This window comes from Microcoleus sp. FACHB-1515 (assembly GCF_014696105.1).
Lineage (GTDB): Bacteria > Cyanobacteriota > Cyanobacteriia > Elainellales > Elainellaceae > JAAUTJ01.
In genome coordinates, this window is sequence record NZ_JACJPO010000015.1 from 115,343 (window position 1) to 171,385 (window position 56,043).

Genomic DNA, 56,043 nt, shown 5'->3' on the forward strand with positions numbered 1-56,043 from the left:
TAGGTTGCAGCTAGCCAGCGTTCCTGCTGTGCCAAAACGACAGCAAGATTGTGATGGGCATCGGCGCAGATTGCGATTTGGCCTGTTTTTCTGCCCAGCAAGATCGCTTGGCGATAGCGCTCGGCAGCTTGCTCTAGGTCTGCCTGCTGCTGCAAAATCCAGCCGAGGTTGTAGTAGATTTTGTGAAACTGCTGTCGGTTTGCTTCAAACGTGAACACGGCTGCGGAAAGTTGAAAGTGTGCGATCGCCTGTTGCTGACTAGCCGTTGCCGATTTGGAAATCAGCCGCCGTAATGGGCAAGTTCTTACCAAGTTGCAGCAGTTCGACTTGCGTTCCGCCCACAGGCTTGTAGAACACAATGCCCGTGCTCTTTTCGTAGATGATCTTGGCGGTGGTGTCGTCCGCGATGGAATCGACTGCCTTGAAGTCAGAGAACTTCAAAGTGCCTGCGCGTAAACCAGAACCGGGCAGCAGCGATCGATCAAGAACGATCGTGTCGTCATTCGGGTTGAAGTCTGTGATCTTGTCGAGGTGCTCGTTGGAGCCTTTGCCAAACACAAAGCGATCGCCACCGCCACCACCTGTGAGCACGTCGAATCCTTCACCAGCAACGAGCCTGTCACGGCCTGCATTGCCCGACATCACATCGCTGCCTCTTCCGCCGATGATCACATCGTCGCCTGCGCCGCCCAAGAGTGTATCTTCACCTGCGCCGCCATCGATGCGATCGCTGCCTGCGCCGCCGCGAATTACGTCGTTGCCGTTGTCACCAAACAGGCGATCGTTGTCATCGCCGCCATCAATTAAGTCATCGCCATAGCCGCCATAGATCAAATCTTGGCCTGCTTCACCTTTGAGCGTGTCGTTGCCAACGCCACCTTGAAGCGTGTCATCGCCTGCGCCGCCATACAGCGTGTCGTCGCCCGCATCGCCAAACAGCGAGTCGTTATCTGCGCCGCCATAGAGCGTGTCGTTGTTCAATCCGCCGCGAATTCTATCTTCGCCCGCATTGCCAAAGATGACATCATCTCCTCTGCGGCCAAAAAGCTGATCGTTGCCTGCTGCGCCGCCAATCTCGTCATCTCCAAGCTCTCCCGAAATCACAAATGGAGTGGTGGAATCGATCGAAATGGGTCGAATCGTGTCGTTTAGCTGGCTGCCGATCGCCTGCACGGTTCCCGCAGGTGAATCGGGTGGTGTTCTTAGGGTGACTGGCCCCTGGCTAATCACCTCTAGCCCAAATGTGGGAAAACTGCCCCCACCTGGTGCTGTAATTACTTCTGACACAATACTTTACCTTGATTTTTGAAGGATGTTGGAGAAACAACCAGCGCAAATCAATGTTCACCTGAATGATCGTGATTCAGGTAAGCAGGCTGAGGCTGGCAGCAGGAACAGGTCAACTGGAATCGCTGAACCTGCAATATATGGTCTAAACACCCGTGAAATCCGCAGCCTCATGGAGCAACGGCAGTTTGATCGCGATCGCAAACGGTAGAGCTACTGAAAATCGCTAAATCCCATCTATCGATCGGGATGAAGGCCATGAACTAGCGCAAAAAGCTGTTCGTCTTCTTCTGTGCAGGGGTGAGTTCGGCAGGCATCCCTTGAAAATCCTGTAATCATCTGCTTTGGCAACAGCTATCCGCCCTGCGGTACTGGAATCCAGCTTGACTACGTGATAACACCGAGAATAAACGCTTTTCTGCCGAGTGTAAACCCTATTCACCATTACTTTACAAAAGTGACAGCTAGTATGATTGCCGGAGCGATCGCTCATTTCAACTTCAATCCGCTACTGACTTGGAGTTGCACCTCAATCAACGGTCGATCGACGCGATCGACCATTTCCTAGAAAGATGTTGATACTTCTGGCAATGCTTGTTTCTTCCTGATTTGGGCAATTGGGGCGCGTCAGATTGAAGAATGGATCGAAATTGCAGTTGATCATGTCATTTTTTTTACGGCCTGAGCCTACCGTCAGCGTGGTGATTCCAGCCTACAACTGCGATCGCTATTTGGCAGAAGCGATCGACAGCGTGCTGTGTCAAACCGAGCAAGATTATGAGCTGATTGTGATTGATGATGGCTCAACCGATCGCACGCAGCAGATTTTACAAACCTATCGAAATCAATCGTTGAACATTGATTTGCGAACGGTTTGTCAGCCTAATCAAGGCGTGGCGATCGCTCGCAATCACGGCATTGAATTGGCACGAGGCAAATGGATTGCCTTTCTGGATGCGGATGATGTGTTTCTGCCCGATAAACTGGCCGCGCAAGTCGCGATCGCGCAGGCAAATTCGGATGTGGGAATTGTGCATAGCGGCTGGCAGCGAATCAACGCAACGGGAGAAATCTTGATGCAGGTAGAGCCTTGGCAGCAAATTCCAACGCTGGATTTGGAAAGCTGGCTGCGCTGGAAACCCGTTTTGCCCAGCGCGATGCTGTTTCGACGCGACTGGCTCGATCGCGCGGGTGGCTTTGATCCGCGCTTTCCTCCGGCTGAAGATACCGAACTGGTGCTGCGGCTGGCGCGGATGGGCTGTCGATCGATCTGGCTGCCGCAGGTAACAGTTCGCTATCGCCAACACGAAAACAGCGCCATGCACCAAGGCTTGCCACAGGCGCGATCGCTCGCTGCCGTCATCGATTACTTTTTTACCCAGCCCGACCTGCCGCCAGCGATTCGCCATCTGGAATCACAAATTCGCTACAGCACGCTAATTTGGACTGCTTGGTATCTGCATCACACCGGACATGCTGCCGAAATGAGCCGCACCTTGCAGAAGGCGTGGAAGCTTTCACCGTATCCGCCGATCGAAACGATCGTGCATTGGGCAGATTGCTTTGCCAGCTATGCCCAAAACTGGGGAATTGATTTCGACGCTCAAGCTCTTGCTGTTTCAGCAGAATGGCAAACCTTGAGCAAATGGGTGTTGAACCAGAACAATTCATCTCCCAAATCGATCGCTCTTGATTGAGCTAGAGCGCCAGCAGCAATGCTGCATATCCGATCGCGCCAAGGGCAAATGACCAGAAGTGACTTTCTCGCTCTTCGGGCAGTTCTTCTTTCAGAACATTTAGGACGACGCCGCCTGCGAGAAAAGCAGACAAAACGGCGATCGCCGCTTGCGAAATTGCTGTGCCAACGCCGATCGCCCAGCCTGCAACAACGGCAGCAGCCAAAATCCAGCGTCCCAGCTTGTCATACATCTTCTTGTGATGTTCGCGTAAACCGTTGTCGTTCACAAAAAAGTGCAGCGCCATTGCGATCGCAAAAAACAGCAAGCTGGTTAAACCTGGCACTTCTCGATGCACAAGCAGATAGCCAATCAGCGCATTGTAAAGCGCAAAAGAAGCGATGTGCAGCCAAAACACTCTGGCGCTCGTGACATCGCCATCGCCTGCCGCCTGATTGCGTTTGCGCGAGGTTTTAGCTGCCCGCTCCAGCCCATAGAACGCAGCCAATCCCAGCATCGCCACGAGGTAAACGTGATGTTCAAGAAACGCAATTTCTGCATCAAACTGTTGCTGCACTGTTTCTTGCGCTCTGCTGAGATCCGGCAGAATATGCACGAATACATAGGCGACGGACACACCACTGCCCAGCGACAGCCACCGACTGCGCGGCGTCGATCGCAACAGGCGCAGCCGACAAGCAAACAGATGAATCAGCGCCAGTCCGATCGCCAGCACTCCAGCAATCGCGCGAATTTCGATCGGGGCAGCCTCGGCTTCAGAAATGGCAGCAAGCATATTCGTGACGTGAACTCACCTATTGATAGCTTGCTAGAAGAACCGGATTCAACGAGTCTCTCCATCAGCAGACCTTTGTAGCGATGAGGCGATCGAACTCGCCAATGCGAGAGCTTAGGGCAGACCAAAAAGGGCACGTCCCAACGTGCCCCATTTGTTGATGCAATCCTTGCGGCTGTCCAAATCGATCGCATGAAAGCTAGGATCGCCGAAAATTAGCGCTGCGACAGGAATCGACCCGCGATCGAAATTGCGTCGCCCACGTCAACCGCGCCGTCGTTGTCTGCATCCAAAAAGGCATTCAGCACCGAGTTGGACTGCGGATTTTGAACGCTGCCCTGATTGCTGGCTCCGGTTTTCAGCAGGTTGAGAACGACTGGAATCAAAATCGGCAGCAGCATTTGAATCGTGCGGGCATCAATTCCGGTGCGCTGGGCGGCATCCTGCACGGCGGACTGCTGCTGCTGTGGTGAAAAAATCGACTGCACAGCAGACTGGTTGGGACTAGTTCCAGCAAATTGCTCGATAATGCTGGCAACTTGGCTGCGTCCGCCATTGGCCTGCTGCTGCTGAAGTGCCGATCGCACGTGGCTTCCCAAAACGGACAGCACCGCTTGCGTGGCGCTTGAATTCATGCCTTGCTGACCGCTGACCTGCTGCACAACGTTCAAAATGCTGCTGAGCTGGTTTGGGCTAGCCTGCTGGTTTGGGTTATCGATCGCGCCCAAAATTTGATCAAAAAGTCCCATTGCAAAAATTCCTCTTCATCCAACTGCTCAATGCGATGAGCGACCAAACAGATTTCTACCAAAACAAATTGCGACCAAACAGAGCGCTACCGATCGCGCTGAGAAATCTCAGCCTCCGGTAGCGCGATCGCCAAAAAACGAATTAACCGATCGTTACCTGACTGGTATCTACTGCCGTTGCACCGCTGACGCCACGCGCAACCGAAACCATTTTGGTCAGGCTTTGCTGATCGGGAACTTTGCCTTTGAGAACAACGGTGGTTCCCGTCTGCGCGACATAAAGCGTTTCAATGTCGGTGATCGACGAATCATTGTCAAAGGCGAGGGCAACGCGCTTGGCAAGGCCGCTCTGGTCGTATTCGCCATTTAGACCGACGCGCTCAGGCGGAATGCTTTCGCCGCCGCTAGCAGCCGGAGCTTGCGCGGGAGCGGATTGTGCTGCCTGCGCTTCATTCCGTCCGATTCCAAACAGTCGCTGAAGAAATCCCATTCAATAACACCTCGTTTGAAGTTTAATTTACCGTTGAAAATTTACGCTTTACTAGCTGACCGTATCATCGCTCACAAGGTAGAGAAGCTGTTTGCGCTTAATAGAGTTTTTAGATTTTTCCCATCAGCTTGTCTTGGTGTATCAGAATACAAATGCGATACAAACGCTGCGATCGCGAAGTTCCGACGATGCTGACTTGCCTGACTTCAGGATCACGAAATTACAAGTTTTGCAGCCAGCTACGACTGATAGAAGAAGTCAGATCTCCGCACAAATTCTAAAGTAGAAATTAATAGTAGAAATCAATCTGTTTCGAGTAGAACCATAGGAGAAAATCAATGAGTCAAGAAGTCGTGAAAATCATCATGCTCGGTTTGCTGCTGCTATTTGCGATCGCGCCCTTTGCTGGACTTGCACCGTTACTGCTGGTGATTTTGATTGGCGGATTTGCCAGCGTAATCTGGTCGGTGGCGAAAGTTTTGCTGCTGGGCAGCCGGGATGAAGCTGAAGAAAAGACCTAAATAAAAAGAGCAAGTGATCGATCACTTGCTCTTGCACCTGCAACCTATCTTTGAAGTTAATTAAGCCGGAGCTGAAACGGACTATTCAGCTTTGAGTTCCGAGCTGCTGTCGAGCTTGAGATCCGGGCGACGCTCCGCAATGTAGCGGCTCAGCAGCGTGTTCACAAACGACAGAATCACCGGGCCAAGGATGAAAGCGACCAAGCCGCTGACGTGGAATCCTGGCACGAACAGCGAGGCCAGCCAGAAGCAAAAACCGTTCACAACAAGCGAAGCTGCACCGAGGCTAAGGAAGTTCAAAGGCAGCGTCAGCGTAGACAAAACGGGCTTGACCGAAGCGTTGACTGCGCCCAGTGCGATCGCAGCAATAATCGCCGCAGGGAACGTAGCAATATCAACACCTTTTAGCAAAATATCGACGACTAGCAGGCTTAGTGCCGTTGCCAACCACGTAAAGAAAACTCCAATCATTGGATTTCCTCCAATACTATAAACAGCAAATCTTTATGCTCTGAACTGATTATGACTTGATTGATTAATGCTGGAGATCTCTACGCGGATAGAGATTCTTCACCAAAGTTGATTCGGAGATTACGACCGCTTCAGGTTAATTCGGAAGGGAGAGGTGCTTTATTGTAGGAATCAAGCACAATAGTGACAAAGCTAGCAGATTACAAGAGAGAACGGACTATGAAAGCGACCAGACTTTTGCTTGGTATTCTCCTTCCGCCGCTTGGTATTTTTCTAACCTATGGCGTTGGCCCAACGCTGCTGATCAGCATTTTGCTAACGATTTTTGGTTGGCTCCCCGGTAGCATTCACGCAGTTTGGGCGATCACGAAGCACTACGAGCAAATCGAACGTGCGTAAAGCGTACTGAATGGCAGTCCGAATAATTGTTGTGAGGCGGAAGCAAGATTTGTTTCCGCCTTTGTTGCTGGACATGCCTTTGCTGTTGGCTACAGCAGATCCACGCTAACCTGAATTGAGCAATCGAGAATTTCTATGACCACTCAACTGCGGCAGCAAGACAATATCGGCGGCGAAGTGCGGCCTTACTCTTGGCAGTGGCAAGATCAAACCTACACGATCGCCACTGAAACGCTCGGACAAGGCAGACCTGTCCTTCTGCTGCCCGCCATGAGTACGGTTTCGTCGCGATCGGAACTGCGCGAAAGTGCTCAGCGGCTTGCAGCGCACTTTCAGGTGACAGCGATCGACTGGCTCGGCTTTGGCGATTCCGATCGCCCACCGCTTCAGTACAATCCTGCCCTGTTCGATCGCCTGCTACAAGATTTCGTGGGTGATCGCTTCACGCAACCGCCCGCCGTTCTCGCTGCCGGACATGGCGCAGGCTATGCGTTGCGGCAGTCGTCACTTTGGTCGAAGCTCGTGCTGGTTGCTCCAACTTGGCGCGGTCCTTTGCCGACGATGGGCGCTCCGATCGCCGTTGCCAGCGCAGTTCGTGAATTGGTGCGATCGCCGCTGCTGGGTCAAGCGCTGTATCAGGCCAACACAACGCCCGGATTCTTAAAGCTGATGTATGGGCGGCATGTGTACGTGGATCAGGCAAAATTAACGCCGGAATTTATTCGTAAAAAGCGATCGCTGACGCAGCAAACTGGGGCACGTTTTGCGCCTGCGGCTTTTGTTACAGGGGCGATCGATCCGGCAACAAACCAACAGGAATTTCTCAATTATGTGCAAGCCTGCTCTGCTCCAATTTTGACAGTTGTTGCAGCAAAAGCACCGCCAAAATCGAGTGCAGAAATGGCAGCGATCGCGCAATTACCCAACGTTCAATCAGTCAGCATTGCGGGAACATTGGGACTGTATGAAGAATGCGCGATCGAGGTTGTAAACGCCGCTTTGCCATTTTTGCAGACTGCGTAATCGCGGCGATTTGTCGCGTCCAAAAAAAGCTTTGACAATCGATCGAATTCCGGTATACTACTCCGCTAAGGGAAGAAATGCCCCTACGCCTTCGGGAACCAGCCGAAGAACGCAGAGGACTTCCCCCAACCGATACCGTACATATCACTTGAGGGCGATTATGATCTTACGTCAGCTTTGCGCTGCGGTTGCACTGTTTCAAAGCTTTGCGATCGCAGCCGAACACGAATTGCTGTCCGATTCGCTGATTTGAGCGGGAGGACAACCAAATTATGGGAGTTAGGAATCACGTTCCTAGCTCGATCGCGTTTGTCGTCATCGTTTGCAGTGGCGGCAAACGCCTTCGAGTCGAAGTGCTGCTCGATTTGCAAGAGCGCTTTCTGTTTGTGCCCGCTAAATTGTTGCCGATCGTGCGGAATCGCATTCCGTTTTTTGTGGAGAAGATGGGCGCGATCGCCTCAAATCTGCTCGCCATTCAGAAGTGGGACGGCGACGATCCGATAACCGAATATCAGCCGATTTTTCTGCTCAAAGGCTATCGCGTTGCCGACAATCGAATGCGGTTTAACGTACTTTTAGGCGAACCGAATTTGCTGCAAGTGAGCAAACTGGATCAGCGATCGGAGGTGCAGCTAGACGAAGCATAATTGGCGATCGAGGTGCGGAATTGTCGTGCCTCGATCGAACTGATTTCTTAATCAAAATTGAGGCGGGAAAAACTTTAGATTCGATCGATTATCGATTTGGCTAGAATAGAATCATTGCAGTTTTTTGAATCATCTTAACGGTGAAAATTGTTGTCGTGGGTGGCGGAGCAGCAGGTTATTTTGCAGCGATCGCCGCAGCCGAAAATCATCCCCGCGCTCAGGTGACGCTGCTGGAAGCGACGCGCCATCCTTTGAGCAAAGTGCGCGTCTCCGGTGGCGGACGCTGCAACGTGACTCACGCTTGCTTTGAGCCTGCCGCCTTTGTGCAAAATTATCCGAGAGGCAGCAAGGCACTTCGCGGCGCAATGACGCGCTTTCAGGCACAAGACACGGTGAACTGGTTTGGCGATCGCGGTGTCGCTCTCAAAATTGAGCCGGATGGCCGCATGTTTCCAACAACCGATAGTTCTGAAACGATCATCAACTGTCTCACCCGATTTGCATTTGAAGCGGGCGTGATTGTGCGAACGAGTGCCGCTGTAGAAGTTGTGGAACGAACAACCTCAGGATTTGAATTAACGCTGAAATCGGGTGAATTGCTGAAGTGCGATCGCTTACTTTTAGCGACTGGAAGCAGCGCGATCGGACATCGACTGGCGCAAAGTTTGGGGCATTCGATCGAGCCACCCGTACCATCATTATTTACGTTCAACATTCTCGACTCGCAGTTACGTGAACTGGCAGGCGTGGCGGTAGAAACGGCACAAATGAAACTGCTGATTTCAAACCAAAAACCGCTAGAACAAACGGGAGCATTGCTAATTACGCATTGGGGTTTAAGTGGACCTGCGACTCTCAAATTATCTGCTTGGGGAGCGCGATTTTTACATGATCAGCACTATCAGGCGACGCTGCAAATTAACTGGCTTCCGAACGACAATCCAGAAAAATTGCGACAGGAATTGCTGGCCGTGAAAGCACAACTGCCAAAGCGATCGATCTTCGCCAATTGTCCGGTCATGCTGCCGCGTCGTCTCTGGCAATATCTGATTACCAAGCTCGAAATTGCACCAGAAACCCGCTGGTCAGACCTCTCGAAGAAGCAGCTTAATCAACTAATTGAACTGCTGACGCAAAGCCGCTACGAAATTCACGGCAAAGGCGTTTTCAAGGAAGAATTTGTGACCTGCGGCGGCGTTCGTCTCAAAGAAGTTGATTTCAAAACGATGGAAAGTCGCTGCTGTCCTGGTTTATTTTTTGCAGGCGAAATTCTTGATATCGATGGCGTAACTGGAGGCTTCAACTTTCAAAGTGCTTGGACAACCGGATGGATTGCTGGGCGATCGATCGCGGCGATCGAACCTGCTCTCGCCCTGCAAAAATAAAGCAATTCGCTTCAGGCGATCGGCGGAATGTGATTCAACAAATCGAGCAGGCGACTCAAGAACGGCTTGCCCCAAAAGGCGGATGCAATTCCGCAAGCGATCGCAAATCCTGCAATCAACAAAGTTTCGATTGATTTCACTTCAGCAGCCGAAATCCAAACGAAATAAAGCGGAACGAGCGAGAAAACCAAGCCAGCGGCAGCACCGAGTAGAAACTGATAGAGGCGATCGCGTAGCCGGGAAACTTGAGCATCAGACGAGTTTTCCGCTGACATGATGCATTTTTTCAATTCGACTCTTCTTTTCTACTCAATGCCTGCCGTACCTGCAAAGTCACGATCGCCGTACCCTAAGACCAGAAGCTTAAATCAAGGGAATTTGCCGGATCAGGAGCGGCTGCAATGATGTTGTATTCCGCCATCAAATCAGCAGTTTGCTGCCAGCGATCGAGCGAAATTTTGCCAATATCTGCTTCAGAAATGCCGCGCAAAATGTATTGCGTCACCAAATCGAGCGATCGCGTTTGATACTCGACGTTGGTATATTTGCTGTCGGGTTCAGCATAGGTTTGGGCAACGAGTTGGGCAGTGTTGGGAATGTTGGCGATCGCTTGTTTCCAGCCGTCAAATGTTGCTTCTAAAAACGCTTTCACTCGATCGGGCATCGTTTCCAGAACCGTGTTCGTGGTGAAAATCACCTGAGCATAAGCGCGATAGCCGTAGTCATCCATATGCAGAATTTCCGGCTCAGAACCAAAGCGTTGAGCAAAGGCAACAGGTTCATCAACGGCGTAGCATTGCACAGCCGCAAACTCGCCGCTTTCTAACCGTTCCAGCTTGTTTTCATAGGGAATTTCGACCACTTCAATGTCTTCATTAGCTAAATCATTAACGCCTTTCACCAACTCCATCACTTTGACACCATCCACATGCACACCGACTTTTTTGCCAATCAAATCAGTGAACGAATCAATCCGACCATCCGGCATACACATCAGCGCATACGGTGAAGCCTGAAACATCGTCGCGATCGCTTTCAATGGCGCACCATTTGCCTGTGCATCCAGAATCAAATTTTGTTCGGCACAGCCGATCGTCAGCGGATTTTCGGCCACAAAATCAGTGACAACTAAGCCGGACTGCCAAGGCTCGATCGCCAGATTGAGATTGCGGTCGCGATACAAACCGAGATGATCGGCCAGCAGCAATCCGGCAAACTGCACGTTCAACTTCCAGTCAAGCTGCATGGTCAAGGCTGGCTCGTCTGCCTGCGCGAGGCGCGATCGCATGACGCTGGCAACCGTAGCCGCACCGAGCAGGCTCGAATATTTCAACAGCGATCGACGATTCAGTTGCATAACACCACCTTCAATTTCTCCTCAGCAGAGGAAATTATAGATCTACGGTGGATTCATCGTTCTGTATCGTGGCAGGCGATCGAGGGAGGATTGGAGCGATCGCCGCTTTCGCCGAATAGAGACGATATACTAACTTTTATAAAGTTTTAAGCTTCTTGCCGATCCCGATCATGAACTTCCTTCCCGAATCGATCAAACCCTGGCTCAACTTCATTCATCCGATTTTGATGTGGGTGCTGCTCGCCATGAGCATCTACGCGCTCTACCTAGGCGTGCAGATTCAGCGCACCCGCGCCGCCCAAGGCGAAGAGAAAAAACAACTGATCAAAGGTCGCTACAACGTCCGCCATTTTCAGGTCGGCTCAATTTTGATGGCGCTGATGGTGATGGGTTCGATCGGCGCAATGGCCGTCACCTACATCAACAACGGCAAATTGTTTTTTGGCCCACATTTGCTCGTCGGACTGGGCATGACCGGAATGATTACGACTTCTGCCGCGCTGTCGCCCTACATGCAAAAAGGTCAAAACTGGGCACGCTACACGCACATTATTTTGAACATGATCCTGCTGGGTTTGTTTGTCTGGCAGGCAATTACAGGCGTGCAAATTGTGCAGCGCATCGTCAATTCCATGCTGGGTAACGCTTAATTCAGCTCGATCGAAATTGACTCAATTCAGGTGCAAAAAGGCGACAGCAATGTAATCTTTTTGCACCTTTATTTTTGTGAATTGCTTTACAGTTCTTTGCGTATTTCGCCCCTTTGCCCACAGTCGATCGAAAAGAAAGCGAAGATGGATAAGCGGAAGCGATCGTTGGAAATTTTAACGGTAGATATGACGCTCAAGTATGCTTACTTTCCCGGCTGTGTGGCGCAAGGCGCTTGCCGAGAACTTTATCAGTCCACAGGCGCACTCACGAAAGCCTTGGGCATTGAACTGATTGAACTGAAGAAGGCCGCCTGCTGTGGATCAGGCACATTCAAAGAAGATTCCCAACTGCTTGAAGACACGGTAAATGCCCGCAACATTGCGCTGGCGGAAGATTTGAATTTGCCGCTGCTGACGCATTGCAGCACTTGTCAAGGCGTGATCGGCAACGTCGATGAACGGCTGAAAGACGCGCACCAAAGCAATCCCGCCTACCTCGATCGAGTCAACCATCTGCTCAAAGAAGAAGGCTGCTCGCCCTATCGCGGCACAAGCGAAGTCAAGCATTTGCTGTGGGCACTGGTCGGCGATTTTGGCCTGGATGAACTGCAAAAGCGCGTGACACGCAAGCTTTCCGGCCTCAAGTGCGCCGCTTTTTACGGCTGCTATCTGCTGCGGGCACAAAAGCACATTCCGTTCGACGATCCGCACGCGCCGGAGTCGATGGAGAACGTGTTTCGATCGATCGATGCCACCCCGATCTACTATCGAGGCCGAACCCAGTGCTGCGGCTGGCCGCTGTCAAGCTATGCGACGACGCAATCGTTTCAGATGGCAGGCGGACATATTCGGGAAGCGATCGCAGCCGGAGCCGACTGCATCGTCACGCCCTGCCCGCTGTGCCACCTCAACCTCGACTCGCGCCAGCCCGAAGTGGAACAAACGATCGGTGAAAAGTTAGGTTTACCTGTGCTGCATTTGCCGCAACTTGTCGCGCTAGCTTTGGGAATTTCACCGCAGGAATTAGGACTCGATCGCCATATTGTTTCCACTCGTCCTGTCCTAGAAAAACTGGGTTTCTGAGCATTAAAACTCAACCCTTCAATCAAGCTGGGTGAAATGATTTGCCCAGCTTGATTCATTCTCGATCGCCAAATCAAGATTAAAAGCTGCCTCCGCTTCAGCCCAACCGATGAACTGCGTTTTGTGCATGATCACGCCGAAACCATGCTCAATGTCCCACACCGAATCGAAGGCAAAGCCCAGATAAGCACAGCCATCTTTGCTTTCTGAATTGAAATAAATTCGGTGCGGTGCGATGATTTTTCGGATGTCGTCAATGCGATCGATTGGTGGATTCAACTCCGGCTCATTACAAAAATAAACTTCTCGAATGGCAAGACGGCGATCGAACACACCTTGCAGCAGTGCATTCGTCACCGCCTGTTCGTTTTCCTTGAGAAACTGATAGGCGATCGCCTGCTCTGGTAGGGGTGGATGTCGATCGCCCAATCCATCCACAAAAATATTGATCTTAATCTGTCCGGTCGAAGGTTGACGATTAGCCTGAAAGTTTTGCCAGGATGGAAAAAATTCTATAAATTCCCAAGCGTAATCTGTCCAGTTCAGCAGCGGAAACGGCGGCATTTCTAACGGTTGCTTCGATCGAGTATTCATTGCTGACAAATTTTGTAGTCAATTAGAAATGAGTGAGAGAAGCGATTGCTCTCAATCGCCCTCACCCCGACAAAAACTCATCATTTCAGTTAAAACTTTCCGTCAACCGCCTCCACACACCGCTCACACAATAATGAATGCAGCGAAGATTTGCCAACTAAAGTTGAGTAGTTCCAGCAGCGATCGCACTTCTCACCCTCCGCATCTTGGACACCGACACTCACCGTTTCAGATTGCGATTGAAACTTGAGTTGAGCAATCGACTCATCGAAATCCAACAGTTCAACTTGCGAGGTGATGAACAAATAGCGCAGTTCATCAACACGCCCGAAGGCGGCGAAGCCATCGCCGCTCAAGCTGTCAGTTGGATTCATCGATTCAAGCTTTTGCTTGAGGTCAGAATCGGGAACGTAAAGTAATAGTTTGGCTTCGAGTGAGGAGCCGATTTCTTTGCTCGATCGCGCCTGTTCCAAGACTTTATTGACTTCCTGGCGAATGTCGCGCAGTTTCTCCCAGCTTTTCGCTAATTCGGGTTGTTTCCAGTTGTCTTCCAGCTTCACCCAGCCTGCTTCAAAAACCGATTTGTAAGGCGTTTGGTAGGGCAAATACTGCCAGATGTCTTCGGCCAAGTGAGAGAGGACAGGGGCGATCGACTTCGCAAGATTTTCCAGCGCGATCGCCAGAACGGTCTGACAGCTTCGGCGGCGTTGGGCGTTGGGCGAACTGATATACAGTCGGTCTTTGGCAATGTCGAGATAGAAGTTAGAAAGATCGACGACGCAGAAGTTTTGAACGGTTTGAAAGAAGCGGAAAAACTGATAGGTTTCAAACGCATCGGTGACTTCAGAAAATACCTCAGTCATTCGGTGCAGCATGTAGCGATCGAGTTCCGGCAGTTCTTCGTAAGCAACCGCATCTTTTGCCAGATCAAAATCGTGTAAATTGCCCAGCAAAAATCTTGCCGTGTTGCGAATTTTGCCGCGCACGTCGTTGATTTGCTTGAGGATGTTTGGCCCCAAAGGAACATCTTTGGAGTAATCGACGGACGAAACCCACAAGCGCAAAACATCCGAACCGAAGGGCAGAATGTTGATATTTTTGCCTTTCAATTTCATGTTGCCGCCGTTGATAATCAGCAGCGGATCGATGCCGTTGCCGAGCGATTTGCTCATTTTGTTGCCGTCTTCATCCAAGGTGAAGCCGTGCGTCAAAACGGATTTGTAGGGCGCTTGGTTGTTGACGGCGACGCTGGTGAGCAGGCTCGACTGGAACCAGCCGCGATGCTGGTCAGAACCCTCCAGGTAGAGATCAACGGGATAGCGGAGGTTGTTACGCTGTTCGGCGACTGCTGCCCAAGATGAGCCAGAGTCGAACCAAACATCCATCGTGTCGAAGCCTTTGCGATATTTGCGATCGTGATATTTTTCCGGCAAAAGTTCTTCAACAGACATTTCCCACCACGCATCTGATCCCCGCTCGGCAAAGATTTTTTGAATGTGGGCGATCGTCTCCTGATTCATCAGCGGTTCATTGGTTTCTTCGTCATAGAAAACGGGGATTGGAACGCCCCAGCTTCGCTGCCGAGAAATGCACCAGTCCGATCGCTCTGAGACCATTGCCGTAATGCGATTTTCGCCCTGCACGGGAATCCATTCGACTGAAGAAATCGCCTTCATTGCCTGCTCGCGGAAGCCATCAACCGAGGCGAACCACTGTTCGGTAGCGCGATAAATGACAGGTTTTTTAGTGCGCCAGTCGTAGGGATATTTGTGTTGATAGGGTTCTTCTTTGAGCAGCGATCGCGCCTCTTTCAAAGCATCAATAATCGCTTGATTTCCCTCACTCACTTTGTTGTTATCCACCACTTTTAAGCCAGCAAACTTTCCGGCTTCTGCGGTGAATTTACCGTCGTCATCAACGGGCGACAAAATTGGCAATCCGTAGCGCTGACCAACAATAAAGTCGTCCTGACCGTGACCGGGAGCGGTGTGAACTAAACCTGTACCGGATTCAGTTGTGATGTAGTCGCCGCCAATCACGATCGGACTTTGGCGATCGAACAAAGGATGCTGATAGGTGGAATGCTCTAATGCTTTCCCTGAAACGGTTGCTTTGATGGTGAGCGGTGTTTCAAATAAAGCGGAAAGGCGATCGACCAGATCCGTTGCCACGATCAAATATTTGAACGGCAATCCATCTGCTTCCACCACTGAATATTTCAGGTCAGGATTAACAGCAACCGCTAAGTTTGCCGGAATCGTCCAGGGCGTTGTTGTCCAGATCGCGACGCCCAAACCATCCAGATACGGCTCTAGTTCCGCAGTCGAGACGCTGAGCATTTTGAAGGCGGCATACAAACTGGGTGAAGTGTGGCCTTCGGGATATTCGAGTTCGGCTTCGGCCAATGCGGTGCGGGAACTCGGACTCCAGTAGACGGGCTTGAGGCCGCGATAGATGTAGCCTTTCAAGACCATTTGACCGAACACGCCGATCTGAGCAGCTTCATATTCGGGCTGCATGGTCAGATACGGATGTTCCCAATCGCCCCAGATGCCCAATCGCTTGAAGCTGACGGCTTGCTGCTCGACCTGAGTTTGCGCCCAATCTCTGGCGCGGCGGCGCAGTTCGATCGCCGTCAATTTTTGGCGTTCGTCCTGCTTCATCGCTTGCAGAACTTTCAGTTCGATCGGCAGTCCGTGACAGTCCCAACCGGGAACGTAGCGGACTTTTCGGCCTTTGAGCGTTTGATATTTGTTGACAATATCCTTCAGCACCTTGTTCAAGGTGTGCCCCATGTGAATTTCGCCATTCGCGTAGGGAGGGCCATCGTGCAGAATGTAAATTTCGCCCGGATTGTTCTCGGAAAGCTGCTCGTAAATGGAATTTTCTGCCCAAAATGCTTGGATTTCCGGTTCGCGCTTGGTGGCATTTGCCCGCATATCGAACTGGGTTTGAGGCAGATTTACGGTGTCTTTGTAGCTTCCTGGTTCTGTCACGATCGCCCGCTAAAAATAAAGGATTATGTCGAACCATTATAGTTTCCCGCAGCGGTTCACTTAGAGTGAAATTTCCTCATTGGGTAGATGTCAGCAATTGCCGTTCGGTATCTCGCTGTTCGATCGCATTGCAGCCGGGATTTTAGGGCAGCGATTTCGCCGGACGCTGAACCAGCCACGCATGAAGCGCCAGCAGTCCGATCGCCAGCAGCAGCATGAGCGCGGGAATTTGCTCAAGTCCGGCGCGATCGGCGATCCAGCCGACACTGGTGGGAATGATTGCCGCGCCCAAACTGGCAACACTGGTAATCAAGCCGATCGCAGCAGGAACGATCGCCGGAGCGACGCGCTGCGGAACCAGCCAGATCGTTGTGGGAAAAATTGCCGCCAGCGCAAATCCAATCAGCGGCAGACTCAGCCACACTTGCGGTAGCTGCCACCAGCACAGCAGGCCAATCAGCAGCAGCAGCAGGGAAAGCGTGACGACGCGAACTGCACCCAGCCGCGCCACAAACTGCCCCAGCGCAAATCGCCCGATCGTCAAACCGAGCCAGTAGGCACTGACGCTGTATCCCGCCGTTTGCGTCGGCAGATCGCGACCGATCGTTTGCACGGCATACGCCCAATTACCGATCGAGGCTTCCGTGCCGACATAGACCAGCAGCAGCAAGCCCATCACCAGCACAACGGGCGTTCTCACCACCTGTCGCAGACTGCTCCAAGCATTCGGATGATCATCAGTAGCAATCGGCTTAGTCAGCGGGCGATAGTTCGTCACCACTGCCCACAGCGCAGCAATCGCCAACAGTCCGACAATGCTGGCAAACACCAGGTAGATCGATCGCCAGTTCCAGTCGGCGCTCAGTAGGAAGGTGGCGATCGTGGGTCCCAACAAAGCCCCGATGCCGTAAAAGCCGTGCAGTACGCCCATCAGCGTCGCGTTTTGCTGATCGCTGGCAATGTAGGTGTTGATGCCTGCGTCGATCAGGCCAATACCCAGACCCAGCAGCGTTCCGGCAATTACCATTACCGACCAGACGGGCGAAAGTGCATAGGTGAGCAGGGCGATCGCCAGCGTCAAAGCCGCAACTAGCAGCATTCGCGCCAGTCCAAGCCGCTGACTGATCACGCTGCTGCTGAAGGCGGCGACGACATAGCCCGTAATTTGACTGATGAACAAGAGCGTGACGGTGGCGGGCGAAATGCCGTAGGTCGTCCAGATCGAGGGCAGCAAAACGCCCAGTCCGCCTTCGGCAGAGCCGATCGCAATAAAGGCATACAGCGCGATCGCCACGCCGATTCTGGAGTGAGCGGTCGATCGACGAGACAGTCGGGGAGGCTTCATAACTCCAGCGAGAATCAGCAGCAAGGCGATCGATCCCCGGAGAAATCGATCGCCTCCGTCATGCTAGCGATTGCGGGCTGTGCCGTGTCAGACGATTTCGGCTGCGGGCGATCGATAGAGTAGAAACAGTGTTGCGAGGCGTGAACCGTGAGCCAAATTTTAGTGATCGTTCATCAGGAAAACTCGAATTGCGGACTGGTCGGGCAAATTCTCGAAGAAAACGGCTATGAACTGGATGTTCGCCGTCCCTGTCTGAGTGAATCGCTGCCGGACACGCTGGATGATTATGCAGGCGCGATCGTGTTTGGTGGCCCCATGAGCGCCAATGATGACCAAACCCTGCCGTTTATTCGCACGGAGTTGGAGTGGATTGAACGAGCGATCGCATCTGGCAAACCTTACCTCGGCATCTGCTTGGGCGCACAGCTATTGGCTCGATCGCTGGGCGCAAAAGTCAGGCCACATCCGCAAGAAATTGTCGAAATTGGCTATGTACCGATTCGTCCGACAGTGGCCGCCCCCGACTTTCCCACAACCGTTTATCACTGGCATCAGGAAGGCTTCGAGTTGCCGCAGGGCGCAGTGTTGCTCGCCCAAAGCGACGAATTTCCCAATCAGGCGTTCCGCTATGGCGATTCGGTATATGGCCTGCAATTCCATCCTGAAATGAACGAAATGCTGCTCGATCGCTGGACGACGAACGGCATCGATCAGCTAACGCGACCGGGAGCGCGATCGCGAGCCGAACAGTTTCAAGACCACGCCCGCTACGGTGCAGCCGTTGAAGCGTGGCTCCGTCGCTTTTTGCCGCAGTGGTTGCAGGCCAAATCGCTTTCGGATGCCGCTTAATCGCTAGGGTAGCCAGAACGGACGCAATCCGGCGATCGGCAAGGTTTTCGGTTCTGCCTGTTTGGGAAAGCCGTTGCCGTCAGTGGCGATCGGCAAAATCCACAGGCTGCTGTTGGCGATCGGCTGTCCGTCGCTGCCGTAAATGACGCTGGTTTGTCCCTCGGCCACTGGTTGAATTTGGTCAAATAAAACGCCCAAGCCGTCCGGCGACAGGCTGAACTGAATTTCCTGCTGAATCGGCAGCATCAGCAGATCGACACGCTTGCCCGATTCGGTGTCGATCGCCGCCAGATAAGGCTGTTCGCGGTTTTCGTCTCCGGGGAGTAGCGTGGTGAACAAGCAGTAGAGCAGCGGTCGCGTCGGGTGAAACTGGGCGGCGCGAATTTGGCCGTTGGTCGTGAGCAGTTCGCGCTGCGATCCTTCGGCAACCAGGAAGAGCGATCGCGTTGGCTGAGTGGGAACGTCGTTGTTAAACCGCACCATTGCCGCTGCCGATCCGTTCGGGCTAAAGTCGAGCGTCTGCCCAAATTGCGCCAGAAAGTCGAGCGGTTCGGCTCCCGATTCGAGGGGCACGATCGCCACACCTTGACCTTGATTGATGGCGATCGATTGGCTGTCAGGCGTAATCACAAAATCGCCGCCGGGTTGACCTTCCAGCGGGCGCGGCGACTGGCCGGACTCGATTAGCCAGAGGCCATAGGTTGCCAAATTGTTGCGGCTGACGCGCTGCACCACAACCTTGCTGCCATCTGCCGACAAATCAAACTGCATGTTTTGATAGTCGCGATTGTCGAGAACCAGATGAACTTCTCCAGGCGGACGAGTGGGTTCGGCTTCCGGCTGGCGCTGTCCGGGCAGTCCGGGCTGGGCTTGGGCGGGCAGTCCGGTTGTGACCGTGTAAAGCTGCTGGTTGAGCAGATTTTGCGTTTGCGAAGCGCGATCGTTGGCGGCAAACAACACGCGATCGCCCTGCGGATACGGCTTGAAATCGACAACAACCAGATTGGCGGGCGTGAGGATCTGCCGCTGCTCAGTCGTCAGGTTATACATCACCAGTCGGCCTGCTTCTTCGCCCGCAATGCCCAGATAGATAAAGGCACGATCGCGCGATCGAAATTCACCGACATACGGCTGCATCCGCGTCCGAGCGTCGTTTGGGTCGCTGAAGCGATCGCGAGCATCTTGCAGTTGCAGCTTAAAGTCATAGCCATAGGGCGGCGGATCGTTGAGCGTGTAGGCCATGCGGCGACCCGCCCAGCTAATTCGCCCTTGCAAAGGCGGCTCGATCCGCAAATTCGATTCAACGCTGGCATGATCCATCGGGCGGCTGAAGTTCAACACAAACGCGCGATCGTCCACGCCAACATGCCTGCCCTGCCAGCTAAAATCGCGCACATGGGCAGCGGTGCGATCGCCCTTCAGCAGCACCAAACTGATCACAACGGCAAGGGCGATCATCAGCAGAATCGCGCTGCGATCGATCGGCTGCGAGAATGCCGAGAAGCGAGAACGAGCCATCGGACACCTGGGTAAGCGAATCGATCGCTACTTTAGCAGGAGTTCCGCTGCATGTTGAAGTTGCCCGCTCCGCAGATCAAGCCGCCGATTAAGCTACCTTAAGAACAGCATCCAAGATCAGCCTTCCATGAATTTTCTGTCAAACATTTTGCCTCAGCCCGTTGCGGCTCCTCGAATCAAACGTCAGCGGCGCGGCATCGAAACCAAATCGCCTGCCGAAATCGAAATTATGCGGCAGGCGGGCGCGATCGTGGCAACGGTTTTGAAAGAAATTTCGGAACTGGTGGAACCGGGCATGACAACAGCGGATTTGGATGCTCACGCCGAAAAGCGCATCCGCGAAATGGGCGCAGTTCCCAGCTTCAAAGGCTATCACGGCTTTCCCGGTTCGATCTGCTCTAGCCTCAACAACGAAGTCGTTCACGGCATTCCCAGCCGCAAAAAAGTGATCCGATCGGGCGACGTGCTGAAAGTCGATACGGGCGCATTCTTTCAAGGCTTTCACGGCGACTCCTGCATTACGATCGCCGTCGGTCAGGTCGCGCCCCCAGCCGCCAAGCTAATCGAAGCCGCCGAAGCCGCCCTTTATCAAGGCATCGCCCAGGTCAAACCCGGAAACTTTCTGATGGACATTGCCGGAGCAATTCAAGATTCGGTCGAGTCCGCCGGATTCAAAGTCGTGGAAGAATTCACCGGACACGGCGTCGGACGCAATCTGCACGAAGAACCCGCCGTCTTTAACTTCCGCACGAGGGAACTGCCCAACGTCAAGCTGCGCGAAGGAATGACCTTGGCGATCGAACCGATCCTCAATGCCGGATCGAAACACACGCGCACTTTGGCCGATCGCTGGACGGTCGTGACGCTCGATCGTGCCTTGTCTGCTCAGTTCGAGCATACGGTTTTGGTGACGAAAGACGGGTATGAGATTTTGACCGATCGCACCAAAATTTGAGCGAATGAAAATTGGAACGCTCTACGGCATCGGGGCTGGTCCTGGCGATCCGGAACTGCTGACGGTGAAAGGCTTGCGGCTCTTGCAGTCCGTTTCGATCGTGGCGTTTCCGGCGGGAATGAATGGGCAGACTGGCGTGGCGGAGCGATCGATCGCGCCTTGGCTCAAGCCCGATCAGGTTCGTCTACCGCTGGTTTTTCCTTATGTGCAGAACGATCGTGAACTCGAACAGGCGTGGCAAGCTGCCGCTGAAAAAGTGTGGTCATATCTGGAGCAAGGGCAGGATGTCGCCTTTGTCTCTGAAGGTGACGTGAGCTTTTACAGCACGTTTACCTATTTGGCGCAGACGCTTGGGCAGCTTCATCCGATCGCCCCAATCCAAACGATCCCCGGCATCTGTTCACCGCTGGCGGCGGCGGCGCAGTTGGGCTTGCCCCTGACGATTCGATCGCAACGGCTCACCGTTCTACCTGCGCTCTACACCGTTTCAGATTTGGAAACCGCGCTGAATTCCGCTGAAGTGCTGGTATTAATGAAGGTGAGTTCGGTGTATTCCCAGGTTTGGCGGATTCTCCAGAAACGCCAGCTTTTGCAGCACAGCCACGTGATCGAACGGGCGACCTTGCCCAATCAAGTGATTTACTCGGATTTGCGCGATCGCCCTGACCTGAAACTGCCCTATTTCTCTCTCTTGATTGTGCAGGTTCCCCCGCCTGTCTCTTAAAATTGCTTCCAGAAACTCGCCTTCGCAAATCATGACGCAATCTTCGATGCTTCAGTCATTGCCAGCCCCGCTGCGATCGATTCTGCGCGACCCGACGGCGATCGCGGTGTTGGCGTCGATCGGGGTGCATGGTTTGCTGTGGGCGATTTTTCCGTATCTGCCGCTGGCGGCACGGCAACCGACCGAGGCGGAAATTCAGCGCGAAGTGGGCTTGGTGGAACTGTCGCCCGAAGAACTTGCCCGTGTGCCGCAGTTTGATACTCAGGCCAGTTTGCCGATTCCTGCCGCACCGCTGCCGCCTGCCGATGCGGGTCGCCTGCCGCAGCAGTTTTCGGTCACGCCGCTGCCGACGCCGCCTGCGGGATCGCTGTTTCCACCAAGCTCGCTTTATGTGCCGCCGTCGCTCGGTCGATTGCCGCAAGTTTTTACTCCTAACCGCCCCAGAGTGCGATCGACCACGCCCACCACGCGCCAAACGCCCAGGGCAACGCCCACGCCGACTCCTACCCCAACGCCCACCGCAACGCCGACTCCTACCCCAACGCCAACGCCGTTGCCCCCCCCCACGCCCGGAGAAACCGTTTCAGAAGGGGGAACTTCGATCGACAATGTGCCGCCTCTAGCAGAATCACCCACTCCCAGCCCAACAGCGACGCCCTCACCCAATGCAGGCACAAACAACGGCAGCGGCACAAACAGCGAGAGTCCGCCCGAATCTCCGGCCAGTCCAACGCCCGATCGCCCATCACAAGAAGAAATTGCTCGGCGCAGAGCGCAAGAGCAGGAAGCGCGTCGGGTGGCTCGCCTGCTGACGCCTTATCCAGCAGGTTCTCGCCCCACAAGTCAAGGTGATGCAAATCGTGCCTTTGGGGATTGGTTCTATGTAGGGAATGAAGGCCGGACGCTCGAAGATTTACGCAGAGCCGAGATTAGCGTGCGCTATCCGGCTGAAGCTTGTCCAATTCGAGCAACGGCAACGGTGATTTACGGTGTAGATGTGAACGCAGACGATCGCATTGTGGGCGATCCGCAATTGCTCTCTAGCTCTCGCTATCCCGTCTTTGACGAAGCCGCGCTTGCAGCCGTCCGTCGCTACAACTTCGACAACACCACGTCAGAAGAACAGCCTTTCCAAGTGACAGTGACATTTCCCTTCAGCGCGGAGGCTTGTGCGGCGGCGGCACCAGAAGAACCTCCGGCTAGCTAATGGCGATCGCGTTTTTGCGCGTTTTGGAAACAAATTGCGCGACAATGAGTTCCGTTGATTCCCACCGCGATCGATGACGCTAGATTCTGCCTTTGCTCAGCAGCTACAGGCGAGTGCTGCCCGTTTGTTTGCCCTGCTCGATCGCTTCACCGAGGCTCGCGTCTTGGTCGTGGGCGATCTGACGGTGGATGAATTCCTCACCGGACAGGTGGAGCGGGTTTCGCGTGAAGCTCCGGTTTTGATTTTGCGCCACGAAATCACCCGACAAATTCCTGGCGGCGGCGCGAACTCCGTTTACAACCTGGCAAAATTAGGCGCACAGGTGAAGGCGGTTGGACTAGTTGGCAAAGATGAACAGGGGCGGGCACTGCGATCGATCTTCGAGTCTGCCCACATCGACACAACCGGAATTTTGATCGATTCCGATCGCCCCACCGTCACCAAAACGCGCATTTCCGGCCATGCTCGCCAGTCGGTGACACAGCAAATCGTCCGAGTCGATCGCAAATCCGACGATCTGCCCGATTCCGCCTTGCAGCTTCAGCTAGCCGAATATATTTCCAGTCAAATCGGGACTGTCGATGCGATCGTCTGCTCAGACTATGGCGATGGAACCTTGACGCCTCCCGTAATTGCAGCGGCTTTGCAGCACGATCGATCGATCGTCGATGCCCAAAAAGCCCTCGATCGCTATCAAGGCGCAACCGTATTCACCCCGAATTTGCCCGAAGCGGAACAAGCGGTCGGCTATGCGATCGACTCAGCGGAATCGCTCGATCGCGCCGGACAAGATCTGCTCAATCTGACGCAAGCTCAGCATATTCTGATTACCAGAGGTGAGGAGGGGATGAGTCTGTTCGATCGATCGAGCCAGCAGGTGATCCCCGCCTTCAATCGCACCGATGTTTATGATGTGACCGGAGCGGGCGACACGGTTGCTGCTGCCTTGACGCTGGGACTGATCGGCGGCGCATCGCTTTGGGAAGCTGCGGTTTTAGGCAATTTGGCGGCAAGCATTGTCGTGCGGCAGTTCGGCACAGCGACTACCAGTCCGCAAGAGATGAGAGCGGCTTTGCAAGAATTGCTGGATGGGCTATAGCTTAAACGGATTGCTTAAACGGGTAGCGTAGCAGTTCCGCCCATCACGCTCGACCAAGTTGCATACAGGAAAACGGCGACGGTGGCGATCGCCAGCACAAACTGCACCAAATTCCCGACGATCGTGCCGACCAAAATCCCCAATGACGCCTTCAGTGCAAGTTTGAGATCGCGACGATAAAGAAATTCTCCGATGAGCGCTCCCACCAGTGGCCCAAACAGCAATCCGACCAGTGGACCTCCAACGGGTAGAGCGGGCAGCAAGCCAAAAAATCCCAGCAGCAAGCCGACGATCGCGCCAATTTGTCCCCACTTGCTCGCCCCGAACTTTTGTGCGCCCCAATAGGTTGCCAAAAAATCGATCCCCATGCCCAGCAGCAGCACGACGCCCGCAACAATCAGCGGCACGGTCAGCCCTGCAAAGCCTTTGACCACGCCCCAAACCACGATCGCGCCAAAAATCAAGCTGATGCCAGGAATTCCAGGGACGATCGCGCCCACAATTCCCACCAGCATGACCACAACGAGCAGCCCATACAGCACGACCATGTTTGTTGTTGCCTTTTGAAACTTGAATTCTTTTATCAGTCTATCGATTCCAGGCGGCTTCTTCAGATGAACAGGCTGGGCGAGACTTTGAAATAGTCGCCTAGCGCTTTTGCTTGGGCTTTGCTGATCGATCGCTTGCCATTCACAACTTCAGACACCACACCGCTTGTCCCAATGATTCCAACTAGATCGGCTTGACGAATTCCGTTGGCTTTCATCAACTGTTGAAGAACTTCATGAGGCGTTGAGTCATTGAATGGACGTGGATAATATTCTGATTCATACGCTTCAATCAGCAAAACCAGAAGTTTGAAGAGCGCTTTTTCTTCGAGTGTGCGATCTTTAGTGAACATTAGGCGTTCAGCAATTTGGAGGGCGCGATCGTACTCCTCCTCAGTTTCAATCACTTGAGGAGCAACTTCTGCCAACAAGTTTTGATAGGCGATTCGGTCAAAAGTAAGGGTCATTTTTCCATCTATTTTTGCTGTAGTCAGCGTCAGTTAAGAAATACTTGTAGTAGATCGTTTGAAACTCATAGTCAATTCCAACAATCAAGCGGTAGTCATTGCCTTTGATGTTGAAAACGGTGAAGTTTCCAACGGCTTCAGCGTCTTTGTAAACTTTGCGAACGTCTTCCAAATTCTGCCAGTTGGCCTCTTTAATCTTGTCAAACCAAGTCTCAACCTGCTCTCTTGCATCAGCATATCGAGAGGCATCGTTGCGGAGATTGCGAATAGAAATCAGGCGCATATTCTGTTTGAGGAATTTTTCTAATATTCATTGGCGGGTATTTGGTGGATGGATTGGATATGGTCTATCTATTCTCTCAGAACGAGAGCATAACTGTCAACATTGAAGATTTCTCATTTTGAGAGCAGAAAATCCGATCGCCTCGAAAATTGAAGTTGACAGTGATCGCGATCGCTGTCCATAATGAAAGGTCTGCAAACTTTTGAAACTTGTGTAATTAACGCCTTGGCTAACGTTGTTGTCATCGGTGCCCAGTGGGGCGACGAAGGAAAAGGAAAAATCACGGATCTGCTGAGCAAGTCAGCCGATGTTGTCGTGCGCTATCAGGGCGGCGTCAATGCTGGGCACACCGTTGTCGTGCAGGATCAAACCTTTAAGCTGCACCTGATTCCGTCCGGCATCCTTTACCCCAACACCGAATGCATCATCGGCTGCGGCACGGTAATCGATCCGAAAGTTTTGATTCAAGAACTGGATCAGATTGAAGCGCTGGGCATCTCAACCGAGAATCTGCTGATTTCAGAAACGGCGCATGTGACGATGCCCTATCACCGCCTGATCGATCAAGCTTCAGAAGAACGGCGCGGCAATCACAAAATCGGCACGACCAAGCGCGGCATTGGTCCCACCTACGCCGACAAGTCAGAGCGGACGGGCATTCGCGTCATCGATCTGATGGATTCGGACAGCCTGCGGAAGCAGTTGCGTTGGGCGATCGAATACAAAAACGTCATCCTCGAAAAGCTCTACGACCTGCCGCCGCTCGATCCCAATGCGGTCATCGATGAATACATTGGCTATGCCGATCGCCTGCGCCCGCACGTAATCGACAGTTCGCTGCACATTTACAATGCCGTCGAACAGCGTCGCAACATTTTGTTTGAAGGCGCACAAGGGACACTGCTGGATCTTGATCACGGTACTTACCCTTACGTGACTTCCTCGAATCCGGTTGCGGGCGGAGCTTGCGTCGGGTCAGGGATTGGTCCCACAATTATCGATCGCGTCATCGGCGTTGCCAAAGCCTATACGACTCGCGTGGGTGAAGGTCCCTTCCCAACCGAGTTGAATGGCACAATAGGAGAGTTGCTGCGCGATCGCGGCGCAGAGTTCGGCACAACCACCGGGCGCGAACGGCGCTGCGGCTGGTTTGATGCCGTGATCGGGCGCTACGCCGTCCGCATCAACGGGCTAGACTGTCTCGCCATCACCAAGCTGGATGTGCTAGACGACCTCGAAGAAATCAAGGTCTGCGTGGCCTACGAAATCGACGGGCAGCGCGTCCGCGATTTGCCAAGCAACGCCCGCCGCTTTGGTCGCTGTCAGCCGATCTACGAAACGCTTCCGGGCTGGAAGCAATCGACGGAGAACTGTCGCACCCTAGAGGATCTGCCCAAGCAGGCGTTGGACTACCTCAAGTTCCTTGCCGAACTGATGGAAGTGCCGATCGCGATCGTCTCGCTCGGCGCCAGCCGCGACCAAACGATCATCGTGGAAGACCCGATTCACGGTCCTAAGCGGGCACTGCTGCACACGAACGGCGTTGCGCCTGCTACCGTTTAAGTTTGGCTGTCTCAATTCTGTGGCTGTTTCAAATTTGTGGCTGTCTGATTTTTCCAAGTACACCTTAGTTAAGTTGATTGAACAATGGAACTGACGATCGAATGTCAAAAACGCTCACCCGAAAGTAAGCCGAACGCCCTCAGGCAAAGCGGATTGATTCCCGCTGTGATCTACGGCCACAAAGGAACAGAATCGATTTCTGTCGCAATTCCAGCAAAAGCGGCGGAAACCCTGGTGAAAAAAGCCTCGGTCAACAATACGCTGGTTGATGTCAAAGTTGCGGACGGCTGGAGCGGTAAGGCGCTGCTGCGCGAAGTGCAAACGCATCCTTGGCGCAACTCAATCTATCACCTCAGCTTTTTCTCGATCGCTCAGCAAGATTCGATCGAAGCCACTGTTCCCCTACATTTCGTGGGTGAATCGATCGGCGTCAAGCAAAATGGCGGTGCGCTTGATACCGTGCTGAACGAACTAACGCTGAAGTGCCCACCCGAAAGCATTCCCGAAACGATCGATGTGGATATCACCGATCTCGATGTCGGCGGTGCGCTGCACGTGGGCGACCTGAAGCTGCCTGCGGGCGTGGAAGCAGTTGGCGATAGCGATCGCGTTGTCGTCACTGTCCTTGTCTCGACAACGGGTCGCGATGCTGATGCTGATGCAGCCGCCGCAATCCCCGAAGCTTAATTGCTTTGTGTAGGGGCGCAAGCACCCCTGCCCAATCATTTCAAACTCGATCGCGCTCAAGGTCTGGATAAATCAAGATCTTGAGCGTTTCTGCTGTTGGGGAAAGGGCGCGATCGACTGCTGCCGCCAAATCGCTCAGGGGATAGCGATCGCTCACCAAAGCATCGACATCAATCCGGCGGTTGAACACAATATCGGCGGCAAGCTGCTGGACGCGATACGAAGAACTGTAGCTGCCCATCAGATCGATTTCGCGACGGTAGAGCAAATTCGGGTTGAGCGGAATTTGTACTTCATCAGGAAACTCTGCAAAGAACAAGATTTTGCCGCCTTTGCGCGTACAGTCGATCGCCTGAAAAAACGCCTTTTCGCTCGGAACGGCCAGCAGGCTCACATCCACGCCCATGTTTCCCGTCAAGGCGAAAACTTTGGTGTGCAGGTCGGGATCGCGAGCATCAAAGGCAGCATCGGCTCCGACGCGAAGCGCTTTTTCGATGCGGGTGGGCAGGAGGTCGGTGGCGATCGCTCTCGCCCCAAAATATTTCACCAGCATCACAAACATCAGACCGATCGGTCCCGCTCCTGTCACCAGAACCGTTTGACCGGGAGCAATCTGCGCTTTCTTCACCGCTTTCAAACAGCAGTTCGTCGGCTCCACAAAGCTGGCCTGCTCAAACGTCACCTCGTCGGGAATCGAAATCAAGCCGCCGTTACGGACAATGTGCCCCGGTACTTTTACATATTCCGCAAATCCACCACCGCTCGGTGCAAACCCTGCCGTTGTGGAAATATTTTTGTAAACTTCACACATTGAGAAGTTGTCTTGTAAGCAATAGCCGCAGTGCATACAGGGAATGTGATGGAGAACAACGACACGCTGCCCAACCTGCCAGCCTTTCACTTCCGCACCAACTTCCGCAATTACACCAGCCGTTTCATGTCCAAAGATGCGCGGCGGATCGAGCAGCGGATAGCGAATTTTCTTAATATCTGATTGACACAAACCGACAACGCGCACCTGCACTAGCACTTCATCAGGTGCGATCGCGGGCACGGGAACATCCTCATAGCGAAGCTGATTAACTCCGCGAAACACCTGCGCTTTCATGGCAAACGGCTCCTCTCTAGCTTGCGATCGACTCTACCATTTTTGCAGGAGGCAGGAGGCCAAAGGCAGAAGCATCGAGCAGTTTACGCATAGGTCAAGTCGAGCCTGCTGCCCTCCCTCATCAAGCTTTTACAAAGCAGCGGTACATCTTCAGCAACTTTTCGCAATAGCTTCACCGTTCGATCGAGTTTGTCCTGATAGGATGTAGCGAACTCGGTAGAAATACTCCCGCAAGACCACATAGCAGAGGATTTTGGCGATGATGAATTTCCCAAATCGCGAAGCGACCCTAGCCTGTGGTGGCAGTTTTGATGCCGCCTTGACCGACCTTGCCGCGCTCGCTTCACTCACCTGTCACGTTTCGATCGCGCTGGTCGCGCTAAACGGCATCGAGCGCGTTTGGTTCCAAGCATCAACCGACTGCCAAATCGATGCGATCGCCCGTGAGATTCGCAAGACAATTGGCCTGTGGACTGCCGACTCCTGCCAAGTTAAAACGCTGGTCACTCAAGAAGGCTACTATCTGGTTGCCGTACCGATTTTGCTTTCAAGTCGAGTGCTGCTTGGCTGGCTTTGTCTACTGGATCAGACTGTTTTTGATCTCAATGCTAATCAGCGAGAAGCTTTGCAAATGCTCAGCAGCCAAGTGACGACTCACTGGATAAATGGCGTACAAAAGTATCGGACTGAACAAGCGTTGAAGCAAGCTCGACAGATGTTGGAAGACACACAAGCTCAGCTTATTCAAGCAGAGAAGCTGTCGAGCTTAGGTGAAATGATTGCTGGAATTGCACATGAGATCAACAATCCGTTGAGCTTCGTACATGGCAATATTAACTATGTGAGCCAGTACATTCAAAATCTATTCGAGCTAATCCATCTTTATCAGCAAAGCTATTCGCAGCCTGTTGATGCGATTCAACAATTTAGTCAGGCGATCGATTTTGAGTTCCTAACCGAAGATCTGCCAAAGTCTTTGATCTCAATGAAAGTAGGAGCCGATCGCCTACAACAGATCGTCCTAAGCTTGCGAAATTTTGCCCGCCGCGACGGAGATGAAAAAAGGCTGAGCGACATCCACGAAGGCTTAGACAGCACGCTGACCATTTTGCAGCATCGTCTGAAGGCCGCCGATCAGATTGAAGTTATCAAAGAATATGGTGAAATTCCGCTGATTGAATGTCACCCTGAACAGCTTAATCAGGTGTTCATGAATTTAATTGGTAATGCGCTCGACGCCTTTGATCAAAGCAGTCAACCGCTTCAGCGAATTCGGATTACTACTGAAACAGTTTCTCATTCCACACCAGCAATTGTCGTGCGTATTCGTGATAATGGAAAAGGCATGGCCGCAGACATTCGCGATCGTATTTTTGACCCATTTTTCACTACAAAACCGCGAGGAAAAGGGACAGGCTTAGGTTTAGCCATCAGCCATAAGATAATTGTGGAAGGACATGGCGGTCAGCTTAGATGCTGGTCTGAGCCAGGGCAGGGTACTGAATTTTCGATTGAACTGCCGCTGCCTGCTGCATTCACACAGCCTGCTATTGCGGCTCACGCCACATCGCGACCTGCTGCTTAGCGTGAATATTTTTAATGTGCTTCTTAACCGTATCGATCGCAATATGCAGCTTGGCGGCGATCGCTTTATAGCTCAAATTGCTGCGTCGTAACATCCACACTTCCGTTTCGCGACTGGTTAATCCGTAACGTCGTGCTTCTGCAAGGGCAACACTTTGATTGTTGCGGTCGCGATTTTCGATCGTTACCAGTAAGCAAACCTCGTTAACTTCACACTCAATTCGGCGGACGCGGACGCGCAAATTGTGAGCTTGCTCAGCGCGAATTTCGTCTTCTAAGATAAACATCTGCTCTGGAAGAAACTGTTGTGTTTCCAGCAGCGCAACGCAAACTTTCCAAATCTGAGATGGCAGATTCGATCGCGATGCTGTCAGCAACTGACAAATATCTTGTGCAGACTGATTGGCATATTTTATTTGTCCTTGCGCTGTAATTACTAAAATTCCGTCTATCATTTCTTCTAGAACACCATAAAGTAGCATTTGTTTTCCGATAGGTTCTGTCGAGAATTGCGAGCCTAGATTAGGCGATAGCACACTCTTCGCAGGGGTCATTTCGATCTCCCAAATGAACAACAGCACAACTTCTAAACGGCGCGATCGATGGACTTAAATAGACAGCAAACAACCGAAGATGCGATCGCCTGTACGTTCGCGCTCTTCAGTTTTCGTATGCCACGACTACATCCAAGACGCGAATCATTTCGGTGATTGATACTGAACTTATCGGAGGCGATCGACGGTATTATGCAAAGATGAACGATTCAATCACGCTGACGCAGCGATTTTCGACTGGCAAAGATTTTGCTGAAGCGGCGATCGTCGATTCGCTGGCGTTGACGGCAGAAGAACGAACGCGATCGCGCCATCATTTCAAAACAGCTTCAGGGCGATCGGTTTACTTCAATTTGCCACGTGGAACCGTTTTGCAGCATGGCGATTTGCTCTCTTCTGATGACGATCGACTGGTCAGCATTGCCGCCAAACCAGAACCCGTCCTTACCATCACGGCGCACCAAGCGATCGATCTGCTTCGTGCGGCATATCATCTCGGTAATCGCCATGTGCCGCTGGAAGTGACATCCACCTATCTGCGGCTTTCGCCTGATCCGGTTTTGCGGACGATGCTCGATCGAATGGGGCTGCATGTCGCCGAAGAAATTGCGCCGTTCTCACCAGAAGTGGGCGCTTACGGACATTTGCATCACAGCAGCCATACTCATGACTGAGCCGCATCTGCAACTGCTGCAACTGCTGCAATTGACGAGTCCAGCGTTGCCTGTCGGCGCGTTTAGCTATTCAGAAGGGCTAGAAACCCTGGTGCAGTTGGGTACGATCGCCAATGCTGCTAGCCTTCAGCACTGGCTGATTCAAGAACTCAGCTACGGCCAAATTCGTCTTGAAGCGGCTGTCATGTTAAGAGTCTATGAAGCAAGTTTGGTTGATTCGGCTCACCTGAGTCAGTGGAATCACTGGCTTTCTGCCGTCCGCGACAGCGAAGAACTGCGCGAACAAAGCTGGCAGATGGGACGATCGCTCGCTCGACTGCTGATCGATCTGTCGCCTTGCGTACAGCCGCTGATTGCTGCCTGCGGAGAACCCTGCAACTATGCAGCAGCCTTTGGCATTGCCGCAGCAAACTGGCGGATCGATCGTCACACAGCCACCCTTGGCTACCTCCACAGTTGGGCAGCAAATCTTGTTAGCGCGGCAGTCCGCCTGATTCCGCTGGGTCAAACAGCAGGGCAGCGATCGATGCTCGAACTGCATCCGCAAATTCACCAAACTGCCGAGCGAATCTTGAACTTATCTGATGCAGAACTGACCGCTTGCGGCTGGGGCTTGTCGATCGCCAGCATGAACCACGAAACCTTGTATTCACGGTTGTTTCGCAGCTAGTGTGAATTGGAGAAGTGCTGACTGCCTCATCATCAATCGTTCAAACTGAATGCGATGTTTGTAAAGCTGTGCTGTCTCAGTATCCAGGCAGGCGATCGCTTCTGGCAGAGAAGTTACAATTTTCACGGAAATCTAAGCGCGATCGAAACCGACATGACCAGACTGCTAGCGGGCGACATTGGCGGGACAAAAACGATTTTGCGACTCGTGGAAGCGCAACCATCCAGCGAGGCCGAAGCAAATCTCACCACGCTGCACGAAAATCGCTATGTCAGCGCCGACTTTCCGGATCTCGTGCCAATGGTGCGCGAGTTTTTCAGCGAAGCCGAAGCCGCACTCGGCGAAAAACCGCAGATTCAAAAAGCCTGCTTTGGCATTGCAGGGCCAGTCGTCAACGACACCTGCAACCTGACGAATCTCTCGTGGCAGTTGGCCGCCGATCGCCTCGAACAAGAACTGCACATTCCCCACGTCACGCTGATCAATGATTTTGCTGCTGTCGGCTACGGCATTTTGAAGCTGGAAGCGGCAGATTTGTGCTGTTTGCAGGAAGGCGAACCGCAACCGCACGCCCCGATCGCCATCATCGGCGCGGGAACCGGACTCGGTCAAGGATTCCTCACCTGGCAGGGCGATCGATATGCCGTTTATGGAACCGAAGGCGGACATACGGATTTTGCACCGCAGACCGAGCTTCAGTTTCAACTGATGAAATATCTGCTCGACAAGCACAGCATCGGGCGCGTTTCGGTCGAGCGAGTCGTGTCGGGACAAGGCATTTTGGCGATCTATCAGTTTTTGCGCGATCGCGAATTTGCCCCGGAGTCTCCTCAGATCGCGGAAGTGGTTCGCGCTTGGGAGCATCAAATCGGCCAGAAGGAAAAAACGGTTGATCCCGGTGCGGCGATCGCCCAAGCTGCCGCTGAACATCGCGACTATCTCAGCGAGCAAACTATGCAGATTTTCGCAGGTGCATACGGCAGCGAAGCAGGCAATCTCGCTTTGAAAATCCTGCCCTACGGCGGGCTATACATTGCAGGCGGCATCGCAGCGAAAAATTTGCCCTTGCTTCAGCGCGATCGCGACCCCAACAGCTTCCTCAAATCGTTTTTGGAAAAAGGCCGAATGCGTCCGCTGATGGAGCGCATCCCGATCCAGGTGGTTCTCAATCCGCAGGTTGGGCTGATCGGTGCTGCCGTTTGTGCGGCTCGTTTGCCAGATTAGAAGGTAGGCCGTTCAGATGAATTGCAGCCGATGCGCGATCGCAATCCAGTCATCGAGCATTTCGCGATCGATCGCTTCAAACCCGACCGCTTGCAAGGCGGCATCGATTTCCTCAGCCCGATCGATCGTGTAGCCTGCTGTAATCAAGATGCCCTTTGGCTTGAGGGCTTGCTGATAGTCAGTTGCGAGCGTCAAATGCAGATGGGCGAGGATGTTTGCCACGATCAAATCGAACTGCGCGATCGGACGAATCGCGGCTACGCTGCCAAACGAACTGCCGTTCATCCAGTGGCCGAACTCGCTGCCCTGTCCCAAACTGCCCTGCAAGGTTTGCACCTGTGATTCGACCCCGTTCAGCTTGACGGTCGATTCCGTTGCTTGCACGGCGATCGGATCGTTGTCGATCGCCATCACGTCCGCGCCCAGCTTTGCCATTGCCACGCTCAAAATTCCCGATCCTGAGCCAAGATCGAGCGTTTGCATCGACGGTGACAGGTGGCGATCGAGCAGCTTCAGGCTAACGATCGTGGCGGGATGCAGACCGCTACCAAACGCCAAGGTGCTGCCGATTTGTAAAGTAATTTGGTCAGTTTCGGCTGGCTTGCGATCGGGTGGCTGAATCGTGAATCGCCCGATCGAAGTCGTGGGCGAAGCGGCGATCGTAACTTCATCCACGTTGAACGCTTTCAAAGCGCTGGTGAGTTTGGTGCGTTCGAGAGAATACAGCGTGGAGGCAATGCGATCGACCTCAAATCCTTGCGCCGGATACAGCCGCACTCGATACGGCCAAGATTCGCCCTCGGTCGGTCGAATGTCGATTTCGCCCGCATAGCCGATCGTGGCGAGCAGCGATCGCACCCAGTCGATGCCTTCTGCCGTTGCCTCTAGCCGCAGTTCGATTCGATCGTCCATTAAGCTTGGCTGGGTCGTCCCAGCGTCGTGATGTAGAGGACAGCTTCATCGCTGGGAATGCCCAGCACCTCGTTGACGGCATCATCAAAAAAGCCGCCGATGCCGCTGACGCCCAAGCCCAAGCGGATCGCCGCCAAGTTCAAGCGCTGGCCGAGGTGTCCGGCGTCCATGTGGAGGTAGCGGTAGACGCGATCGCCATACTGATCAACGGCTTTTTGCAAATCAGCCGTGTGAAACAGCACGGCTCCCGCATCGCGACCGAGATTTTGCTGGAGACACAAGAAATGCAGTTCGCGCCGAAAGTTCTTAAAGCGAATTTGCCGCAGTTCTTGGGCTTTGGGCGCGTAGTAGTAGCAGCCTTCTTCCAAGCCGTCCACGCCTGATACGGCGATGAAGGTTTCAATCAAGTTCAAATCGAAATAGTCGGGCGTCGGGTCAAGTTCCTGATCGATGTAGTGCTGTGGCTGATAGGTGAAATCCAGCAGGGCGTTGAGTTCTGCCAGCTTCAGGGCTGCACCGCTGTAGGCACGAGTCGATCGCCGCTGGTGCATCGTCGTTTCCAGCATAGTCAGATTTTCGCCCCAGTCGATCGCGGCTGAAGCGGTGGAAACCTTGAGGCAAAACGGAAAATTGTATTTGTCGTCGATCAATGCAGTGGGCGCGATCGTCCGCAAATCTGCCGTTGTGATCTGTGTAGCCTGATGGAAGTAGCTGAGCAGTTCACCATCGGGAATGTCGGGATAGTCGGTTTGCGTCGCGGACGGTAGGGCAGTCGGCGCGAGGGGAAGATTTTGCCGCACGTCGAGCAGATCGGCCAAGGGCAGAACGGCGATCGCTCCTTCCTGAGTCGCGTCGAGATACAGCAGTTCATTGACGGCAGCATCGTGGAAGCCGCCAATCAAATGCGGGCGATAGTCGGTGATGGCGCTTGCCAGTTCCAAATTGCCGATCAGATGGCCGCTGTCGAGGAAAATGCGGCGATAGGCACGGTCTTGATAGCGCCATGCCGATCGATAAAACACAGCCGTCAGCACGATCGCCAGTTGCGTATTGTCCAAGGTCGGATGCCAAAAGCAAGCCGCTTGCAGAGTTGACCACACTTGGCTATCCCAAAAGCGCACGATCGAATGCGACTGCGGCTGATAGCTGTAGAGTCCGGCAGGCAGCAGCGGCGTTCCCCGCGAAATCACGTAGAGTTCCGTCGGATACAAACCGCCCGCCGACGGAGCCGATCGCAAATAAACCGCTTCGCCGCTCATCGTCAGCATTTTCACCGTCAGCCCATAGCTGTCATACAGCAAGCGCGAAAGCCGCTGCCACTCACCTGCCTCGCCGTTTTGCAAATCGCCCATCAGGTGCGGCTTTAGGTCATAGACCGTGCCGATTTTGTATTCTTTGAACGGCACAGGCTGATTTGCCCAGTCGATCGAGTGCGATTTGCTGGCGATCGATTGAGGTGAATATTTGGTGCGCTCGTGGTAGTGGCGAGCGATCGAAACTTGCAGTTCCGGCATAAGCAGTTCAGAACGGTCTTTCGATCGATCTTGGCAGACGCGATCGAAATTCGGCAAACCTGGGTGGAATTTTCGATCGGATGGCTAAACGGTTTGGAGGAATCGATCGAGCTTCCTTAAGAGATTTTGCTCGCATCCCCTAACCCCTTCTCGCTGGAGGAGAAGGAGAACCGGATCGGAAGTCCCTCTCCCTCAGCGAGAGGAATTTAGCAAGGGCGTTCCTACCAAGGATTGCCGATCATCGTGAAGCCTGCCCAGTAGTAAGGATGCGACAAGTCGCCTGCGATCGATTCTTCTACCTGCTGCGGAAGTTCGATGCCGCGCATCGCTTGCTGAATTGTGGGACTGCTGAGGTGAAGCTGATTTCGCAGCAGCGCTAGTTGCGTTTGCCGCAGGGCTTCAGCTTTGGTCGGAGCGGTTTTTAGCTGCTGGTAAAAATCAATCATCGTCACCAGCGTGGCCGCATCGGAGATACTCCACCAGCTTGCCAGTGCCGCCTTTGCGCCGGACTGTACGGCCAGCCCCGCAAATCCCAGTTCCACATTCGGATCGCCCAACGCCGTCCGGCAAGCACTCAGCACCAAAAGCTGCACCACAGGCTGAAGCAGTTGTAAATCGCGGAGCTGATCGAGTCGCAAGGGGCGATCCCAAAAGCGAATATAGGAATTTTGCACTTCTCCGGGTTCAAAGGCGGCATGAGTCGCGAGATGCACAATTCCGTAGGGATAGATCGATCGCTGCCGTCGCAGTTGTCCGACCGTAAACTGCTCATTCAGCAGCACTTCGCTTTGCCACAACTGCGCGATGGTCGCCAGTTCGCTCGGCACGGCAGGCAGCGGACTTTCCTGCTCAAACTCAGACGCCCCCATTGCCAGCACGCGCAGGCCATCGAGACGGGCGGGACGGCGATCGAGCAGGCTAAAGGCGGGAATCAAGCTGACGCTGTAGGTTTCGATGATGAACTTGCTGCCGTCATGCAGGGCGGCGATCGGCACGCTGCGTAACCCGCCACCCACACAGAAAATCAAGCTATCAATCTGTTGGCGTTGCAGTTCTGCCTCAAACGGCGCAATCAGCCATTGATAAAGCTGCTGGGCAGCAGGTAGATAATCTTGCGGTCGGGCAATCACGTTCACCAAGCTTGATTTCAGTGCCGCTGTCGTTGCCTGCACTTCTGATGCAGCGATTGGATGGCGATCGTGCCTCGGTTGTCCATCCGGCGACAGCAGCATCACCTCAAGCTGAGTGGGCAGCGAAATTGCATAGATCAAGGCCGATCGCTTGCCTGTGTGTGCACGCTGCCGCAAGCTTTGCACAATTTGATCGGGCGACAGCAGCGGCAGCGTGATTTGCCGCTGATAATATTCGTCAAACTGTACTTTCCAGCCTTGTTCAAGCTGCTGCACCGCGTCCGTCAGATCGCCCCGATCGAGCGTTGCGCTTAGCCGCGCCGGATCGATTCTCAAGCTCGAAAGTGATCCGGATTCCGGCGTGGTCTGTCCGATCGTCGGTAGGGAAAGCAGCAAAACGCAGCCGATCGCAACAACAAACAGCAGGCTCGATCGGAAAAAGTGCTTCATAAGATGCGATGCCCAAAATTCCAAAGTGGAACAGTAAAGCAGCAACAATTGACAGGAACGAATCAAGCCGATCAGCAGTTCGTTGAACCAAACTTCAGCTTTCAACAAGGAAATTGCTTTCCTCACTTCAGCGCGTTATTCCTGAGTTTAATCAAGCAGATGATGTTTGGATCGGGATCGATCGCCAAATTTCCTAAAACTGATAGGTTTTTAGATAGGCTGCAATCAAAGTTTTTGTTTCTGCCAAAAATGCTTGTCGCTGCGCTGATTCACGAGTCAACGCGAGCCACAGCAGTTCACTTGCCGCTTTGAAGATGGTGGTTGCAATCAGTTCACATCGCGCCGCATCCAGTTGAGAATTTCGCTGCGCCAAGAAATCAGCGAGTCCCATCAGCATCAACTGGTCATATTCGTTTAGCACACTTGCATCCGCAACGGTCATCAAATCAATCAACTGTCGCAACACGGCCTGATAGCCCGGATGCTCATTGGCAAATTGCTCGAACGCATCAATCATGCGATCGACATAAACAGTAATTTCCACGTCCGCCAGTTCAACATGCAGCCGCGCCAGCATTTGATATTCCTGCTCAAAATAGCGGTTGGCAAGTGCCCGCACGATCGCCGCTTTGTCTGGAAAAAACTGATACAAAGAGCCGACTGGAACATTGGCTCGTGCCGCGATCGATCTGGTCGTGGTCTGCTCATAGCCCACTTCAACAAACAACTGCTCGGCCACATCCAAGATGTGATGCACTCGCTCTTGGCTGCGTGCCTGCTTTGGCTGGCGTCGCATAGGCTGTTGCTGCACTGCTGAGCTTTTCGCACGATCGTTTGACATGTGTTGACGAACCCTTGACAAAAGATGAACGCTGTTCGTATTTTATAAATGTGAGCATTGTTCATATTTTATCAGGAATCGGATTCCAGGAGGTCATCATGTTGACGACTCGATCGATCGGGTAAACGCTGCAAGGCATCAAAGCCTTTGTTACGCTGCTGTTTGACGACAGCGGAGATTTGGAACCTGTTTGGAAACTGAGCCAAAGCCTGATCGATAGTGCTGCCTTTGAGCAGGCGATCGCCACGCTGAAAACGCAGCCCACAGTCGCCGCGCTGCTGGCCGAGCGATACGTTGCGCCGCCGCACGACTTCGCAATGCTGCGGCAGCATCCGCCCGATTCCCTGGGCTATGTGTACGCGCAATTCATGGAGGAGTCGGGCTTTGCACCGCTGGAACCTGCGATCGCGATCGACTCGGACACGCACTATGTCGAATATCGCTGGCAGCAAACGCACGACATCTGGCACATCATTACCGGATTTGACACCAGCGAAATTGGAGAAATTGGTCTACAGGCGTTTTATCTAGCGCAGTTTCAGTTGCCGCTGTCAAGCCTGCTGATTGCGAATGCGCTGATTAGCGTCACGCTGATGCAGCCGGAAGCGCTCAATTCGATGCTGGCAGCGATCGCGCAAGGCTGGCAGATGGGTAAATTTGCTGAGCCGCTGATTGCTCAAAAATGGGAAACTGCCTGGGAAAAGCCTGTGACGCTTTGGCAAGCCGAACTGAATGTGCAACCTGTGAAGGCTTAAATCTGCTTAAATCTATGTCCTGCAAATTCCGCTGGCGCATCCTTCGCCTCACCTATCCTTGGCTACCGCTGGCGATCGCGCTTTGGCGCATCATTACCGCGACCGATACTTGTCGCCTTCGTGCACGTCTGCGCTTTTGGAAGCTCTACAGCCGCATTGACTTCGCGAACCTGCTGGCGATCGCCCACGACATGATCCAGCCGGAATACTGGCTCTTGTGATGCCGCTTTGTTCATCTGCTGAGTCAAAATCGCTGCATTGCTCGTCAAGACATGAGAGATTAAAGCCTGAGTGAGCAAGGATTGAGTATGGCGATCGATTTAGGGCGTAAACGCACACCAGGACAGCTTATTTTGGGCTTTGCCGCGATTTTCTGGCTCGTCTGCGTGGTGCTGGTTTTGTGGCGCTACTACAACTTCTATCCCACCTACACCGCTTTTGACCAAGGCATTTTCGACCAGGTGTTTTGGAACAGTTCGCACGGACGTTTCTTTGAAAGTTCGTTGTCGTCCAGCTTGTCGAGCGCCGTTGTTCACGATCGCCAGTTGCCCACCGTCGATTATCGTCGATTGGGACAGCACTTCACGCCCGCTTTGATGCTGTGGCTGCCATACTACCGAATTTTTTCATCGCCTGCGGGTTTGTCTGTGCTTCAGGTGACGCTGATTGCGATCGCCGGACTGCTGCTGTATCAACTGGCTCGTCTGCATTTGTCTTCCCGACTGTCGCTGTGGATTGCGGGCAGCTACTACGCCGCCAATGCGGTTTTTGGACCTGCGGTTGCCAACTTCCATGACCTCTGCCAAATTCCGCTGTATATTTTCTCGCTGCTGCTGGCGATGGAAAAGCGCTGCTGGTGGCTGTTTGCCCTCCTGTGCGTGTTTACCGTGCTGGTGCGCGAAGATGCGGGAATCGTGCTGTTTAGCGTTGGTTTTTATCTGGCTGCCAGTCGTCGTCATCCGCGTGTCGGGCTGGCCGTTTGCATCTTCAGCTTTCTCTATGTCGCCCTGCTCACCAATTTGGTCATGCCTGCGATTTCGGAAGATGTTTCGCGCCGCTTCATGATCGAGCAGTTCGGCCAGTATGTGGAGGGCGAAGAAGCTTCGACGTTTGATGTGCTGTGGGGCATGATCAGCCATCCGGGACGCTTTTTCTATGAGTTGCTGATGCCGATCGACAAAACGATTCGCTATCTGCTGGGGCAGTGGCTGCCGCTTGCATTTGTGCCCGCTTTGTCTCCGAGTGCGTGGGTGCTGGCGGGCTTTCCTTTGTGGAAGCTGATGATGTCGCAAGACCCCACCGCTTTGTCGCTCGATCTGCGCTATGCCGTGACGATCGTGCCCGGATTTTTCTATGGTGCAATTTTGTGGTGGGAACGGCAGGGCGAGCGGCCATTTCCGAAGCTGCGCGGCTTGTGGCGGCTGTGTCTGGTCGTCTCTTTGGTTCTGATCGTGATTTCTAACCCAAATCGATCGCTCTCGGTTGTGATCCCAGATTCGTTTCAGCCTTGGGTCTACACTTCTCCCGCTCGACAGTGGCAGCACGCCCAGGTGATTCGATCGTTTCTCGCGCAAGTGCCAGATGATGCCAGCGTTGCCGCCACAAACTACATCGTGCCGCATCTGTCGAATCGCCGCGAACTGCTGCGCTTTCCACAAGTGCGACTCCGCAACGATGCGGGCAAAGCGGTGTTTATGGACTACGCGATCGTGGATATGTGGCAACTCGTTCAGTATCAAGAAGCGTTTGACGACGATCGCGAACGCCTCCAAGCCATTGTGCCTGCGATCGATCGGCATCTAGAAACTGAACGCTACGGCATCACAGCGTTCGAGGACGGCATTGCTTTTCTACGTCTACGCACACCGTCTGATCCAATTGCGCTGCAAGCTTGGCAAGCCTATCGTCAAGAAATTGCTTCAATCTGGCAGCCAGACGAAGACTAAAGCGGCTGGCGGACTCGAATTGGCAGCGACTCGCCCGACTTGATATAAACGTCTTCCGCGACGCGCTTGAGACGGCGCAGTTGTGCCTGCATATCTTGGCGCGTCAAATTTGCGGCAAACGTATTGAAGCCGTAGCGGACGATCGCATTGGGAATCGTAAACTCAAATCGATTAATTAAGTACGTGCCGTCTTCGCGCGGCTGACATTCCCAGCGATCGCGCCCCTTGAAAAATCCGTCAAAGCCCCACACGACCAGTCCCGGTTCACGCTGAACGACCGTACTGATCAGCGTCGGCTGCAAAAACGGAATTTGAATCACAAAGCGGCTTTTGCTGCCCACAGTGGTACTCCAATCGCCGATCGGCTCACACCGCAAGGCGGGATTCAGCCAGCGGTGCATCAACTTCAAATCGGTAATGCACTGCTCGACAGCAGTTGCACTGGCGCGAATGGCGATCGATTGCTCAAACTGATAAGACGACATGCGGACTTTAGATTCTTTCACAGTTCTACCGCTACTCTAGCGAGAAACCGACCAGAAAGGACGAGGGATGAAGTTGCCTTCACCCCTCATGTTTCAATTACGGACGATTACCTGGTGTGCGTCCACCTTCATCGTTGCTGCCACCACGCGGGCTGGAATTACCCGGATCGCAGCCTTCCGCGCCGTTGCCAATGCCCTGATTGCAGTTTTGCCGTTGAGTGCGATCGTCATCGTCGTCATCATCATCGTCATCGTCGTCATCGCGATCGACTGAACGACCTTCTTGATCGTCATCGTCGTCATCGCGATCGTTGTCGATCGTCACGATGTCCTCCCCGTCGATTACATAGGGCGAATCGATCGTTTGCACACAACCCAAGCTGGCAAGCGTTTGGTAGACGATCACGGCCACTTCAGCACGAGTCACGGTGCGATCGAGACTGATCGATCGAATGTCAGGATAGTTGACTACAATTCCCTGTTCAGTCAGTGCCGCAAGCAGAGTGCGCTGTTCAGCGCTGAGGTTGGTTTGGTTATAGACCGACAGCAGCGTATCGGTGGAACTCGTCGTTGAAAGTCGCAGTCCCGTTGCCAGTGCGAACAGCACATCGCCCTTAGAAATCGAGTTGACCGGACGGAACAGGTTGTTGGCAACAGCCGAGAGGAAGCCCATGCGGTAGGTTTCTTGAATTGCGCCGTATGCCCAATAGCGGCGATCGACATCCAAGAAATTGATCGCTTCGCGCACTTCGGCCTCGTTAAAGGCGCGACGAATAATCGCGGCAAACTCTGCCCGCGTGACAGGCTGATCGGGTCGATAGTTGCCGTCGGGATAGCCGTCGATGATGTCGAGCGCGGCCAGTTCGCGAATGAAGCTGGCTGCCCAGTAGTTTGACGATACATCGCGAAAGCTGATTGCCGTGCTGCGAGCGCGAAGCTGAGCCGTGCGAATTTCCGTTGCCCGCTGGTCAAACAGGACAACAGAACCCGTCGCATCCGTGCGGTAGACAAACACTTGATTGCCGCTAGAAGCGACAACCAGATAGCCCGGAGTGACGACCTGAGCGCAAGCTTGACCGCTGACGGTCAAACCCAAACAGCTTGTTGCCCAAGCCCGACGCCGCACTTCCACCAATCGCAACTGCGACACATCGATCTGGCTGCGCTGGGCGATCGCCTGAAACACCGCCGTGCGAACCGTCTGCGAGAAGCTGGTTCGCTGGGTCGTTTGCTGGGTCGTTTGCTGGGTCGTTTGCTGGGTTGTCACGGTCGTCTGCTGCGACGAACTGCCTGAGACAACCGTGCCCGTCTGCCCTTGCATCGGCTGCTGCGTGGTCGTCGTTTGGCGGCGAACGACAACTTCGTTGGTTGCTTCGCGATCGATCGCCACAACCGTTCCTGACTGATTCGTGCGATACACCAGCGGCTGATCCCCGTTCAGCAGCACGACCCAATAGCCCGGAGTAATCGCTTGCGTACAAAGCTGCTCAGCAGTTCCCAAGCCCAAACAGCCATCTGTCCAGGCTTGGCGACGCGCTGCGACAATCCGCAGTTGCGAAACGGAAACATTTAACTGCGCCGCGACTCGCTCTAGAATCGCCGTTTGGGTCGATCGATCGAGTTCGACGCTTGCGCCATCATCGTCGCCTTCAGTCGCGCTGTCGCGATCGTCGTCATCCTCGCCATCGTCATCATTCTCATCGTTGTCATCGTCGCCGTCTTGAGCAATTAAAACCTGCTCTGGCGAAACTTGAGCCGTTGCACCCTGTTGAGGTGAATCCAACACTGTTGCAGATACAGGCAGTTCAGAGAACGCCATCAGTCCAGCGATCGCTAGCAATAGACCTTGGACAGCAACGGGTTTGTTCATAGGGTTGACACCTTATTGTAAAGTTACACAGGCGAGCTACGAGGACGTTGTGTCCAGAGCCGTGTTCCCTAAAGTGCCCAATTGAGCGTATCGTTCATCAAAACTTTAAAGAAGGGCAAATTGAGTGAAAAATTGAGCATAAAAAGGTAAATCGAGCAAAATTTGCCGCGAAAGCTTGCAAAACCGCACCGAAATAGCCAATTTTCAGAATTTTCATAACATTTAGAATTTATCTCTCTACAAAGGTAGATGCAGATTCAAAGCTGAAAATTTAGTCTGATTGGCATTCATTATCCGAATGAACCTTCATGCGTGTTTCTAAGTTCAAATGTGCGTGCTAATTCGGTAATTGCTACAAAAATTGCGGCATCACGCGATCGCTTGATCGCCGCCGCTATGGTTACTCGCTCTATTCAACTGGCTGAGGGGAATGATGAACGAAACTTGGCAAGGCATGATGCAGGGAGTCAGCGCCTTCCTGCCATTGCCGCATTTTGCGATCGGCGCACCACTCGCACAAGCAGGTGGAAATGCCGTCGAACAAGGCGCAGAAAACATCCAGCGTGGCACGAATAATTTCTTCAATTCGCTCGGCTTTAGCGCCAACGATATTGGAAATCTGCTGCGGGCACTCGCAATTTTAATTATCGGTTTGCTGATTGCCGCGATCGCCGCTTCGATCGTGCGAGGCATTTTGAACCGCACCAACCTCGACAATCGCGTTGCCCGCGCCACAACCGGATCACAGCGGCGGGGCGAATCAATTCCGATCGAAAAATGGATTTCTAGCTTGGTCTTTTGGACGATCGCCGTTTTAACGATCGTGGGGGCTTTGCAGGCGCTCAATCTCAGTGCCGTCTCCGCCCCGCTCAACAACTTTGTCAACCAGATCATCAGCTACATTCCCAAGATCATCGCGGCTGGAATTTTGCTGGCGATCGCTTGGGTAATCGCGACGATCGTGAAGCTGATTGTGACTCGCGCCCTCGATGCGTTCGGGATCGATCGCCGTTTGGGAGATCAGTTCGACAACTCAGCGACAACTACGCCGCCCGATCCCTATCAGTCCACTGATCCGTATGCGGCCAACGATCCCTATCGCGACCCGTATGCGCCAACTGATCCTTACGCCGTGCCGCAAAGTACGGTCGATCTGCCACCGGGAACAACGGGCGCAACCATGAGCGCTCCGCCGCCACGCCCCAGCAGCAATCAGTTTTCGCTGAGCGAAACGATCGGCAACACGCTCTACTGGTTTATCTTCCTGCTGTTTTTACCCTCGATTCTCAGTGCGCTTGAATTGCGCGGCACGCTGACTCCAGTGCAAAATCTGCTCGATGATATTCTGTCGATTTTGCCGAACGTCTTCGCGGCGGTTTTGATCGGTGCAGTCGGCTATTTGATTGCTCAGGTTGTGCGCCGCATCGTCACGAACTTTTTGGCTGCGGCAGGAACCGATCGCATCGGCTCGCGCTTCGGTTTGCGATCGACAACTGGAGGCAAATCGCTTTCGTGGATTTTGGGCACGGTCGTTTTTGTACTCGTCCTGATTCCGACTGCGATCGCCGCTTTGAACGCGCTGCGAATCGACGCGATTTCGGCTCCCGCAATTTTGATGCTCAATCAGATTTTGAGCGCGTTGCCGAAAATCTTTACCGCTGGTGTAATTTTGGCGATCGCCTATTTTGTCGGTCAGTTCTTGTCGGATCTGGTGACGAACATTCTTTCTGGGTTGGGCTTCGACAATTTGTTCCGCTGGCTCGGTTTGGAGTCGCTGCAAGCACCGCGCCAAGTTCCGTCGACCACGCCCGGAGCCACCACAATTCAGCAGCCTACGCCTTCTAGCGTCAAAACACCTTCACAGATTGCGGGCGTGATCGTGCTGGTCGGCATTATGCTGTTTGCTGCCGTTGCCGCGATCAACGTGCTGCAAATTGACGCGCTGACCGCTTTGGTGTCCGGCATTGTCGTGATCTCTGGTCGGATTCTGGCAGGGTTGATCGTATTTGCGATCGGCCTTTACTTCGCCAACCTTGCCTTCTCGCTGATCACTAGTTCCGGCGGTCGGCAGTCGCGCATTCTGGGACAAATCGCCCGCGTGTCGATCATCGCCTTTGCTTCTGCGCTGGCCTTACAGCAAATGGGCATTGCAACCGATATTGTCAATCTGGCGTTTGGTCTGCTGCTCGGTTCAATCGCCGTTGCGATCGCGCTCGCCTTTGGTTTGGGTGGCCGCGATGTCGCCGCTGAACAATTGCGCGAATGGCTGGCCTCGTTCCGAAACAAGCAGTACTAAGTTTCATTTACAACCACTTGCAGCGGACGAAGCCGAAACTTCGTCCGTTTTTTTGCTGTACTCAAACAAGCTGTACCAGCATCATTTATCGAAATCTGTACCTTCTCAACGGTGGCGATCGCTCCACACACTAAACCTATTTGACACGAGGAAATCAGTGTGATCGATCGCCCCGCCACGCCAGAAACGAATCTAGGCATAATGTATGGACTCCTGGGCGTTTTCAGCTTCAGCCTGACGCTGCCTGCCACTCGCGTTGCCGTTGCTGAACTTGACCCCACCTTTGTCGGCTTGGGACGAGCGATCGTTGCCGCAGGTTTAGCCGCGATCGCCCTGCGCGTCACTCGTCAACCGCTGCCGACGAAATCGCAGTGGCGCGATTTGGCGATCGTCGCGTTTGGCGTAATTCTGGGATTTCCCCTGCTGTCCGCTTGGGCGATGCGACAGTTGCCCGCCGCACATGGAGCCGTTGTGATCGGCTTGATTCCGCTGGCAACTGCGATCGCCGCCACGATGCGAGGCAACGAACGCCCTTCATTTCGCTTCTGGCTGGCAACCGCGATCGGCAGTGGCACGATCGTCGCTTTCACCTTGGCTTCCGGGGGCGGACATTTTCAGATCCCCGATGTTGCCCTGATTGGTGCAGTTGTGGCAGCGGCGATCGGATACGCGGAAGGCGGCAAGCTGGCACGATCGATCGGCGGCTGGCAGGTCATTTGCTGGGCGCTCGTTCTGGCGGCTCCCGTTTTGATCGTGCCGACGCTGCTGGCGGCTCAGTCGGGACTGAGCGCTTCTCCGATCGCCTGGCTCGGCTTTGCTTATGTTTGCGTCATCAGCCAGTTTGTCGGCTTTTTTGCGTGGTATCACGGCATGGCGATCGCTGGAGTTGCCAGAGTCAGCCAGCTTCAGCTTCTTCAGCCCTTTTTGACGATCGCCTTTTCCGCCCTGCTGCTGCACGAGCAGATTACCCTGCCCACGATCGCCGCTGCCTGCATTGTGATTGCCTGCGTGGGCATTGGACGGCGATCGCTGGTTCGCCAAAAGCCCGCTTAAAGTACCGCTCTAGCTTTTCCGCAGCAGCATCCAGGCACTCACCAAGAGCGACACACCTGCGGCGACAAAAAACAAGACCGTGAAGCCAAAGCTATTCCAGATCGGGCCAAGAATCACAGGCGAAAGAAACTGGCCGAGCGAATTGCCGCCCGTGCCGATCGCCATGACGCTGGCGCGAAATTCCTGTGGGGCTTGGTTTGCCAGTCCGTCATACACATTCGGCACGGTGATGCCAAAGCCGACGCCAAACAGCACGGCAGTCAGCATAATCGAGTGAATGTCTGATTGAAACGGCAAGATTCCCACCGTCAAGGCCATCAACACAAAGCCGAGCGCGATCGTGCGATCGACCCCGATCGCCTTGCCGATGCGACTGGCAAGGACTGCGGACGCGATCGCCGCACCCACGCCGCGCAGCGCCAAGACGACGCCGTTAAGCTGCGGGCCTGCACCGATCGTCTGCTTCAAATACAGCGGCGTGTAGACAATCACGGCATACACCACAGAAGCTGCCAAAACCAGCAGCAGCAGCAGTCTTAGCGTTTCAGGCTGCTTGAGCAGCTTTACTAATGTCCGCATTTGTCCGGATTCAATGCTGGACGCTCGCTGCGTCGATTTGGATGACAGGATGGGAACCGCGATCAGCGCCAGCGGCAAGCCCAAAGCATACAGATAAAATGCGTATTGCCACTGAATTTGGCCGACCCAGCCGCCAATTAAAGGAACCAAAATGCTCGCGGTTGTCATGGCGCTGGTTGCGTAGCCTAAGATGCGCGATCGCTCATCGCCCTGATACATTGTGCCCAGCAAGCCAATACTCGCCGCCGCAATGCCGCCGCTGGCCGCTCCGACCAATGCCCGCATCGCCAGCAGCGGCCAGAAAGACGGCATAAACGCGCCTGCTGTGCCGAATACGGCGTACAGACCCAAAGAGGGAATCAAGACGCGCAACGCACCGACGCGATCGGCCAGAATGCCCAGAATCGGCGTGAAGATGGCGATCGTAATCGCGTGCATACTCACAAGCATTCCTGCCCACTGCGGATTTAAGTCAAGCTGCTGAATCATTTCCGGCAAAACCGGAGAAACAATTCCACCCGTCATCGTGGTTAAGCAACCCGCCGCCAACAGCACCAGAAACTTGACCGAATGTCGTCTGCGCGATCGCAGCGATCGACCTTCCCGAACCTCACCCACACTCGTCATATCGTTCTTCCTAAATATTCGGTGGAAACACCTGCCTCTTTGATCGTTGCGGAAACCTTCATCAAAGTTCCACCATCATGAGTATCAACACTGATAACACTCTGGTTCAGTACCAAGCAATATTGACGAATAGGCGGATTCAGCGCTTAATATGTTCCCATTGACGAATCGATAGAGAAAGTTTAAGAAAAGGCAGTCTCGATGGAACTGGCAACCACCCTGAAGGGGCACACCGTCCACAACGCCGTGCGCGAAGTTGGCATCAACAAAAATCATTGGTATCCGGTCGCTTGGGCGCACACTCTCAAAGCAGGCGAAGTGATCCCCGTCATGGTGTGGCAGCAGTCAATCGCCCTCTTCCGCGACGATTCCGGCCAGCTTCACGCGATCGAAAATGCCTGTCCTCACAAAGGCGTTGAACTGCACAAAGGCAAAGTCCAAGGCGAACATTTACTGTGTCCCTATCACGGCTGGGAGTTTAACGGATCGGGTGAATGCGTCGGCATTCCGTATTTACCTCCAGATCAAAAATTGCCCTGCGCGATCGCACCGAGTTTCGCCGTTCAGGAAAAATACGGAATTATCTGGGTGTTTCCAGGCGATCGATCTTTGGCGAGCGATCGACCCCTGCCGGACGTGCCGGAATATGACGATCCGAACATGCTGGCGATTCCGATTACCGGACATTTCAAAGCGCACTTCTCGATCTGCAACGAGAACACGATGGATGTGTTTCACGGCTTCTTGCACAACGATTTGCAGGGCTGGTTCGACCCGATTTTGCTCAAGCTCAGCGACACGGGCGATGCGGTCTGCGCCGACTATCAGGTGACGTATGAAGGCTGGATCACCAAGTTTCTCGGCCTGAGCAAAGACGGCAACAAAACCACGCGCAAAGTCTCGATTCACTACAACTATCCGCACTATCACACCACGATGGAAGGCGTGTCGTCGCTGCATTTGATGCGGCTTCCCGTCAGCCCGATCGAGACGCGATCGTTCTCTCTGCTCTTTTTGAAGCTGCCGTTTTCACCGAAGCTGCTTGCGCCGATCGAGAAACCGTTCGTCTGGTTTATTCGTCGTTTCATCTTCATGAAGTTTCTGCTGCAAGATGTGGAAATGATGGAGAGCGAGCAGCGCACCTTCTCGAACAATTCACGGCGGCGATATGTCGAGATTAATCCCGCTATCATCGCTTTGCAGCGATTAATCCTCCGGCAGCACGAACAATTTGTGCAACAATCGAGTCAATTGTCCGGTCAAGCACACAATGGCGACCCTACACGACCCAGAGTGAATTCGATCGACTCGATTCGCGACAAAGATCGCACCCCAGAATCGATCGGATGAGGGCAAAGGATCTTAGCGTGTGTCCGGCCTTTCTGGGTAGAAAGATCGCAAATCGAAAGGTTCAATGTCACAATCCTAGGAGTGATTGCCTTTCTCAACAGTGGCGCAAGCCGACCTGGGATCGCCAGGTGACAACCAATCTGTCGTTGAGCCAGAGGTTTTATGTTATTCAACAAAGGTGAGGGGAGTTACAGTGCAAGTTGTTAAAGAGTACGTCCAGCGGTGGTATGAAAGCGGGCTTGATCCCGATGAATACATCTGTCATGGCAAGCAAGGCAGTTTGGTTGACCTGGAAGAAGCCGCAACAGGCGTTCGCCGTAAGGTGCTGACATTTTGCACCAACGATGTTTTAGGACTGGTACAAAATCAAGCCGTGCAGCAAGCGGCGATCGATGCGATCACCAACTTCGGCACGTCCAATAGCTCGACCTCGGTTCTCAGCGGTCGCATCGATCTCCACCGTCAGCTTGAAGACGAAATCTCGGCCTTCAAGCATTTGCAGCACACGCAGCTATTTTTGAATGCGTGGATGGCAATGCAGGCATTAATGGATGCGTTTTGCCATTTGGCAATTCCGGTTCCGGGCTTTCAAAATACGAGAGAAACGCTAATTCTCACCGACGTATTGAATCACGGCTGCATCGTCACGGCGATCGCCAATGCTGGAACGCGATCGGGCAAAATGTTCGGACATAGTCCGCGCGTGCGCGTCCGCGCCTATCGCCACTGCGACATGGAAGATTTGGCGCGAAAGCTTCAGCGCTATGCCCGCCCGGACGATCGCATCATGGTTGTCTCGGATGCCGTCTTCTCGATGGATGGCGACATCGCGCCGCTGCCGGACATGATCGACATCCTGCAAAACTACGAAGGCAGCACCCTTTTGATGGATGAAGCCCACGCCAGCGGCGCGATCGGCGCAACCGGACGCGGCATCTACGAGCATTTCAACATTCTGCCTCAGTACGCGATCGAGCGCGGCGTGGTTCCGCTGATCATGACGACTTTCTCCAAGTTCGGTGCATCAGTGGGCGCGGCAATTAGCTCGCACGTTGCGGAACTCAAGCCTTTGCTGAACGTGTCTCCGACTTCGATCGGCACTTGCTCTTTGGCTCCCCCCTTGACCGCTGCCGCCTTGGAAAGCATTCGGCAGGTGCGTCGCCATCCCGAACTGGTGCAGCAGTTGCAGGAAAACACGCGCTATCTGCGGAATCGCCTGCATGAAAAAGATTTTGAGGCGATCGGTGAAACGAACGTCGTCCCCATCTTGCTGCCTGCTGAGATCAACCCGAAGCTGTTCGCCCGAACGCTGATTCACGAACATGGACTGTGGGTTTCACCGATCTGGTTCATTGCCAAACCGCGACTGCGCGTCACGGTCAACGCGCTGCACACTCGCGAAGAACTTGATCTGCTCGTCGATGGCATGGTGGCGGCTCGCGAAGTCGTTTACAAGCCGACAATCAGCGCTTAGATTGCTCAGATACTTCTGAAAGCCAAGCATCGATCGCAATGCTTGGCTTTTGAGCGATCGCCTGTTTCCACGCAAAAAAAGCGGAGGATCGGTAGTCGATCGCTCCGCTGAAGATTGTCTCTCAAGCTGGAATTAGCCGCCCATACCGGGAATCAATCCGGTGGTCAGGCGTTTGATCGCGCGACCTGCCACATCGCCGTAGCGCATTTCGCCGCACAAAATTTGACCCATCCGCTTCGGCGCAGTCGGACGCTTGACGCCGATCTTGTAGCCCAAACCAGGAGCGCGATAGAACAGGCCGGAGAGCTTTTGCGCCCAGGCCATATCAGAACCCCACTCTTTGCTGATCGTTTCGGTGTAGGTGGCGAGAGCGTTGGAATTGCCAGCAAGGGCTTGATCGATCGCCTCTGCCGCCTTGACTCCGGTAAACATCGACGGGCGAATGCCTTCTGCCGTAAACGGATCAACGACACAGGCTGCTTCTCCAGCCAACAGCGCATTTTGCGTATGCAGGACTTGATCGCCGTCCCACAAACAAAGCGGATGGCCGTACTGCTTGCAGCTTTTCACGTCGATGCCAAACGATTCGGCGTATTCGTCCAAGATTTTGCGGAAGTCTTGCGATTCGCCCCCTCGGAACGCACCAATGCCGATCGAATACCCGTCCGCCTTGGGAAAATTCCAGATGTAGCCGTTTTTCACCATGCCGAACTCGAAATGCGCGGCATTGGCGAAAGCCGGATTCGTGGCAGGTGCTTCCGCTTCCAGTGCACCACCCAAGCGACGTTTGCGCTCTTTGAAGCCGAGCCATCTTGCCATTGGCCCTTTTGCACCGTCAGCCGCAATCAGATAGCGGCCTTCAAACGAACCGATCGCCGTATTGACCTGCCAGCGATCGCCCTTGAATTCAATTCCGCTGACTTCGGTATTGTCCTTGAGTTCTGCGCCTTGCTTTTGCGCCTGCTGAATCAGGAAGTGATCGAAAACATCGCGGCGCACCATCCAGATCGGTTCGGGTGTGTCAAGCTGTGCCTCAACCGGATCGCCCATTTTCCAGGTGCAGCGAATTGAGGTTACTTTGTGTGAAATTGCAGGTGAAAAGTCAAAGTCAAACCACTGGGCAACTTGGGGCGAAACACCGCCACCGCAGGGCTTATAGCGGGGCAACGCTTCTTTTTCTAGCACGAGTACCGATCGCCCCCGCTTGGCGAGGTGATAGGCGGCTGTGCCTCCAGCAGGGCCAGCCCCGACAATAATGCAGTCATACATAAGCTTCAGTGTTTGGCTCTTGGGTACACTTTTGGGCGCTTGTCTAAATGGGGGATCACGAGACCGAGCGCGACGAACCTTGCGATCGAGCGGGCAACCAAGCGAAATCGCCCCGATTCCCAAATCTACATTTACAGTTCACAGTCTAGGGGTCAAGCTAGCGAAATGAATATTCCTCGCAAGAAGATTCACCCGCTTTTTTTAAAGCCTCGTTAAAGAACAAGAGAAGTACGCACACCCTAGCCTCTGGCAGATGCAAGCTGCGACCGAATTTCTACGGATCTCGGCAAGCACTTCTCCATCCGCAACTGCTCAGAAATCAACTTTGCTGGGCTTGAAGTACACCAGATGAACGGAAGGACCAATCCATTCCGGATCAGCCTCGCTGCGGGCCACACTCAGCGCCACTCGATCGCCGTATGACAGACCAGCCGCTAATCAAAATCATCAGTCCCGATCGCTGGGCTGGCGTGGGCATGAATTTTATTGATGCGGGCTATGTTGGCCTGCTATTAAGCGTGTTGCCACAGAGGATATGACTGGCTTTCAGCTTGTGGATGTGGGCAGTTCAAACGGTACGTTTCTCAACGGTGAACGCCTGAGCGCCAATCAGCCCGCACCGCTGCGATCGAATAACGTGATCAAAATTGGGGCGCAGGAGTGGACGTTTGAGTAGGGCGATCGCTCTCATCTTGATTTGTCCAATACATCAAAAACAACACGAAACCGCGCAGAGGGCAGAGTAGCGTGTGGCGCGATCGTGCCTTGAAATAAATTTCAGGCTCAAAGCCAAAACCCGTTAAAACGAGTTAGTAATCCGCATTTCAGTCAGTTTCAACGGACTTGAGCTATTAGCCCGAATTTTAATTCAGGGCGGGACAACAACACAGCGACAGCGCAATGCAAGGTTTACGATCGCTCCTGCATAAAAACAGCGATCGCCCTAAGCTGGCAATGTTGCTTGATGCGTTGATTAGGCAATGATGCGATCTTTCAACAATTTAGTTGATTTCGTTGATTGACCTGTTGCATTTTTCAACCATGTCATCCAGTCCGATCGCTGCGAACAGTTGTTTTGCTTGCCGTAACTTCTCTCTTGCAGCCCTATACTGATAAAGCTTTGCAAGTCGAAGTGCCTCATTAAAAAGAGAATTCGCTTCAGTGTATCGATCGTTATCAAAGCTTAAACTCTCGATAATTCTTTGAGCCAGAAGCGCTCTGTCCGAGCTTGAAAGTAACATGATTTGCTCGGTTAATTGTTCGATCGATAACATCACTTTCCATCCACTTTGACTGATGCTTTTAGTTTACTTGAGACGATCGCTAATCAGTAAGCTCAAATTTCACCTCGTACGTGGCATCAGATTAAAACAGTCGATCGAGACTCAACACAAATCCCGGCAGAATATCTTCTCCAGACAAGCTACTGGGCGCATCCAGAATTTCAATGGGTTGGTTTTGACGATAGATTTCTACCTGTCGGTCTTGAGGATTAATTAGCCAGCCAAGCTGTATGCCATTGTCAAGATATTCTTGAAGTTTCGATCGCAGTGTTTCGAGATCATCGGTTTCCGATCGCAATTCGATCACGAAATCAGGCGAGATCGGCGGAAATCTCTTTTGCTGTTCCGGTGTCAAAGTATTCCAACGTTCTTGCTTAATCCAAGCAGCATCGGGCGATCGATCTGCGCCATTTGGCAGCTTAAATCCCGCCGAGGAACTAAACACTACACCCAAATTTGCTTGCCGATTCCAAATTCCTAAATCCACAATTAGATCGGCTTCTCGTTTTCCGCTTTCACCGCCGACAGGTGGCATAACAACTAATTCTCCTGTAGCGGTACGTTCAAATCTGACATCAGGATTGTTGCGACAAAGCTGCCAAAAGGCTTCGTCGGTGAGTTCGATCAGCGAGGTTAGATTGACGATGACGGCACTCATAAGCCTTGTGTGTTTGAGGAAGGTGTTGCGATCGAATCAGTCGTTTAACTCAATTGTGATGGATGAGGTGTGGAAAGGGTTGCGATCGCCCTTCCTCCGTACTGCTCGATCGACAACATCGCTTTCCATCCACTTTGACTGTTTCTTTCAGTTTAATTTTGGGCGATCGCTGATAAACATTTCTCAAACTATATCTTTTCGCATTCAAAAGATAATTTAATCACTTGAATCCGCATCTTTTCCTTTTTCTTTCAAGCGTTTGAGTCGTTGTTCAGCCTTGTCAATCAAGTGCGGAATGGTGTAGACGTACTCAAGAATCGCTTTGCACAAATCATCTAATATAGGAACTTCGTCGCGGGTCAACTCTACTAAAGAAGCATGAGCACCGACATTTCTTAATTGTCGAAGATTATGAGCAACCGCTACTAGCCTATCTGGAATCTCCCTCTTTACAGCTAAATCTTCTAGTTTCTTTTGTAAAGAATTACCAGATGCTTTACGGTCTTCGCACACCATCTCTAGAATTCGACCAAGCAGAACTGCATAGGCATTTGGATCAATAGGACGAACTTTAAGCGATACTTCGTAGGAATGCTGAATACGATCTGGTAGACCAGACAACCTAAAATTAGATGATGGGTAAAGAGTTTCAAACGTAACATCCTCAAATTCATCATATTCTTGAAATTCATAATATTCTCGGTAGAAATATCTTCGTAGTGTTACCTCGCTACAAGCTAGACATAGTAGTAGTTGATAGCAGTAGCCTTCCTCTGGAAATGAGTAGCATTCATCATCCGGAGGTGTAAGCATAGAATAATCAGCCACAATATCCATTGAAGCTTGGTTGCCACAATGATGACATTTCACGAACTCTGATTTTCGTTGGTTTGTATTGCTCATAACTTAATTTGTTTGTCAAAGGGCAAAGCTAGGCGATCGCCCCCTCACAACGATCGCCCCTCTTCCTAATATTTCCGCTCTTGTGGCTGGAACATTGTGATTGTCACAGGTCGATATTGCAAATCGATTCCCGCTGGTGAATAGAAGGCCATTGTGTGTTTGAGGAAGTTGGTGTCGTCTCGATCGACAAAATCTTCTCGGCAATGTGCGCCGCGACTTTCTTGACGATTTAAGGCGCTCGTTAGAATCATTTCACCGACGATTAATAGGTTTTGTAATTCCAGTGCTTCGGTGATTTCGGTGTTCCACAGTCGCGCTTTGTCATCGAGGAAAACTTGTTCAGCTTGTTTGCGGAGTTCGGCGAGTTTTTCGAGACCTTCGCGCATCAAAGACTCGGTGCGGAAAACGCCGCAATAGTCGGTCATGCAGTCTTGGAAGGCTTGGCGAATTTCGTTGATGCGATATTGGCCGGGGCGATCGATCAACTCTTGAATTCGCGTTTCTGCCCAGTTGAGATAGGTTTGCTCGTCAACGTCGGGCAGTTTGCGAGTTTGGACATATTGGGCGATCGTCGCACCCGTTCTTCGTCCATAAACCACGCATTCCAACAGAGAATTACTTCCGAGTCGATTTGCGCCGTGAACCGAGACGCAAGCGGTTTCGCCAGCGGCAAAGAAGCCTTCGACTAGACCTTCGGGACTGCTGCGGACTTGCCCATCCGTGTTGACCGGAATGCCGCCCATCGAATAGTGGACGGTCGGGCGGACGGGAATCGGTTGGGTTACGGCGTCGATGCCGACGAGTCGGTGCGCTTCTTCCCAGCAGAACGGAACACGACTCATGATTTTTTCTTTGCCCATGTGCCGCAGGTCGAGGTAGACATGCGGGCCACCCGATCGCCCATCGGGAAATGCTCCTCGTCCCGCCCGAATTTCCTTCGTGATGGCGCGAGAAGTGATGTCGCGGGGGGCAAGCTCCATGCGGGAAGGCGCGTAGTTTGCCATGAAGCGATCGCCCTCGGCGTTAATCAGATACGCCCCTTCTCCCCGGACGGCTTCGGAGATCAGAACGCCGACGGGATAAAGTCCGGTGGGGTGGAACTGGACGAACTCCATGTCTTCGATCGGCAGTCCGGCTACGGCTGTCATCGCTAAGCCGTCTCCGGTTGAGGCGTAGTCGTTGGAAGTCGTGTTGTAAACGCGCCCGTAGCCGCCTGTGGCGAACATGACGGCTTTGGCGCGGACGACCTCGATTCGCGCATCTTGAATGTTGAACATGACGACGCCTTTCGCCTGTCCTTCTTCCAAAATCAAGCGCATCACGTACCATTCGTCATAAATCTTGACACCGTAGCGCATCAGATTACAGATCAGTTCGTGCAAAATCGCGTGTCCGGTTTTGTCGGCGGCATAGCAGGTGCGGCGATGCGAATGTCCACCGAAAGCGCGTTGAGCGACGCGACCGT

Annotated in this window: 57 protein-coding genes (2 of these 57 only partly in view); 28 read left to right on the top strand and 29 right to left on the bottom strand. The window is 53.2% G+C overall.

Annotation, left to right across the window (positions count from 1 at the left end):
* On the bottom strand, window positions 1-311 hold the 5' end (the start) of the coding sequence (locus H6F67_RS03910; RefSeq protein WP_190763515.1) for a tetratricopeptide repeat protein. Its footprint begins 2,050 nt before the window's first position; only the first 311 of its 2,361 coding nucleotides appear in the window; the start codon lies at window positions 309-311; its stop codon lies off the left edge, out of view.
* Window positions 259-1,287 (bottom strand): calcium-binding protein, encoded by a 1,029-nt coding sequence (locus tag H6F67_RS28310; protein ID WP_190763517.1) that lies wholly within the window; start codon window positions 1,285-1,287, stop codon window positions 259-261. The genes H6F67_RS03910 and H6F67_RS28310 overlap by 53 nt, the downstream gene beginning before the upstream one ends.
* A gap of 662 nt (window positions 1,288-1,949) precedes the next feature.
* On the opposite strand from H6F67_RS28310, the gene H6F67_RS03920 reads away from it, so the two are divergent.
* Complete coding sequence (locus tag H6F67_RS03920; RefSeq protein WP_190763519.1) at window positions 1,950-2,984, top strand: glycosyltransferase; 1,035 nt, start codon at window positions 1,950-1,952, stop codon at window positions 2,982-2,984.
* A gap of 1 nt (window position 2,985) precedes the next feature.
* Here the strand turns inward: H6F67_RS03920 and H6F67_RS03925 are convergent, their stop codons facing one another.
* The 3 genes from H6F67_RS03925 to H6F67_RS03935 form a co-directional block, all read right to left on the bottom strand.
* A complete protein-coding gene (locus H6F67_RS03925) occupies window positions 2,986-3,759 on the bottom strand; it encodes a hypothetical protein (RefSeq protein WP_190763521.1) in 774 nt (257 codons plus the stop codon).
* Window positions 3,760-3,974: 215 nt separating this feature from the next.
* Window positions 3,975-4,508, bottom strand: a complete 534-nt coding sequence (locus tag H6F67_RS03930) for a hypothetical protein (RefSeq protein ID WP_190763523.1) — start codon at window positions 4,506-4,508, stop codon at window positions 3,975-3,977.
* 142 nt (window positions 4,509-4,650) lie between these two features.
* Entirely contained in the window at window positions 4,651-4,998 is a 348-nt protein-coding gene (locus H6F67_RS03935; RefSeq protein WP_190763524.1) for a BON domain-containing protein, read from the bottom strand.
* Between the two features lie 338 nt (window positions 4,999-5,336).
* Between H6F67_RS03935 and H6F67_RS03940 the strand changes: the two genes are divergently transcribed.
* Window positions 5,337-5,519: a hypothetical protein gene (locus H6F67_RS03940; protein WP_190763526.1), complete on the top strand. Its 183-nt coding sequence runs from the start codon at window positions 5,337-5,339 to the stop codon at window positions 5,517-5,519.
* A gap of 81 nt (window positions 5,520-5,600) precedes the next feature.
* Here H6F67_RS03940 and H6F67_RS03945 read toward each other — a convergent pair whose 3' ends face one another.
* Window positions 5,601-5,990 (bottom strand): phage holin family protein, encoded by a 390-nt coding sequence (locus tag H6F67_RS03945; RefSeq protein WP_190763529.1) that lies wholly within the window; start codon window positions 5,988-5,990, stop codon window positions 5,601-5,603.
* 219 nt (window positions 5,991-6,209) lie between these two features.
* Between H6F67_RS03945 and H6F67_RS03950 the strand changes: the two genes are divergently transcribed.
* The 4 genes from H6F67_RS03950 to H6F67_RS03965 all read left to right on the top strand — a co-directional run bounded on the left by H6F67_RS03950 (window position 6,210) and on the right by H6F67_RS03965 (window position 9,444).
* Window positions 6,210-6,389, top strand: coding sequence for a YqaE/Pmp3 family membrane protein (locus tag H6F67_RS03950; RefSeq protein ID WP_190763531.1), 180 nt, complete (start codon window positions 6,210-6,212; stop codon window positions 6,387-6,389).
* Window positions 6,390-6,524: 135 nt separating this feature from the next.
* Entirely contained in the window at window positions 6,525-7,412 is an 888-nt protein-coding gene (locus H6F67_RS03955; RefSeq protein ID WP_190763532.1) for an alpha/beta fold hydrolase, read from the top strand.
* A gap of 272 nt (window positions 7,413-7,684) precedes the next feature.
* Entirely contained in the window at window positions 7,685-8,059 is a 375-nt protein-coding gene (locus H6F67_RS03960) for a hypothetical protein (RefSeq protein ID WP_190763534.1), read from the top strand.
* Between the two features lie 140 nt (window positions 8,060-8,199).
* Window positions 8,200-9,444, top strand: coding sequence for an NAD(P)/FAD-dependent oxidoreductase (locus tag H6F67_RS03965; protein ID WP_396797577.1), 1,245 nt, complete (start codon window positions 8,200-8,202; stop codon window positions 9,442-9,444).
* Between the two features lie 11 nt (window positions 9,445-9,455).
* Here the strand turns inward: H6F67_RS03965 and H6F67_RS03970 are convergent, their stop codons facing one another.
* Both H6F67_RS03970 and H6F67_RS03975 read right to left on the bottom strand, forming a co-directional pair.
* Window positions 9,456-9,719: a hypothetical protein gene (locus tag H6F67_RS03970; RefSeq protein WP_190763536.1), complete on the bottom strand. Its 264-nt coding sequence runs from the start codon at window positions 9,717-9,719 to the stop codon at window positions 9,456-9,458.
* Window positions 9,720-9,793: 74 nt separating this feature from the next.
* The gene (locus H6F67_RS03975) at window positions 9,794-10,801 is read right to left on the bottom strand and encodes an ABC transporter substrate-binding protein (protein ID WP_190763538.1); all 1,008 of its coding nucleotides are present in this window, start codon (window positions 10,799-10,801) and stop codon (window positions 9,794-9,796) included.
* Window positions 10,802-10,971: 170 nt separating this feature from the next.
* On the opposite strand from H6F67_RS03975, the gene H6F67_RS03980 reads away from it, so the two are divergent.
* Window positions 10,972-11,451, top strand: coding sequence for a DUF4079 domain-containing protein (locus tag H6F67_RS03980; protein WP_190763540.1), 480 nt, complete (start codon window positions 10,972-10,974; stop codon window positions 11,449-11,451).
* Window positions 11,452-11,595: 144 nt separating this feature from the next.
* Window positions 11,596-12,534: a CoB--CoM heterodisulfide reductase iron-sulfur subunit B family protein gene (locus tag H6F67_RS03985; RefSeq protein ID WP_242020484.1), complete on the top strand. Its 939-nt coding sequence runs from the start codon at window positions 11,596-11,598 to the stop codon at window positions 12,532-12,534.
* Between the two features lie 18 nt (window positions 12,535-12,552).
* On the opposite strand, the gene H6F67_RS03990 is transcribed toward H6F67_RS03985, so the two are convergent.
* The 3 genes from H6F67_RS03990 to H6F67_RS04000 form a co-directional block, all read right to left on the bottom strand.
* Window positions 12,553-13,128, bottom strand: coding sequence for a DUF6985 domain-containing protein (locus H6F67_RS03990; protein WP_190763542.1), 576 nt, complete (start codon window positions 13,126-13,128; stop codon window positions 12,553-12,555).
* Between the two features lie 89 nt (window positions 13,129-13,217).
* Window positions 13,218-16,124, bottom strand: a complete 2,907-nt coding sequence (gene ileS / locus H6F67_RS03995; protein ID WP_190763544.1) for an isoleucine--tRNA ligase — start codon at window positions 16,122-16,124, stop codon at window positions 13,218-13,220.
* Window positions 16,125-16,266: 142 nt separating this feature from the next.
* A complete protein-coding gene (locus H6F67_RS04000) occupies window positions 16,267-17,469 on the bottom strand; it encodes a sugar MFS transporter (protein ID WP_190763546.1) in 1,203 nt (400 codons plus the stop codon).
* Window positions 17,470-17,616: 147 nt separating this feature from the next.
* Here H6F67_RS04000 and H6F67_RS04005 point away from each other — a divergent pair, with 147 nt between their 5' ends.
* On the top strand, window positions 17,617-18,318 hold the full coding sequence (locus tag H6F67_RS04005) for a glutamine amidotransferase-related protein (RefSeq protein ID WP_190763548.1): 702 nt from the start codon (window positions 17,617-17,619) through the stop codon (window positions 18,316-18,318).
* Window positions 18,319-18,321: 3 nt separating this feature from the next.
* Here H6F67_RS04005 and H6F67_RS04010 read toward each other — a convergent pair whose 3' ends face one another.
* Entirely contained in the window at window positions 18,322-19,836 is a 1,515-nt protein-coding gene (locus H6F67_RS04010; protein WP_190763550.1) for a hypothetical protein, read from the bottom strand.
* A 127-nt stretch (window positions 19,837-19,963) separates the two neighbouring features.
* Between H6F67_RS04010 and map the strand changes: the two genes are divergently transcribed.
* From map to H6F67_RS04030, 4 genes are all read left to right on the top strand, one after another.
* A complete protein-coding gene (gene map / locus H6F67_RS04015) occupies window positions 19,964-20,791 on the top strand; it encodes a type I methionyl aminopeptidase (protein ID WP_190763552.1) in 828 nt (275 codons plus the stop codon).
* Window positions 20,792-20,795: 4 nt separating this feature from the next.
* A complete protein-coding gene (locus H6F67_RS04020) occupies window positions 20,796-21,515 on the top strand; it encodes a precorrin-2 C(20)-methyltransferase (protein WP_190763555.1) in 720 nt (239 codons plus the stop codon).
* Between the two features lie 31 nt (window positions 21,516-21,546).
* Complete coding sequence (locus H6F67_RS04025) at window positions 21,547-22,722, top strand: TonB family protein (protein WP_190763556.1); 1,176 nt, start codon at window positions 21,547-21,549, stop codon at window positions 22,720-22,722.
* Between the two features lie 73 nt (window positions 22,723-22,795).
* Window positions 22,796-23,821 carry a bifunctional heptose 7-phosphate kinase/heptose 1-phosphate adenyltransferase gene (locus H6F67_RS04030; protein ID WP_190763558.1) on the top strand — a complete coding sequence of 342 codons (1,026 nt, stop codon included), beginning with the start codon at window positions 22,796-22,798 and terminating at the stop codon, window positions 23,819-23,821.
* A gap of 14 nt (window positions 23,822-23,835) precedes the next feature.
* Here the strand turns inward: H6F67_RS04030 and H6F67_RS04035 are convergent, their stop codons facing one another.
* The 3 genes from H6F67_RS04035 to H6F67_RS04045 form a co-directional block, all read right to left on the bottom strand.
* A complete protein-coding gene (locus tag H6F67_RS04035; protein ID WP_190763560.1) occupies window positions 23,836-24,369 on the bottom strand; it encodes a DUF456 domain-containing protein in 534 nt (177 codons plus the stop codon).
* A gap of 62 nt (window positions 24,370-24,431) precedes the next feature.
* Window positions 24,432-24,836, bottom strand: a complete 405-nt coding sequence (locus H6F67_RS04040) for a type II toxin-antitoxin system HigA family antitoxin (RefSeq protein WP_190763562.1) — start codon at window positions 24,834-24,836, stop codon at window positions 24,432-24,434.
* Window positions 24,820-25,119 carry a type II toxin-antitoxin system HigB family toxin gene (locus tag H6F67_RS04045; protein WP_190763564.1) on the bottom strand — a complete coding sequence of 100 codons (300 nt, stop codon included), beginning with the start codon at window positions 25,117-25,119 and terminating at the stop codon, window positions 24,820-24,822. Before H6F67_RS04045 ends, H6F67_RS04040 begins: the two co-directional genes overlap by 17 nt.
* 225 nt (window positions 25,120-25,344) lie before the next feature.
* Between H6F67_RS04045 and H6F67_RS04050 the strand changes: the two genes are divergently transcribed.
* Together H6F67_RS04050 and H6F67_RS04055 are read left to right on the top strand one after the other, a co-directional pair.
* Window positions 25,345-26,682, top strand: a complete 1,338-nt coding sequence (locus tag H6F67_RS04050) for an adenylosuccinate synthase (RefSeq protein ID WP_190763566.1) — start codon at window positions 25,345-25,347, stop codon at window positions 26,680-26,682.
* 84 nt (window positions 26,683-26,766) lie between these two features.
* Window positions 26,767-27,369 (top strand): 50S ribosomal protein L25/general stress protein Ctc, encoded by a 603-nt coding sequence (locus tag H6F67_RS04055; protein WP_190763568.1) that lies wholly within the window; start codon window positions 26,767-26,769, stop codon window positions 27,367-27,369.
* 40 nt (window positions 27,370-27,409) lie between these two features.
* Here the strand turns inward: H6F67_RS04055 and H6F67_RS04060 are convergent, their stop codons facing one another.
* On the bottom strand, window positions 27,410-28,477 hold the full coding sequence (locus H6F67_RS04060) for a zinc-dependent dehydrogenase (RefSeq protein ID WP_190763570.1): 1,068 nt from the start codon (window positions 28,475-28,477) through the stop codon (window positions 27,410-27,412).
* Between the two features lie 259 nt (window positions 28,478-28,736).
* On the opposite strand from H6F67_RS04060, the gene H6F67_RS04065 reads away from it, so the two are divergent.
* The gene (locus H6F67_RS04065) at window positions 28,737-30,062 is read left to right on the top strand and encodes a sensor histidine kinase (RefSeq protein WP_190763572.1); all 1,326 of its coding nucleotides are present in this window, start codon (window positions 28,737-28,739) and stop codon (window positions 30,060-30,062) included.
* Here the strand turns inward: H6F67_RS04065 and H6F67_RS04070 are convergent.
* Window positions 30,025-30,543: a LuxR C-terminal-related transcriptional regulator gene (locus tag H6F67_RS04070; RefSeq protein WP_190763574.1), complete on the bottom strand. Its 519-nt coding sequence runs from the start codon at window positions 30,541-30,543 to the stop codon at window positions 30,025-30,027. The two genes, H6F67_RS04065 and H6F67_RS04070, sit on opposite strands and share 38 nt — an antisense overlap.
* Window positions 30,544-30,815: 272 nt before the next feature.
* On the opposite strand from H6F67_RS04070, the gene ureE reads away from it, so the two are divergent.
* The 3 genes from ureE to H6F67_RS04085 all read left to right on the top strand — a co-directional run bounded on the left by ureE (window position 30,816) and on the right by H6F67_RS04085 (window position 33,183).
* On the top strand, window positions 30,816-31,289 hold the full coding sequence (gene ureE, locus H6F67_RS04075) for an urease accessory protein UreE (protein ID WP_190763576.1): 474 nt from the start codon (window positions 30,816-30,818) through the stop codon (window positions 31,287-31,289).
* Window positions 31,282-31,959 carry an urease accessory protein UreF gene (locus tag H6F67_RS04080; RefSeq protein WP_190763578.1) on the top strand — a complete coding sequence of 226 codons (678 nt, stop codon included), beginning with the start codon at window positions 31,282-31,284 and terminating at the stop codon, window positions 31,957-31,959. Before ureE ends, H6F67_RS04080 begins: the two co-directional genes overlap by 8 nt.
* A 153-nt stretch (window positions 31,960-32,112) precedes the next feature.
* The gene (locus H6F67_RS04085; protein ID WP_190763580.1) at window positions 32,113-33,183 is read left to right on the top strand and encodes a glucokinase; all 1,071 of its coding nucleotides are present in this window, start codon (window positions 32,113-32,115) and stop codon (window positions 33,181-33,183) included.
* Between the two features lie 12 nt (window positions 33,184-33,195).
* Here H6F67_RS04085 and H6F67_RS04090 read toward each other — a convergent pair whose 3' ends face one another.
* Together H6F67_RS04090 and H6F67_RS04095 are read right to left on the bottom strand one after the other, a co-directional pair.
* Entirely contained in the window at window positions 33,196-34,095 is a 900-nt protein-coding gene (locus H6F67_RS04090) for a 50S ribosomal protein L11 methyltransferase (protein WP_190763582.1), read from the bottom strand.
* Window positions 34,095-35,609, bottom strand: a complete 1,515-nt coding sequence (locus H6F67_RS04095; protein ID WP_190763584.1) for a SagB/ThcOx family dehydrogenase — start codon at window positions 35,607-35,609, stop codon at window positions 34,095-34,097. The genes H6F67_RS04090 and H6F67_RS04095 overlap by 1 nt, the downstream gene beginning before the upstream one ends.
* Here H6F67_RS04095 and H6F67_RS28040 point away from each other — a divergent pair.
* Entirely contained in the window at window positions 35,595-35,729 is a 135-nt protein-coding gene (locus H6F67_RS28040; RefSeq protein WP_277874551.1) for a hypothetical protein, read from the top strand. The two genes, H6F67_RS04095 and H6F67_RS28040, sit on opposite strands and share 15 nt — an antisense overlap.
* 101 nt (window positions 35,730-35,830) lie before the next feature.
* Here the strand turns inward: H6F67_RS28040 and H6F67_RS04100 are convergent, their stop codons facing one another.
* Both H6F67_RS04100 and H6F67_RS04105 read right to left on the bottom strand, forming a co-directional pair.
* Window positions 35,831-37,189, bottom strand: coding sequence for a CHAT domain-containing protein (locus H6F67_RS04100; protein WP_190763586.1), 1,359 nt, complete (start codon window positions 37,187-37,189; stop codon window positions 35,831-35,833).
* Window positions 37,190-37,382: 193 nt separating this feature from the next.
* Entirely contained in the window at window positions 37,383-37,985 is a 603-nt protein-coding gene (locus H6F67_RS04105) for a TetR/AcrR family transcriptional regulator (RefSeq protein WP_190763589.1), read from the bottom strand.
* Window positions 37,986-38,209: 224 nt separating this feature from the next.
* On the opposite strand from H6F67_RS04105, the gene H6F67_RS04110 reads away from it, so the two are divergent.
* The 3 genes from H6F67_RS04110 (at window position 38,210) to H6F67_RS04120 (ending at window position 40,731) form a co-directional block, all read left to right on the top strand.
* Entirely contained in the window at window positions 38,210-38,785 is a 576-nt protein-coding gene (locus tag H6F67_RS04110; protein WP_206753883.1) for a Coq4 family protein, read from the top strand.
* Window positions 38,786-38,799: 14 nt separating this feature from the next.
* Window positions 38,800-39,006, top strand: coding sequence for a hypothetical protein (locus H6F67_RS04115; protein WP_190763591.1), 207 nt, complete (start codon window positions 38,800-38,802; stop codon window positions 39,004-39,006).
* Window positions 39,007-39,093: 87 nt separating this feature from the next.
* Window positions 39,094-40,731 carry a DUF2079 domain-containing protein gene (locus H6F67_RS04120; RefSeq protein WP_190763593.1) on the top strand — a complete coding sequence of 546 codons (1,638 nt, stop codon included), beginning with the start codon at window positions 39,094-39,096 and terminating at the stop codon, window positions 40,729-40,731.
* Here H6F67_RS04120 and H6F67_RS04125 read toward each other — a convergent pair.
* Window positions 40,728-41,216: an SRPBCC family protein gene (locus H6F67_RS04125; protein ID WP_190763665.1), complete on the bottom strand. Its 489-nt coding sequence runs from the start codon at window positions 41,214-41,216 to the stop codon at window positions 40,728-40,730. The two genes, H6F67_RS04120 and H6F67_RS04125, sit on opposite strands and share 4 nt — an antisense overlap.
* Before the next feature lie 97 nt (window positions 41,217-41,313).
* On the bottom strand, window positions 41,314-43,086 hold the full coding sequence (locus H6F67_RS04130; protein WP_190763595.1) for an S-layer homology domain-containing protein: 1,773 nt from the start codon (window positions 43,084-43,086) through the stop codon (window positions 41,314-41,316).
* Between the two features lie 430 nt (window positions 43,087-43,516).
* On the opposite strand from H6F67_RS04130, the gene H6F67_RS04135 reads away from it, so the two are divergent.
* Window positions 43,517-45,382 (top strand): mechanosensitive ion channel, encoded by a 1,866-nt coding sequence (locus H6F67_RS04135; RefSeq protein WP_242020485.1) that lies wholly within the window; start codon window positions 43,517-43,519, stop codon window positions 45,380-45,382.
* Between the two features lie 159 nt (window positions 45,383-45,541).
* Window positions 45,542-46,435 carry a DMT family transporter gene (locus tag H6F67_RS04140; protein ID WP_313926756.1) on the top strand — a complete coding sequence of 298 codons (894 nt, stop codon included), beginning with the start codon at window positions 45,542-45,544 and terminating at the stop codon, window positions 46,433-46,435.
* Window positions 46,436-46,444: 9 nt separating this feature from the next.
* On the opposite strand, the gene H6F67_RS04145 is transcribed toward H6F67_RS04140, so the two are convergent.
* The gene (locus H6F67_RS04145) at window positions 46,445-47,641 is read right to left on the bottom strand and encodes an MFS transporter (protein ID WP_190763597.1); all 1,197 of its coding nucleotides are present in this window, start codon (window positions 47,639-47,641) and stop codon (window positions 46,445-46,447) included.
* Window positions 47,642-47,842: 201 nt separating this feature from the next.
* On the opposite strand from H6F67_RS04145, the gene H6F67_RS04150 reads away from it, so the two are divergent.
* Together H6F67_RS04150 and H6F67_RS04155 are read left to right on the top strand one after the other, a co-directional pair.
* Window positions 47,843-48,991 carry an aromatic ring-hydroxylating dioxygenase subunit alpha gene (locus H6F67_RS04150; RefSeq protein ID WP_190763598.1) on the top strand — a complete coding sequence of 383 codons (1,149 nt, stop codon included), beginning with the start codon at window positions 47,843-47,845 and terminating at the stop codon, window positions 48,989-48,991.
* A 193-nt stretch (window positions 48,992-49,184) separates the two neighbouring features.
* Window positions 49,185-50,465: an aminotransferase class I/II-fold pyridoxal phosphate-dependent enzyme gene (locus tag H6F67_RS04155; RefSeq protein WP_190763600.1), complete on the top strand. Its 1,281-nt coding sequence runs from the start codon at window positions 49,185-49,187 to the stop codon at window positions 50,463-50,465.
* Between the two features lie 132 nt (window positions 50,466-50,597).
* On the opposite strand, the gene H6F67_RS04160 is transcribed toward H6F67_RS04155, so the two are convergent.
* On the bottom strand, window positions 50,598-51,734 hold the full coding sequence (locus H6F67_RS04160; RefSeq protein WP_190763602.1) for a geranylgeranyl reductase family protein: 1,137 nt from the start codon (window positions 51,732-51,734) through the stop codon (window positions 50,598-50,600).
* Between the two features lie 535 nt (window positions 51,735-52,269).
* Between H6F67_RS04160 and H6F67_RS04165 the strand changes: the two genes are divergently transcribed.
* On the top strand, window positions 52,270-52,410 hold the full coding sequence (locus tag H6F67_RS04165; RefSeq protein WP_190763604.1) for an FHA domain-containing protein: 141 nt from the start codon (window positions 52,270-52,272) through the stop codon (window positions 52,408-52,410).
* Between the two features lie 325 nt (window positions 52,411-52,735).
* Here H6F67_RS04165 and H6F67_RS04170 read toward each other — a convergent pair whose 3' ends face one another.
* From H6F67_RS04170 to H6F67_RS04185, 4 genes are all read right to left on the bottom strand, one after another.
* Window positions 52,736-53,008, bottom strand: coding sequence for a hypothetical protein (locus tag H6F67_RS04170; RefSeq protein WP_206753884.1), 273 nt, complete (start codon window positions 53,006-53,008; stop codon window positions 52,736-52,738).
* 91 nt (window positions 53,009-53,099) lie between these two features.
* Window positions 53,100-53,675: a Uma2 family endonuclease gene (locus H6F67_RS04175; protein ID WP_190763608.1), complete on the bottom strand. Its 576-nt coding sequence runs from the start codon at window positions 53,673-53,675 to the stop codon at window positions 53,100-53,102.
* Between the two features lie 216 nt (window positions 53,676-53,891).
* On the bottom strand, window positions 53,892-54,578 hold the full coding sequence (locus tag H6F67_RS04180; protein ID WP_190763610.1) for a DUF4145 domain-containing protein: 687 nt from the start codon (window positions 54,576-54,578) through the stop codon (window positions 53,892-53,894).
* 65 nt (window positions 54,579-54,643) lie between these two features.
* Window positions 54,644-56,043 carry the 3' portion of a succinate dehydrogenase/fumarate reductase flavoprotein subunit gene (locus tag H6F67_RS04185; protein WP_190763671.1) on the bottom strand. 328 nt of this gene lie beyond the right edge of the window, so 1,400 of the gene's 1,728 nt are visible here — the last part of the coding sequence; its start codon lies beyond the right edge, outside the window; the stop codon is at window positions 54,644-54,646.

Excerpts from the sequence above, each read along its gene's own strand:
- H6F67_RS04045 (WP_190763564.1), bottom strand. The coding sequence starts at position 25,119 with ATGCGCCTGATTTCTATTCGCAATCTCCGCAACGATGCCTCTCGATAT.
- map (WP_190763552.1), top strand. The coding sequence starts at position 19,964 with ATGAATTTTCTGTCAAACATTTTGCCTCAGCCCGTTGCGGCTCCTCGA.
- H6F67_RS04135 (WP_242020485.1), top strand. The coding sequence starts at position 43,517 with ATGATGAACGAAACTTGGCAAGGCATGATGCAGGGAGTCAGCGCCTTC.
- H6F67_RS04170 (WP_206753884.1), bottom strand. The coding sequence starts at position 53,008 with ATGTTATCGATCGAACAATTAACCGAGCAAATCATGTTACTTTCAAGC.
- H6F67_RS04000 (WP_190763546.1), bottom strand. The coding sequence starts at position 17,469 with ATGAAGCCTCCCCGACTGTCTCGTCGATCGACCGCTCACTCCAGAATC.
- H6F67_RS03935 (WP_190763524.1), bottom strand. The coding sequence starts at position 4,998 with ATGGGATTTCTTCAGCGACTGTTTGGAATCGGACGGAATGAAGCGCAG.
- H6F67_RS04180 (WP_190763610.1), bottom strand. The coding sequence starts at position 54,578 with ATGAGCAATACAAACCAACGAAAATCAGAGTTCGTGAAATGTCATCAT.
- H6F67_RS03945 (WP_190763529.1), bottom strand. The coding sequence starts at position 5,990 with ATGATTGGAGTTTTCTTTACGTGGTTGGCAACGGCACTAAGCCTGCTA.
- H6F67_RS04115 (WP_190763591.1), top strand. The coding sequence starts at position 38,800 with ATGTCCTGCAAATTCCGCTGGCGCATCCTTCGCCTCACCTATCCTTGG.
- ureE (WP_190763576.1), top strand. The coding sequence starts at position 30,816 with ATGAACGATTCAATCACGCTGACGCAGCGATTTTCGACTGGCAAAGAT.
- H6F67_RS03990 (WP_190763542.1), bottom strand. The coding sequence starts at position 13,128 with ATGAATACTCGATCGAAGCAACCGTTAGAAATGCCGCCGTTTCCGCTG.
- H6F67_RS03940 (WP_190763526.1), top strand. The coding sequence starts at position 5,337 with ATGAGTCAAGAAGTCGTGAAAATCATCATGCTCGGTTTGCTGCTGCTA.
- H6F67_RS04055 (WP_190763568.1), top strand. The coding sequence starts at position 26,767 with ATGGAACTGACGATCGAATGTCAAAAACGCTCACCCGAAAGTAAGCCG.
- H6F67_RS03950 (WP_190763531.1), top strand. The coding sequence starts at position 6,210 with ATGAAAGCGACCAGACTTTTGCTTGGTATTCTCCTTCCGCCGCTTGGT.
- H6F67_RS04100 (WP_190763586.1), bottom strand. The coding sequence starts at position 37,189 with ATGAAGCACTTTTTCCGATCGAGCCTGCTGTTTGTTGTTGCGATCGGC.
- H6F67_RS03980 (WP_190763540.1), top strand. The coding sequence starts at position 10,972 with ATGAACTTCCTTCCCGAATCGATCAAACCCTGGCTCAACTTCATTCAT.
- H6F67_RS04150 (WP_190763598.1), top strand. The coding sequence starts at position 47,843 with ATGGAACTGGCAACCACCCTGAAGGGGCACACCGTCCACAACGCCGTG.
- H6F67_RS03930 (WP_190763523.1), bottom strand. The coding sequence starts at position 4,508 with ATGGGACTTTTTGATCAAATTTTGGGCGCGATCGATAACCCAAACCAG.
- H6F67_RS03975 (WP_190763538.1), bottom strand. The coding sequence starts at position 10,801 with ATGCAACTGAATCGTCGATCGCTGTTGAAATATTCGAGCCTGCTCGGT.
- H6F67_RS04105 (WP_190763589.1), bottom strand. The coding sequence starts at position 37,985 with ATGCGACGCCAGCCAAAGCAGGCACGCAGCCAAGAGCGAGTGCATCAC.
- H6F67_RS04080 (WP_190763578.1), top strand. The coding sequence starts at position 31,282 with ATGACTGAGCCGCATCTGCAACTGCTGCAACTGCTGCAATTGACGAGT.
- H6F67_RS03925 (WP_190763521.1), bottom strand. The coding sequence starts at position 3,759 with ATGCTTGCTGCCATTTCTGAAGCCGAGGCTGCCCCGATCGAAATTCGC.
- H6F67_RS04175 (WP_190763608.1), bottom strand. The coding sequence starts at position 53,675 with ATGAGTGCCGTCATCGTCAATCTAACCTCGCTGATCGAACTCACCGAC.
- H6F67_RS03970 (WP_190763536.1), bottom strand. The coding sequence starts at position 9,719 with ATGTCAGCGGAAAACTCGTCTGATGCTCAAGTTTCCCGGCTACGCGAT.
- H6F67_RS04065 (WP_190763572.1), top strand. The coding sequence starts at position 28,737 with ATGATGAATTTCCCAAATCGCGAAGCGACCCTAGCCTGTGGTGGCAGT.
- H6F67_RS04095 (WP_190763584.1), bottom strand. The coding sequence starts at position 35,609 with ATGCCGGAACTGCAAGTTTCGATCGCTCGCCACTACCACGAGCGCACC.
- H6F67_RS03985 (WP_242020484.1), top strand. The coding sequence starts at position 11,596 with ATGGATAAGCGGAAGCGATCGTTGGAAATTTTAACGGTAGATATGACG.
- H6F67_RS04145 (WP_190763597.1), bottom strand. The coding sequence starts at position 47,641 with ATGACGAGTGTGGGTGAGGTTCGGGAAGGTCGATCGCTGCGATCGCGC.
- H6F67_RS04020 (WP_190763555.1), top strand. The coding sequence starts at position 20,796 with ATGAAAATTGGAACGCTCTACGGCATCGGGGCTGGTCCTGGCGATCCG.
- H6F67_RS04130 (WP_190763595.1), bottom strand. The coding sequence starts at position 43,086 with ATGAACAAACCCGTTGCTGTCCAAGGTCTATTGCTAGCGATCGCTGGA.
- H6F67_RS03955 (WP_190763532.1), top strand. The coding sequence starts at position 6,525 with ATGACCACTCAACTGCGGCAGCAAGACAATATCGGCGGCGAAGTGCGG.
- H6F67_RS04010 (WP_190763550.1), bottom strand. The coding sequence starts at position 19,836 with ATGGCTCGTTCTCGCTTCTCGGCATTCTCGCAGCCGATCGATCGCAGC.
- H6F67_RS04160 (WP_190763602.1), bottom strand. The coding sequence starts at position 51,734 with ATGTATGACTGCATTATTGTCGGGGCTGGCCCTGCTGGAGGCACAGCC.
- H6F67_RS04030 (WP_190763558.1), top strand. The coding sequence starts at position 22,796 with ATGACGCTAGATTCTGCCTTTGCTCAGCAGCTACAGGCGAGTGCTGCC.
- H6F67_RS04090 (WP_190763582.1), bottom strand. The coding sequence starts at position 34,095 with ATGGACGATCGAATCGAACTGCGGCTAGAGGCAACGGCAGAAGGCATC.
- H6F67_RS04060 (WP_190763570.1), bottom strand. The coding sequence starts at position 28,477 with ATGAAAGCGCAGGTGTTTCGCGGAGTTAATCAGCTTCGCTATGAGGAT.
- H6F67_RS04040 (WP_190763562.1), bottom strand. The coding sequence starts at position 24,836 with ATGACCCTTACTTTTGACCGAATCGCCTATCAAAACTTGTTGGCAGAA.
- H6F67_RS04125 (WP_190763665.1), bottom strand. The coding sequence starts at position 41,216 with ATGTCGTCTTATCAGTTTGAGCAATCGATCGCCATTCGCGCCAGTGCA.
- H6F67_RS04035 (WP_190763560.1), bottom strand. The coding sequence starts at position 24,369 with ATGGTCGTGCTGTATGGGCTGCTCGTTGTGGTCATGCTGGTGGGAATT.
- H6F67_RS04085 (WP_190763580.1), top strand. The coding sequence starts at position 32,113 with ATGACCAGACTGCTAGCGGGCGACATTGGCGGGACAAAAACGATTTTG.
- H6F67_RS04070 (WP_190763574.1), bottom strand. The coding sequence starts at position 30,543 with ATGCTACTTTATGGTGTTCTAGAAGAAATGATAGACGGAATTTTAGTA.
- H6F67_RS04025 (WP_190763556.1), top strand. The coding sequence starts at position 21,547 with ATGACGCAATCTTCGATGCTTCAGTCATTGCCAGCCCCGCTGCGATCG.
- H6F67_RS03920 (WP_190763519.1), top strand. The coding sequence starts at position 1,950 with ATGTCATTTTTTTTACGGCCTGAGCCTACCGTCAGCGTGGTGATTCCA.
- H6F67_RS04165 (WP_190763604.1), top strand. The coding sequence starts at position 52,270 with ATGACTGGCTTTCAGCTTGTGGATGTGGGCAGTTCAAACGGTACGTTT.
- H6F67_RS04120 (WP_190763593.1), top strand. The coding sequence starts at position 39,094 with ATGGCGATCGATTTAGGGCGTAAACGCACACCAGGACAGCTTATTTTG.
- H6F67_RS03960 (WP_190763534.1), top strand. The coding sequence starts at position 7,685 with ATGGGAGTTAGGAATCACGTTCCTAGCTCGATCGCGTTTGTCGTCATC.